37 protein-coding genes are annotated in these 40,378 nt (G+C 61.3%); 16 read left to right on the plus strand and 21 right to left on the minus strand.

What is annotated here, in order from left to right; translation table 11 throughout:
* On the minus strand, positions 1-2,222 hold a 2,222-nt coding region (locus ACN0SY_RS10085; protein WP_417686883.1), incomplete at its 3' end, for a Tex family protein.
* Positions 2,223-2,465: 243 nt separating this feature from the next.
* Here ACN0SY_RS10085 and ACN0SY_RS10090 point away from each other — a divergent pair.
* Positions 2,466-3,551: a hypothetical protein gene (locus ACN0SY_RS10090; RefSeq protein ID WP_417686885.1), complete on the plus strand. Its 1,086-nt coding sequence runs from the start codon at positions 2,466-2,468 to the stop codon at positions 3,549-3,551.
* 36 nt (positions 3,552-3,587) lie between these two features.
* On the opposite strand, the gene ACN0SY_RS10095 is transcribed toward ACN0SY_RS10090, so the two are convergent.
* On the minus strand, positions 3,588-4,361 hold the full coding sequence (locus ACN0SY_RS10095) for a sulfite exporter TauE/SafE family protein (RefSeq protein ID WP_417686887.1): 774 nt from the start codon (positions 4,359-4,361) through the stop codon (positions 3,588-3,590).
* A 261-nt stretch (positions 4,362-4,622) separates the two neighbouring features.
* Between ACN0SY_RS10095 and ACN0SY_RS10100 the strand changes: the two genes are divergently transcribed.
* Positions 4,623-5,603: an ABC transporter substrate-binding protein gene (locus ACN0SY_RS10100; protein ID WP_417686889.1), complete on the plus strand. Its 981-nt coding sequence runs from the start codon at positions 4,623-4,625 to the stop codon at positions 5,601-5,603.
* Positions 5,604-5,735: 132 nt separating this feature from the next.
* Positions 5,736-7,436, plus strand: a complete 1,701-nt coding sequence (locus ACN0SY_RS10105; RefSeq protein ID WP_417686891.1) for an ABC transporter permease — start codon at positions 5,736-5,738, stop codon at positions 7,434-7,436.
* Between the two features lie 33 nt (positions 7,437-7,469).
* On the opposite strand, the gene ACN0SY_RS10110 is transcribed toward ACN0SY_RS10105, so the two are convergent.
* The gene (locus tag ACN0SY_RS10110; protein WP_417686893.1) at positions 7,470-8,516 is read right to left on the minus strand and encodes an ABC transporter ATP-binding protein; all 1,047 of its coding nucleotides are present in this window, start codon (positions 8,514-8,516) and stop codon (positions 7,470-7,472) included.
* A gap of 140 nt (positions 8,517-8,656) precedes the next feature.
* Between ACN0SY_RS10110 and ACN0SY_RS10115 the strand changes: the two genes are divergently transcribed.
* Complete coding sequence (locus ACN0SY_RS10115; protein WP_417686895.1) at positions 8,657-9,613, plus strand: glutathione S-transferase family protein; 957 nt, start codon at positions 8,657-8,659, stop codon at positions 9,611-9,613.
* A gap of 38 nt (positions 9,614-9,651) precedes the next feature.
* Here the strand turns inward: ACN0SY_RS10115 and ACN0SY_RS10120 are convergent, their stop codons facing one another.
* Positions 9,652-10,260, minus strand: coding sequence for a TetR/AcrR family transcriptional regulator (locus tag ACN0SY_RS10120; RefSeq protein ID WP_417686897.1), 609 nt, complete (start codon positions 10,258-10,260; stop codon positions 9,652-9,654).
* Positions 10,261-10,336: 76 nt separating this feature from the next.
* Between ACN0SY_RS10120 and ACN0SY_RS10125 the strand changes: the two genes are divergently transcribed.
* The gene (locus ACN0SY_RS10125) at positions 10,337-11,080 is read left to right on the plus strand and encodes an SDR family oxidoreductase (protein ID WP_417686899.1); all 744 of its coding nucleotides are present in this window, start codon (positions 10,337-10,339) and stop codon (positions 11,078-11,080) included.
* 26 nt (positions 11,081-11,106) lie between these two features.
* A complete protein-coding gene (locus ACN0SY_RS10130; protein WP_417686901.1) occupies positions 11,107-11,748 on the plus strand; it encodes a class I SAM-dependent methyltransferase in 642 nt (213 codons plus the stop codon).
* Between the two features lie 30 nt (positions 11,749-11,778).
* Here the strand turns inward: ACN0SY_RS10130 and ACN0SY_RS10135 are convergent, their stop codons facing one another.
* Positions 11,779-12,522 carry an SDR family oxidoreductase gene (locus ACN0SY_RS10135; RefSeq protein WP_417686903.1) on the minus strand — a complete coding sequence of 248 codons (744 nt, stop codon included), beginning with the start codon at positions 12,520-12,522 and terminating at the stop codon, positions 11,779-11,781.
* A gap of 187 nt (positions 12,523-12,709) precedes the next feature.
* On the opposite strand from ACN0SY_RS10135, the gene ACN0SY_RS10140 reads away from it, so the two are divergent.
* Positions 12,710-13,273: a TetR/AcrR family transcriptional regulator gene (locus ACN0SY_RS10140; protein WP_417686905.1), complete on the plus strand. Its 564-nt coding sequence runs from the start codon at positions 12,710-12,712 to the stop codon at positions 13,271-13,273.
* On the opposite strand, the gene ACN0SY_RS10145 is transcribed toward ACN0SY_RS10140, so the two are convergent.
* A complete protein-coding gene (locus ACN0SY_RS10145; RefSeq protein ID WP_417686907.1) occupies positions 13,257-14,378 on the minus strand; it encodes an ATP-dependent DNA helicase in 1,122 nt (373 codons plus the stop codon). The two genes, ACN0SY_RS10140 and ACN0SY_RS10145, sit on opposite strands and share 17 nt — an antisense overlap.
* Positions 14,379-14,676: 298 nt before the next feature.
* Here ACN0SY_RS10145 and ACN0SY_RS10150 point away from each other — a divergent pair, with 298 nt between their 5' ends.
* Positions 14,677-14,964, plus strand: a complete 288-nt coding sequence (locus tag ACN0SY_RS10150) for a GIY-YIG nuclease family protein (protein ID WP_417686909.1) — start codon at positions 14,677-14,679, stop codon at positions 14,962-14,964.
* 277 nt (positions 14,965-15,241) lie between these two features.
* On the opposite strand, the gene ACN0SY_RS10155 is transcribed toward ACN0SY_RS10150, so the two are convergent.
* On the minus strand, positions 15,242-16,177 hold the full coding sequence (locus ACN0SY_RS10155; RefSeq protein ID WP_417686911.1) for a zinc metalloprotease HtpX: 936 nt from the start codon (positions 16,175-16,177) through the stop codon (positions 15,242-15,244).
* A gap of 141 nt (positions 16,178-16,318) precedes the next feature.
* Between ACN0SY_RS10155 and ACN0SY_RS10160 the strand changes: the two genes are divergently transcribed.
* The 3 genes from ACN0SY_RS10160 to arsB all read left to right on the plus strand — a co-directional run bounded on the left by ACN0SY_RS10160 (position 16,319) and on the right by arsB (position 18,314).
* Positions 16,319-16,672, plus strand: a complete 354-nt coding sequence (locus tag ACN0SY_RS10160; RefSeq protein ID WP_417686913.1) for an ArsR/SmtB family transcription factor — start codon at positions 16,319-16,321, stop codon at positions 16,670-16,672.
* 34 nt (positions 16,673-16,706) lie between these two features.
* A complete protein-coding gene (locus ACN0SY_RS10165) occupies positions 16,707-17,201 on the plus strand; it encodes an arsenate reductase ArsC (RefSeq protein ID WP_417686915.1) in 495 nt (164 codons plus the stop codon).
* An 87-nt stretch (positions 17,202-17,288) separates the two neighbouring features.
* Positions 17,289-18,314, plus strand: coding sequence for an ACR3 family arsenite efflux transporter (gene arsB / locus ACN0SY_RS10170; protein WP_417687203.1), 1,026 nt, complete (start codon positions 17,289-17,291; stop codon positions 18,312-18,314).
* A gap of 4 nt (positions 18,315-18,318) precedes the next feature.
* Here arsB and ACN0SY_RS10175 read toward each other — a convergent pair whose 3' ends face one another.
* Complete coding sequence (locus ACN0SY_RS10175) at positions 18,319-18,975, minus strand: GntR family transcriptional regulator (RefSeq protein ID WP_417686917.1); 657 nt, start codon at positions 18,973-18,975, stop codon at positions 18,319-18,321.
* A 182-nt stretch (positions 18,976-19,157) separates the two neighbouring features.
* On the opposite strand from ACN0SY_RS10175, the gene ACN0SY_RS10180 reads away from it, so the two are divergent.
* From ACN0SY_RS10180 to ACN0SY_RS10190, 3 genes are read left to right on the plus strand one after another with little or no spacing between them, the layout of a single operon-like run.
* Positions 19,158-20,051 carry a dihydrodipicolinate synthase family protein gene (locus ACN0SY_RS10180; RefSeq protein ID WP_417686919.1) on the plus strand — a complete coding sequence of 298 codons (894 nt, stop codon included), beginning with the start codon at positions 19,158-19,160 and terminating at the stop codon, positions 20,049-20,051.
* Between the two features lie 4 nt (positions 20,052-20,055).
* Complete coding sequence (locus ACN0SY_RS10185) at positions 20,056-21,297, plus strand: NAD(P)/FAD-dependent oxidoreductase (RefSeq protein WP_417686921.1); 1,242 nt, start codon at positions 20,056-20,058, stop codon at positions 21,295-21,297.
* Positions 21,298-21,320: 23 nt separating this feature from the next.
* Positions 21,321-22,352: a 4-hydroxyproline epimerase gene (locus tag ACN0SY_RS10190; RefSeq protein ID WP_417686923.1), complete on the plus strand. Its 1,032-nt coding sequence runs from the start codon at positions 21,321-21,323 to the stop codon at positions 22,350-22,352.
* Positions 22,353-22,434: 82 nt separating this feature from the next.
* Here the strand turns inward: ACN0SY_RS10190 and ACN0SY_RS10195 are convergent, their stop codons facing one another.
* The 9 genes from ACN0SY_RS10195 to ACN0SY_RS10235 all read right to left on the minus strand — a co-directional run bounded on the left by ACN0SY_RS10195 (position 22,435) and on the right by ACN0SY_RS10235 (position 35,468).
* Entirely contained in the window at positions 22,435-23,262 is an 828-nt protein-coding gene (locus ACN0SY_RS10195; protein ID WP_417686925.1) for a dipeptide ABC transporter ATP-binding protein, read from the minus strand.
* On the minus strand, positions 23,262-24,098 hold the full coding sequence (locus tag ACN0SY_RS10200; protein WP_417686927.1) for an ABC transporter ATP-binding protein: 837 nt from the start codon (positions 24,096-24,098) through the stop codon (positions 23,262-23,264). Before ACN0SY_RS10200 ends, ACN0SY_RS10195 begins: the two co-directional genes overlap by 1 nt.
* 4 nt (positions 24,099-24,102) lie before the next feature.
* Positions 24,103-25,026: an ABC transporter permease subunit gene (locus ACN0SY_RS10205; RefSeq protein WP_417686929.1), complete on the minus strand. Its 924-nt coding sequence runs from the start codon at positions 25,024-25,026 to the stop codon at positions 24,103-24,105.
* Between the two features lie 12 nt (positions 25,027-25,038).
* Complete coding sequence (locus ACN0SY_RS10210; protein ID WP_417686931.1) at positions 25,039-26,046, minus strand: ABC transporter permease subunit; 1,008 nt, start codon at positions 26,044-26,046, stop codon at positions 25,039-25,041.
* A gap of 119 nt (positions 26,047-26,165) precedes the next feature.
* Entirely contained in the window at positions 26,166-27,770 is a 1,605-nt protein-coding gene (locus tag ACN0SY_RS10215) for an ABC transporter substrate-binding protein (RefSeq protein WP_417686933.1), read from the minus strand.
* A gap of 310 nt (positions 27,771-28,080) precedes the next feature.
* A complete protein-coding gene (glpK, locus tag ACN0SY_RS10220) occupies positions 28,081-29,568 on the minus strand; it encodes a glycerol kinase GlpK (RefSeq protein ID WP_417686935.1) in 1,488 nt (495 codons plus the stop codon).
* Between the two features lie 64 nt (positions 29,569-29,632).
* Positions 29,633-31,156: a glycerol-3-phosphate dehydrogenase gene (gene glpD / locus ACN0SY_RS10225; protein ID WP_417686937.1), complete on the minus strand. Its 1,524-nt coding sequence runs from the start codon at positions 31,154-31,156 to the stop codon at positions 29,633-29,635.
* Between the two features lie 185 nt (positions 31,157-31,341).
* A complete protein-coding gene (locus tag ACN0SY_RS10230) occupies positions 31,342-33,699 on the minus strand; it encodes a mechanosensitive ion channel domain-containing protein (RefSeq protein WP_417686939.1) in 2,358 nt (785 codons plus the stop codon).
* Between the two features lie 209 nt (positions 33,700-33,908).
* Positions 33,909-35,468 carry an aldehyde dehydrogenase (NADP(+)) gene (locus ACN0SY_RS10235; RefSeq protein WP_417686940.1) on the minus strand — a complete coding sequence of 520 codons (1,560 nt, stop codon included), beginning with the start codon at positions 35,466-35,468 and terminating at the stop codon, positions 33,909-33,911.
* 241 nt (positions 35,469-35,709) lie between these two features.
* On the opposite strand from ACN0SY_RS10235, the gene ACN0SY_RS10240 reads away from it, so the two are divergent.
* Positions 35,710-36,864, plus strand: a complete 1,155-nt coding sequence (locus tag ACN0SY_RS10240) for a DUF2336 domain-containing protein (RefSeq protein ID WP_417686942.1) — start codon at positions 35,710-35,712, stop codon at positions 36,862-36,864.
* Between the two features lie 22 nt (positions 36,865-36,886).
* Here ACN0SY_RS10240 and ACN0SY_RS10245 read toward each other — a convergent pair whose 3' ends face one another.
* The 4 genes from ACN0SY_RS10245 to fliI form a co-directional block, all read right to left on the minus strand.
* A complete protein-coding gene (locus tag ACN0SY_RS10245; protein ID WP_417686943.1) occupies positions 36,887-37,321 on the minus strand; it encodes a paraquat-inducible protein A in 435 nt (144 codons plus the stop codon).
* A gap of 83 nt (positions 37,322-37,404) precedes the next feature.
* On the minus strand, positions 37,405-37,845 hold the full coding sequence (locus tag ACN0SY_RS10250; RefSeq protein WP_417686945.1) for a hypothetical protein: 441 nt from the start codon (positions 37,843-37,845) through the stop codon (positions 37,405-37,407).
* Between the two features lie 231 nt (positions 37,846-38,076).
* Entirely contained in the window at positions 38,077-38,484 is a 408-nt protein-coding gene (gene fliJ / locus ACN0SY_RS10255) for a flagellar export protein FliJ (protein WP_417686947.1), read from the minus strand.
* A 28-nt stretch (positions 38,485-38,512) separates the two neighbouring features.
* Positions 38,513-39,838, minus strand: a complete 1,326-nt coding sequence (gene fliI / locus ACN0SY_RS10260) for a flagellar protein export ATPase FliI (RefSeq protein ID WP_417686949.1) — start codon at positions 39,836-39,838, stop codon at positions 38,513-38,515.
* Between the two features lie 373 nt (positions 39,839-40,211).
* Here fliI and ACN0SY_RS10265 point away from each other — a divergent pair.
* Positions 40,212-40,378 (plus strand): response regulator (locus tag ACN0SY_RS10265; protein WP_417687204.1); only part of this gene is annotated, 167 nt, incomplete at its 3' end.

Raw genomic sequence — 40,378 nt, forward strand, 5'->3', positions numbered from 1 at the left:
TTCATGGTCATGGAGATGCGCTTGCGCTTCACGTCCACTTCCAGGATCGTCACCTTCACGATGTCGCCGGCCTTCACAACCTTGTGCGGATCGTCGACGAACTTGTCGGCAAGCTGGGAGACATGGGCAAGGCCGTCCTGATGCACGCCGACGTCGACGAAGGCGCCGAAGTTGGTGACGTTGGTCACGGTGCCTTCCAGCTTCATGCCCGGCTTCAGGTCGGAGATCTCTTCCACGCCTTCCTGAAGAGCTGCGGTCTTGAACTCCGGACGCGGATCGCGGCCCGGCTTTTCCAGCTCCTTGAAGATGTCCCTAACGGTCGGCAGGCCGAAGGTCTCGTCGGTGAACTCCTTCGGATCGAGACCGTTTAGCGCCGAGCCGTCGCCCATGATCTGGCGCAGGTCGCGGCCGCAGGCCTTCACGATGCGCTTGGCCAACGGATAGGCTTCCGGGTGAACCGACGAGGCGTCCAGCGGCTCGTTGCCATCGGCGATGCGCAGGAAGCCGGCGCAAAGCTCGAACGCCTTGGCGCCAAGACGAGGAACATCCTTCAGCTGCTTGCGCGAGGTGAACCGGCCAATGCTTTCCCGGTGTTCGACAACGGCCCGGGCGAGACTGTCGGAGAGCCCGGAGATACGGGTCAAGAGCGCCTGTGAGGCCGTGTTGAGGTCAACGCCCACTGCGTTCACGGCGTCTTCCACCACCGCATCGAGGGCACGGGCCAGCTTCGTCTGGTTGACGTCATGCTGGTACTGACCGACACCGATGGACTTGGGCTCGATCTTGACGAGCTCGGCCAGCGGATCCTGCAGGCGGCGGGCGATGGAGGCAGCGCCGCGCAGAGACACGTCGACGTCCGGCATTTCCTTGGCCGCCAGTTCGGAGGCGGAATAGACAGAAGCACCCGCCTCGTTGACGATCACCTTGACCGGGCGGGACGCGGGCGGGATATCGCCCAGAACTTCGGCGGCGAGCCGGTCGGTCTCGCGGCTGGCTGTGCCGTTGCCAATGGCGATCAGACCGACCTTGTGCTTTGCGATCAGAGCCAGAAGCGTTGCCCGGGATCCGGCAATGTCGTTCTTCGGCTGGAACGGATAGATGGTGGCGGTGTCGATCAGCTTGCCAGTCTCATCGACGACCGCGACCTTGACGCCGGTGCGGATGCCCGGATCGAGACCCAGCGTCGCCTTGGAGCCTGCGGGAGCCGCCAGCAGCAAGTCCTTCAGGTTCTTGGCGAAGACATCGATGGCGGCTTCCTCGGCCCGGTCGCGCAGGTCGCCCATCAGGTCGAGTTCCAGATGCAGCGCCAGCTTCACCTTCCAGGCCCAGCGCGCCACATCCATCAGCCACTTGTCGCCCGGACGGCCCTTGTCGGCGATGCCATAGGTATCGGCGACCAGCTTCTCGGCAGGTTTTACAGGCGAGACGTCATCCGCATCGACGGTGAGATCGACGGACAGAACTCCCTCGTTGCGGCCACGGAAAAGCGCCAGCGCCCGGTGGCTCGGGATCTTGGAAAGCGGCTCGGAGTAATCGAAATAGTCGGCGAACTTCGCGCCCTTTTCGCCCTGCCCGTCGATCAGCTTGGACTGCACGACACCGCGCTCCGAAACATAGCGGCGCAGCTGCCCGACAAGGCCGGCGTTTTCGGCAAAACGCTCCATCAGGATCTGGCGGGCGCCATCAAGCGCGGCCTTGATGTCGGCAACGCCCTTCTCGGCATCAATGAAGCCGGAAGCTTCCTTTTCCGGGTCCTTCGTCGGATCATCGAGCAGCATGTCGGCCAGCGGTTCAAGCCCTGCCTCACGCGCGATCTGGGCCTTGGTCCGGCGCTTCTTCTTGTAGGGAAGATAGAGATCCTCAAGGGCAGACTTCGTGTCGGCGAGCGCGATGGACTTGGCAAGATCGTCGGTCAGCTTGCCCTGTTCCTCGATCGACTTGACGATGGCAACGCGCCGGTCTTCCAGCTCACGCAGGTAGATCAGCCGCTCTTCCAGCTTGCGCAGCTGGGTATCATCGAGACCGCCGGTCGCTTCCTTGCGGTAGCGGGCGATGAAGGGAACCGTGGAGCCTTCGTCCAGCATTGCAACCGTCGCGCTGACCTGGTCCGGACGGCAGGCGATCTCGTCGGCAATCCGCCGCGCGATGCGTATGGCGACGTCTGGCGCCATGGCGGTCACGGTCTTGGGTGCGGAGGTGGCGGATACGAGCGTGTCGGACATTCGGTCTGGTTCCATCGAGGCAATTGAGAACGGCGACGATAGTGCCGCTCCCTGTGGCGATAAAGCGGCAAGACGCCAGCATCCACCGGGAATTGGGCCACGAACTCAAGGAAGCGTGACCAATGCCGGTCACGATTGGTCCGGATCACGCGCCGATCACGCGCGCCCTGTTAAAATTCCCAAGTCTTGAAACGGGGAATGGCCACGCCGTCACGAGGTCCAGGTTGTTGGGGAGAGAAAAAGATGGAAGCACAGTTTCTGACGCTGGCCGTCGATCGCCAGATCATCTCACAAGCACAGAAGCAAGCCCTGCTGCAGCTGGTCGAAGAACACTCCTTGTCCGAAGACGGCTTTCGTCTCGACTACACCAATATCTTCTGGGTCGGGGGCGCGGGCGTCATCCTCGCCGGGCTTGTCGCGCTGTCGATCGAAACAGCCGCGATTTCCAGGACCTGGCTGAGCATACTGGTCCTCGGATATGGCCTGGCGTTTCTGTCGGTTTCCTACTGGTTGACCAGGACCGGACGGCCGGCCCTCTTGAGCTCGATCCTGGCGACGGCCTTTGCCCTGTGCTGCACGCTGGCCTTCATCACGCTGCAGACCACCTTCGACGGGGTGAAGTATTTCATCGACTACCCGAGAAAATTCACCCCTCCACGAGAAGGCGAGATATTGCCCTACAATGCCGATCTCCTGACCTGGTTTTTCGAAACAGCTGCAGGACCGGGACTGATCCTTGCGCTGACCGGCCTTTACGTCTTCAGGAAACACAAGTTCCTGCCGTCATGGGTCCTGATCATTGCAGGCCTGTTTGCCTTCACTCAGGAACTTTCCGTGCGCTGGTACTATGACCCGCACGGCTATTCGGAAGTCACCAAATGGCACATGATTTCCTTCGGCCTGCTTCTCTATGGAATTGCCTGGTACGAAGACCTCTTTGCCGAAGCGAACCATGGTTTCTGGCTGAACAAGCTGGGCATGCTGTCTGCCTCATCGGGCCTTGCAATGCTCTTCAGCGACGGCGACGACACGGTGCGCTGGCTGTTCCTCGCGATCAGCCTGACAGCAATTGCCCTTTCGGTGTTTCTCCGGCGCCCGTCGGGAATCGGGTTCGGCGCGGTGGGCATCATCACGGTCATCTTCTGGCGTTTCGGTGTTCAGGACAACGACCTGACGCTCGCATTCCAGCTGACAGTCGTCGGTATCTTCGTTCTCCTGCTCGGATACCTTGTCCAGCGCCACACTGATCGTCTGGCCGAATACTTTCCCGAAACATTGATGCGTGTTCGCCCCGACCCCCGGCAGGACCCGGTGACATTTGGATACTGACACCGCGGCCCGGTAGCGGATACCTGCACCTGCTCCCTATCCGAGCAGCGAGACAGCCTGGAAGATCGACAGGCCGATGATCAGAACGCCGACGAAGGTGCCTAGAACCTTGCGGGGAACGAACCTGATGATCAGCCCGGCGAAGGGAGCGGCCAGCAAGCCGCCGACGATCAGACCGGCAACGGCCCACCCCAGGTCGACAGCCCCTTCCGGTCGCACCCAGTGTCCGGAGGCCAGCGCCACGACAAAAGTGAACGAGGCGGCAAGCGTGACGAAGAACTCGGCGGCATTGACGCTGCCGACAACGTAGCGCGGCTCTTCCCCGGCCCCAAGCAGACTGCTGGTCACCACCGGCCCCCAGCCGCCGCCACCGGCAGCATCCAGGAACCCGCCGGTGAAGCCGAGCGGGGCCAGCGCCCTGCGCCCGAGACGTCTGGGTTCGGGAAAGCGATGAACCCTGGACAGGACGACCAGCCCCATGATGGCCAGGTAGGCAATGATGAAGGGGCGGATGGTGTCGCCCGGAAAACTCGTCAGCACGAAGGCGCCGATGAGCGCCCCGATCACACCGGCCGGCGCGAGGGTCAGGACAAGGCGCCTGTCGATGTTCTTGAAGGCAAGATGGGACAGGCCCGAGGCACCGGTCGTGAACAGCTCGGCGACATGGATTGCCGCCGAAGCGCTGGCGGGTGTCACCCCCAGGGACAGAAGCACCGACGTGGAGGTCACCCCATAGGCCATGCCGAGGGCGCCGTCGACGATCTGGGCAAGAAAGCCGACAAGGAAGAAGGTCAGAAAATCGAGCGACATGATGGATGCCAGTGCAGTTCGGTAAGACTGCAAACAATACACTGCGCCACGCGCAATTGATTGCGCGTTTAAGTGCGCAATGTGCTCCTGCCAGAGAAAAAACGTCCAATTCGCGCAGTGAGTTGACCAGGCATGTTCCAGTTCGCTGGCGGCCGAAGTCCTCTCCGCTCTGCATCCCGAATAATACTGTCATGAAAGCCTGCTAGGCGGATCGGCACCCGCAGCATTGCATGCGGCCCTTTTCGCTAAAGGACTTGTGACATGAAAAAGCTTCTGATCGCCGCCGGCCTCCTGGCTGCTGCCTCCACTTCTGCCTTTGCCGCCGATGTTTCCGGCAAGCTGGTTCTCTACACCTCTCAGCCGAACGCCGATGCCCAAGCGACAGTTGACGCCTTCACCGCGGCCCACCCGGGTGTGGAGGTCGAGTGGGTTCGTGACGGCACCACCAAGATCATGGCCAAGCTGCGCGCCGAATTCGAAGCCGGCAGCCCGAAGCCGGACGTCCTCCTGATCGCGGACATGGTGACCATGGAAGGCCTCAAGGTCGAAGGCCGCCTGATGGCACATGACGCGGCGGACACTGCTGCCTATGACCCGGCGATCATGGACACGGACAAGACCTACTTCTCCACCAAGCTGATCACCACCGGCATCATGTACAACACCAACGCTCCGATGAAGCCGACGTCCTACAAGGATCTTCTGAAGGCAGAGGCCAAGGACAAGCTGGCCATGCCGTCGCCGCTGACCTCGGGGGCTGCGACCATCCACATGGTATCGCTGACGTCCAGCCCGGATCTCGGCTGGGCCTACTATGAAGGCCTTGCAGACCAGGGCGCGAACCCGAAGGGCGGCAACGGAGGCGTCTACAAGTCCATCGCCGGCGGTGAAAAGCTCTACGGTTTCGTCGTCGATTTCCTGCCGATCCGTGAAAAGCTGAAGGGTGCGCCGGTCGAGTTCGTCTTCCCGGAAGAAGGCGTCTCCGCCGTCACCGAACCGGTCGCGATCCTCTCCACCGCCCAGAACCCTGATGCTGCGAAGGCGTTCGTCGACTTCCTGATCTCCGAGCAGGGCCAGAAGCTTGCGGCCGACATGGGCTACCTTCCGGCGCATCCGGGCGTTCAAGGCCCGGATGGTTTCCCGGCACGCGAGAAGATCAAGCTCATGGACTTCGACCCGAAGGCTGCGCTTGAAGGCGATGCCGCCAACAAGATGAAGTTCACCGAAATCTTCGGCGGCTAAACCTGATCGCTCTGACGATGGAAGAACGGTGCGGACCTCCGCACCGTTCTGTTCGTTTGCCCGCCCCGGCCCTGACACGAGATCCGGAACGAGGCGAAAAGCGATCTTCGTGATGCAATAGAGCCAAAGATCTTGCGCGCAATTCTGACCACCGAAAGAGCCACCCTTTTCCTGCTTTTGGCGGGCGTTACGGCCATGTGCGGACTGCCGCTGGCGCTGCTGTTCAAGGTCGGCCTCACAGTCGACGGGTCGTTTGCGCCAGGCCCGTTGCTTGAGGCTCTTCAAAGCAAGCCCGTTCTTAGGGCGCTGTGGCATTCGCTGGAGAGCAGCACCCTTTCGGCACTGACGGCGACGCTCCTCGGCGCAACCCTGTCCCTGATCATCGGCCTGACGGACGTGAGAGCAAAGGCCGTCCTGGTCTTCCTCATTCTGCTGCCGATGATGATCCCCCCGCATGTGACGGCAATCGCGTGGATCCAGGCACTCGGTCCGGCAAGCCCCGTCCTGCGCTGGCTCGGACTGGCGCCGGAAATCGGGTCGACCCATCCGCTCTACTCGCGCGAGGGGCTGGTGCTGCTTCTGACGCTGCAGCATAGCCCGCTCGTCTTCCTGATGGTGCGCGCCGCCCTTCGCTCCTTCCCGCGCGAGCTCTTCGACGCCGCCCGCGTTTCCGGTGCGCAGGCACCGAGGATGCTGCTGCGGATCGCACTGCCCCTGCTCGCCCCTGCGTTGATGGCAGGCTTTGCCCTGTCCTTCGTTGCCGCGCTCGGCAATTTCGGCATCAATGCCCTGATAGGCATCCCGGCCCGCTACACGACCCTGCCTGTTCTGGTCTGGCGCCGGCTGGCGAGCTTCGGTGCGGATGTCCTGCCCAATGTCGCCGTCATCTCCGTCATTCTGGCCCTGGTCGCGCTTCTCGCCATTGTACTGCAATCGATACTGCAACGGCGGATGCGGGCGTCGCTGATCGGCCTTCCGCAGGCGCCACTTGCGCTGTCGCTGGGGGCAAGACGTCCTCTTGTCGAGGCCCTGCTCTGGCTGTTCATCGGCTCGGTGCTGCTCCTGCCCGCAGCCTCCCTGCTGGCGACATCGCTGGTCAGAACCTACGGGCTCGACCTGTCGCTTGAGACGCTCACCACCGAGAACTTTGTCGAGATCCTCTGGCGCCAGTCCGTGACGCTCCGCGCCTTTGCCAATTCGACCGGTATCGCCGCAGTGAGCGCCCTCGTCATTGCCGCGCTTTGCATCCTGCTTGGCTACTTCCTGATCAGCCGGAAAACCGGTGTCCGCCAGCTCGCGGGCCTTGCCAGCGCCCAGGCCGACATTGCCTTTGCCGTTCCCGGCCTCGTCATGTCGATCGCCTTGATCCTGGCCTTCATCCGGCCCCTGCCTCTGCTCAATGTCTCGCTCTACGGAACGCTCTGGATCATCCTGATCGCCTATGTGGCGTGCTTTCTTGCCGTCGGCATGAAGCCTGTTTCGGCCGCCTTCCTGCAGATGGACATGAGCCTTGACGATGCCGCCCGGGTATCCGGTGCGGGCTTCGGAACCCGCATGCGACGGATCTTCGCCCCGCTGGTCGCTCCTTCCGCGGCCTCCGGCGCAATCCTGGTGTTCCTGACGGCCTACAACGAAGTGACGGTCTCGGCCCTGCTCTGGTCGACCGGCAATGAAACCATCGGCACGACCATCTTCAACTACGAGGACGGCGGATACACGACGCTCGCGGCAGCCATGTCCGTCGTGGTGGTCGCGGCTACCGTCGCCATCATGATTGCAATGAACGCCCTGGCCAGAAGGGTGCCATCGGGAACAATTCCCTGGCGCGACTGATCGCGACGCGCAAACGCCGGTTCTGGTGTCGACCTAGCCGGGAAGAACCCAACCGCCGTCGAGCGCAATCGGCAGGACATCGCCGGGCGCAGCGTTGTGCGGCAAATTGCAGAGCACCGACTGTCCGTTTCCCGTGATCCGGGCATGGGCTTCAAAATAGCCGCCGCGGTAGGTGACCCGCTCGAGCACCGTCATGAGACTGCGGCCCTCGCCGGATATGCGCACATGCTCCGGCCGCACCATGACGCGCGCCGGTCCTTCACCCATCCCCCCGACGCAGGGCACTTCGAAGGCCTCGCCTGCCAGCATGATCAGCACTTTTTCTCCGCGCACTTTCGCAATATCGCAGGACAACAGCGTGCTGCGGCCGATGAAGCCGGCGACCTTCGCATTCACCGGACGATCGTAAAGCTGTTGGGGCGTATCCGCCTGGAGGATCTTCCCGTCCCACATCAGCGCGACCTTGCTGGCAAGCGCCATTGCCTCGCGCTGATCGTGGGTGATGAAAAGGGTCGTTGCGCCGCTCTTGGCGTGGAACTCGGCAAGCTCCTCTTCCATGGCCGTGCGCAGATGCGGATCGAGGTTCGCCAGCGGCTCGTCCATCAGAACGGTTTGCGCGCCTTGCGCCAGGCACCTCGCCAGGGCAACACGCTGGCGTTGCCCGCCCGAAAGGTCAGACGGCTTCCGCCCCGCGTAAGCCGTCAGCTCGACTGTTTCCAGGCAGGCATTGGTACGCGCCTCGACATAACTCCTGGCCCGCCTGGCCGTTGCCAGCGGGAAGGCAACATTCTGCTTCACGCTCATATGCGGCCACAGCGCATAGGATTGGAACACCACGCCGACGTTGCGCGCCTCGGGCGCAACATGCAGATGCCGTCCGGCAACATGTGCATCGCCCAAATGAATGTCGCCGCCATCAAGTGGTTCAAGTCCCGCGATTGCCCGCAGCAGCGTGGACTTGCCGCAGCCGGAGGGCCCGAGCACGACGAAGAAATCCCCGGTCTCGACGGACAGGGAAACATCGTTCAGCGCAGCATGGGACCCATAGAGCTTTGTGACGGAAGACAGGCGAATGGTCATGCAGCGCCGGATACCCGGCCTTCGTGACAATCCGATAACAGGCGCCGACAGGAGCCCTGAACGTTCGGCAAGCAATTTCGCACTCGCGGTCCCTCCATGCAGGCTATGTTCGAACGAACCGGTTCAAGAACGAGGATTTCATGGGCACCGCCGCACCGTCTCTGCAAGACGAGATCATCCTGCACAACTACCCGCAATCGCCCGTGGCGGAGAAGGCCCGTGTCGCCTTCGGCATCAAGGGGCTCGCCTGGCGCTCTGTCGAGATCCCCCGCCTTCCGCCAAAGCCGATGCTGACCAAGCTGACCGGCGGCTATCGGCGCACGCCGGTCGTCCAGCTTGGCGCGGACATCTACTGCGACAGTCAGGCCGTGCTGCGCGAACTGGAACGCCGTTTCCCCTCTCCGAGCTTCTTCCCGCAAGGAGATGAAGGCCTGTTGTGGAACCTCAGCCGCTGGACCGACGGAACCGTGTTCGACCTGACCGTAAAACTCATTCTGGGCGCGGCAGGCGACAACCTGCCCAAGGATTTCGCGCAGGACCGCGGCCGTCTCTATCTCGGCCCCGACTGGGCTGAAGGACTGAAGGCAGCGAACGCAAACCTGCCGCATCTGGTGTCCCAGGTCCGCGCCCCTCTTGCCTGGCTCGACCAGCAGCTGTCGGATAACCGGCCGTTCCTGACCGGAGATCTTCCAGCTGCGATCGACGCGCAGTTCTACCACGTCGTCTGGTTCATCCGTGGCCGCTGGGACGGCGGCGCGCCACTGCTGTCGGAATTTTCCAACCTTGAGCGGTGGGAAAAGAACGTCCGGGACATCGGACACGGTTCCATGAGCGAGATGACGGCCGAGGACGCGATCGCCCGCGCCCGCGACTGCACGCCGCTTGCCTGCGACCCTGAAATCCGCAACGATCCGCAAGGCCTTAAGGCCGGCATGGCAGTGGTTGTCTCTCCGGACGTCGACGGCGGCGAGCAGCCGGTGGAAGGTACTGTCGCAGCCGCGTCCTTCGACACCATCACCCTGCACCGCACCGACCCGGACTGCGGCGACATTCACGTCCACTTCCCGCGAGCAGGTTACCGGGTGGAGATCGTCTGAGCCTTCACGTCATCACGACTATCGGTTTTTTCCGGCGCTCATTCGCAAACGCCGAGGTAGCCCTCCAGCGCACGGCAGATCCGGGGGGCCAGGTCCTGCTTGCGCCATGACCCGGCCAGGGTCGCGCCATCGACCATCCCCCGGACGATTGCAACGATATCCCGCGCAGCCGTTATGCGATCCGGGATGACATCGTCCGGCAGAATTCCGGCGATGCCCTGAATGATTTTCGCATTCAGGTCTTCGGTCTCGCCTTGTAGCGGTAATGCGGCATAGGCGTAGTCCAATGCCCGCGCCAGCCCCGGGTTGTCGGCCTGATGATCGAGGGTCGCTTCGACCAGTCGCCGGATTGTCACGGTCAGCGGTTGGCTGTCCGCATGAGGGAGCTCAGCCGACAATCCCTCCCAAAGGCGGATCCGTTTCCGGCGAACGATCTCCGCCAGGATCGCCTCTTTCGTCGGGAAGTACTGGTAGAGAGAGCCGATGCTCACGCCGGCCAACCGTGCGATCTCGTTGGTATTGAAACCGGGAAGACCTTCCCTTTCCAAAATGCGAGCGCTGGCTTCCAGGACAGCATCGACCGTCGCTGCCGCGCGGCGCTGACGCGGCAGTTTTCTGGGCTCTATGGACGTGACTGTCTTGGTCATCGGATACGAGTACTCAAATACGAGCTTTTGCTCATATTATCACGCTTACCAAGTCAATCAACCGAATGAGCCGTCAATGTCCTTTTCTGATCGCACCGTCCTGATTACTGGCGCGACCCGTGGCATTGGCGCGGCCCTGACCGAAAAACTGCTGCACGCCAACGCCAATGTGGTCGCGGTTGCTCGCGATCCGGCGGCACTCGACAGTTTGGCCTCGGCCCATCCCGGTCGGGTTCACGCGATACCGACCGACCTTTCCGATCCGCAAGCAGTGGACGGTCTGATCCGTGCACTGGAGACGCGGCATCCGACCCTGTCTGTGGTCGTCAACAATGCGGCTCTGCAAGTTGAAATGGACTTCACCAGCGGCGATCCGCTTCGGCACCTCCAGGATCTGCAACGCGAATTGGCGGTAAACCTGTCAGCCGCCATGACGCTCTCGGTTGGGCTCCTGCCCGTTCTTGCCCGCCAGCCGGACGCCGCCGTCGTCAACATCGGCTCGGCTCTAGCACTCGCGCCGAAGCGGGCAGCCCCTGTCTATTGCGCGACCAAGGCGGGTCTGCGGAGCTTCACAACGGCCCTTTCCTATCAGTGCCGCGCAAACATGCCTCAGGTTCGGATTGCCCACGTCGTGATGGCACTGGTGGACACCGACATGACGGCCGGCCGCGGAACCGGGAAGATTTCCCCGGAAACAGCGGCCACGGGCATTCTGAAAGGCTTGGAGGCCGGGCGAGAGGAAATCTGGATCGGCAAGGCAGGCCTCCTCAGATGGATCCACCGGGTTTCCCCGGGCCTGGCCGCCAGGATTCTCAAGTAAACCGCTCACAGCCATTGGATGAAAGCATGACAAGGACCCGCAACACGACAGGCGACGTTGTGTCGTTCGCGCGCGCATGGTTGCGCGCGCCTCTGAGAACCGGCGCCATCGCACCGAGTTCACCTGAGCTGGCGCGGCACATGGTGTTTTCCGCAGCTCCCGCCAAATCCGGCCCAGTCATCGAGCTTGGTCCCGGCACCGGGATCGTGACCGATTGCCTTCTGGCAGCCGGGATCGAAGAACGCGACCTCGTCCTTATTGAACTCGACCCGGACTTTGCCGCAAACCTGAAGCGTAAATATCCACAGGCCAAAGTCATCGAGACAGACGCCTTTGCCTTCGTCCGGAACCAGGCACACACAGGTGAAACTGCTGCAGCGATCATTTCCAGCCTGCCGCTATACGTCTATCCCAAGGTCAAACGGCAGAAACTGTGCGAGGACGCTCTCAGGGCGCTCGGGCCGGGCGGACGGCTGGTCCAGTTCACCTATGGCCCGGTGTCGCCGATTTCCCCACCCGCACACATCGACGCCTTCCGGTCACGCCGCATCTGGGGCAACCTGCCACCGGCCGTCGTCTGGACCTATCAGACGAAGACCTTCCGGGCACACGAGCCCGGACCGCTGAACATCCGCGACAAGGTGGAAACAAGGGAAAGCGCGCAATAGCGCGCCCCCCGTTGATGGTATCGGCAAACCTCAGCCGGGCAGATAGGTCTGGCCGATGTACTTTGCGGTGGCCGCAGGATCGGACAGGAACTGACCGTAGACCTGGCTGGAGACCGGATCCGGAAAAACCTCTTCCTGGCCGCTATCCAGGGCATCCAGAACCTGTCTGACAATTTCCTGCGGCGCGGTTTTGTCGGAATCGAACTGGGCTGCCATGTCCGTGTCGACCGGTCCCGGATAGACACCGATGACGGAGGTTCCCTGACCGGCAAGTTCGGCCCTCAGGCCCTGGGTCAATGAATGCACGGCGGCCTTCGAGGCGCTGTAGGTTCCCAGAACCGGAAAGTTGATGTGCGAGGCGATGGACCCGATGTTGATGATCGCACCGCCGCCATTGTTCTTGAGGACCGGAGCGAAGGCCTGCGACACCCTGATCGGTCCGAAATAGTTGGTATCCATCTCCGAACGGCCGAGCTCGACCGCATCCGGATTGACGAAACCGGAAAAGCCAGCCGTTCCGGCGTTGTTGATCAATACGGATACGTCCCTGGCGGTCGCGGCGGCGGAGGCCACGTCTTCTGCCTTCGTCACATCAAGCTTGATCGCCACGACCCGGCCGCCCGCTTCTGCCACCAGGTCGGCCAGCGCTTCCGTGTTCCGCGCGCCGGCGTAGACCTTCGCCGCGCCCCGTGCCAGGAGGCCGTTCACGAATGCCCGGCCCATACCCCGGTTGGCTCCGGTCACCAGGGCGACCTGTCCTTCAATCTTGCTCATTTTCAAATCCTCGGTTGTTGGCAAACGGAATTAAATACCGTTCGGTATTTTAATAAGGACTTGAATCCGGATTGCAAGAGAATAAAATACTGATCGGTATTCAAATCGAACGACATGACTGGCGGAAACATTCATGCCCAGAGGGCGCCCACGGAAAGTTGATCCCGACAAAGCCCTAGAAACGGCGATGGAGCTGTTCTGGGACAGGGGCTATGACGGCACGTCCATGGCGGATCTCGCCGATGCCACGGGCATGGCCAAGCCCGGCCTATACGCCACGTTCGGCGACAAGGAACACATTTTCCAGCAGGCGCTTTGCCGCTACGACGAGGTCATGGCCCGGCCGATGATCGAGGAGCTCCTGTCGTCATCGGCGCCCTTGCGAGCGTCCCTGCGCGCGTCTCTGTCCGGCATCCTGCATTCGATCAAGGGCAGCGGACTGCCGATGGGCTGTTTCATCCTCAACAGCACATTCGAGTGCTCGAACGACGAACCTGCGATCAAGCAACACCTAGTGGAGCTGAACCTGCAGCGCCGCAATGCCTTCCGGCAGCGCCTGCTGCGGGGCCGGGACGAAGGCGAATTGCCCGGCACGGCGGACATCGACGCACTGGCCAACTATTTCGCGGGGCAATCGGCAGCAATCGGGGTCATGGCCCGTGCCGGCCTCCCGCTTGATGAACTGGAAGCGATGGTGGACGTCGCGCTCAACGTTCTGCCCGAGGCCGAAACGCCTAGCGCACCACGGTGATCCGCTCGGCCGCGCGGGTCACCGCCGTATAGAGCCAGCGGTCGCGGTGCTCGCGGAAGGCCCAGCTCTCGTCGAAGAGAACCACGTCGTCCCACTGGGAGCCCTGCGACTTGTGCACGGTCAGGGCATAGCCGTAATCGAACTCGTCGGCCTTGCGGCGGATGGCATAGGGGATCGCTTCCGCGCCATCCTCGAACATGGCCGGCAGCACCTTGACCTGCACCTTCTGCTTTCCGACCTCGTCTTCCGGCTTCACGTCGAACCTGAGGGTATTGCCGCGCGGCTGGCGCAGGCGGCTGACCGTCCACAGACCACCGTTCAAAAGCCCCTTGGTCTTGTCGTTCCTCAGGCACACGAGCTTGTCGCCGACTGACGGCATCGGCGTGGTAAAGCCCTTCAGCTCGCGGATGCGGCCGTTGTAAAGCCGGCGCGTCTTGTTTGTGCCCACCAGCACCTGATCTGCGGAAAGGATCTGCTCCTTGTCGATCTCCTTGCGGCCGATCACCTGGCTCTCGCCATAGGCGCCATAGTCGAGCTTGCGACCCTCCCGTATGTCCATCGACATGCGCACGATCGGATTGTCCTGCGCCTGGCGGTGCACTTCCGTCAGCATCACGTCCGGCTCGGCCTCGGTGAAATAGCCGCCGCCCTTGACCGGCGGCAGCTGCGCCGGATCGCCCAGCACCAGCACCGGCGTTCCGAAGGACAGGAGATCGCGGCCGAGGTCTTCGTCGACCATGGAGCATTCATCGATGACGATCAGTTTTGCGGTTGCCGCAGCGCTGTCGCGCTTGATGGCGAACTGCGGGCCTGCATCCTCCTCGTCGTCATCGACCTCCTCTTCCTCCTTGGAAGAGCGCGGCCGGTAGATCAGAGAGTGGATGGTGCCGGCGTCCTCGCAGCCCTTCTGGCGCAGCACATGCGCCGCCTTGCCGGTGAACGCGCCGAAACAGACATCCCCGTCGATGCCTTCGGCCAGATGGCGGGCCAGCGTCGTCTTGCCGGTGCCCGCATAGCCGAACAGACGGAATACCTGCTTGTCTCCGCGCTTGAACCACGCGGAGACCTCGGAAAGCGCCTTGTCCTGTTCAGGCGACCAGCTCATGCCCTGATTCCCGTTTCGTTCTCAGTCAGGCACGTGCATAGCGGGTTTTGGAAGGAGTGGCTACGGGGGAAAGGGAAAAGGCAGGAAGTCCTCTTCTTCTCCGCCGTCATTGCCGGACTTGATCCGGCAATCCATACCGTGACCTCGCGACTTGCAAGCGCCTGTATTCCTGGTAGTGGAACGGCATGGATGCCATGGTCGAGCCATGGCATGACGATCAAGTGCGATGCACAGCCCAACCACCTCTCCAAGGTCATCCCCGCCTTGTGCGGGGATCCATTCGGCGTCACCATGCGGCATGGCATTTTATGTCTACCTGCTGACAAACCGTCCGCACGGAACATTTTACACCGGGGTGACCAACAATCTCGTCCGGCGAACCCATGAACACCGGGAGATGACAGGCAGCACCTTCACCCGGCGTTACGGCATTACCCGGCTGGTTTACTACGAGATCTTTGACACGCCAGAAGAAGCCATCCGACGGGAAAAACGCCTGAAGCGCTGGCCCCGCGACTGGAAAATCAGAACTGTCGAAGCTTTCAATCCCGGCTGGCTCGATCTCTATGAAGACTTGAACCGATAGGCCGTCCCGAACCGATACCTCAGATGGATCCCCGCACAAGGCGGGGATGACGGGAGAGGATGCGGAGAGGCCCTGACCTTTCAGTTCGTCATTGCGGGTTCCGGGATAGCGCGGGTTCAAGGATAGCTATGGGCCCCAAACAGAATCCCCTGCATCCGGAGAAGCAACCGCGTGGTTGCCATCCCCTACCCATGGCATGAAGTCAGGGGTGCATTGCAGATTCACGTCCCCAAACTCAACGGTCATCCCCGCCTTGTGCGGGGATCCATTCGCCCCCTCACCGGTAAACCCCATACCGCCGGAACCGGGGCTGCCCGGGCAAGGGCACGTCAGGGACGCGCAGGGAGCCGTGGTGCCGGGAAGGCGGACCGGGGTCGCCGAGTTCCCTGAGCCGGCGAACGCGTTCCTCGGTCGGCGGATGGGTGCGCAGAAGCGAGGGCTCGGGGATCTTGCGCCCGGGCAGGAACATCTCCTCCCAGGCACGCCCGGTGCGGCGCTCCAGTTTCATCAGCGCCGAGGCAAGGCCGGACGGGTCGCCGGTCAGTTCCGCTGCCGTGCGGTCGGCGGCGAATTCGCGCGTACGCGACAGGGCAAGCTGCAACAGCGCCATGACCGTCGGCGAGAAGATCAGCAGGATCACAATATGCCAGGGCACATGGGCGGCACCGGCCAGAATGAGCGGCAGATTCATGATCAGAAGGAACAGCCCCATCCAGGACGCGACCGAGACCGCGCGCGACATGGCGTCGGCCAGCCCCATGATCCAGAGATCCCGGTTGGCGATATGGGCCACCTCATGCGCCAGCACCCCGGCCAGTTCGCGCCGGTCGAGAAGCCGCAGCAAACCGTCGCTGATGCAGACCACACTTTCGTTCGGCACGCCGATGGTGAACGCATTCGGCAACCGGCTCGGCACATAGAAAAGCTCCGGCACCTTTGGCAGGCTCGCCCGGCGGGACAACTCGGCGAGAATGGCGACGCCCTCCGGGAAGGCGTCGGCGCCCAGCCGCTTCGCGCCATAGGCCGACAGAAGGACCTGCTTCGGCAGGCTGGACATCAGCACCAGGCCGAACACCGACCCCAGAACAATGGCCAGCGTCAGTTCCGGTCCGGCGATGGTCGAAACGATGCCCCATGCAATCACCCCCATTCCGCCGACAAGAAGAGCGGACTGGGCAATGTTGATCAGCCTGTGACGCAATGAAGGTGACATGACCTGAACTTATGATCTGCAGCCATCAATTACGAGTGGTCAGGACCAGGAGTGACCCCACAGAACCGTCAAGACATAGGTTGGACGATCAGTGCCCCAAAGGCCCCTTGATCTTTTCCATAATTCGGATATTCTCGAAATATGGAAAAGACTCTCGCACTCGACACCCTAGCGGCACTCGGACAGGAAACACGGCTCGATGTCTTTCGCCTGCTGGTCAAGGCGGGCCGGACGGGCATGAACGCCGGCGCGATTTCGGATGCGCTTGCCGTGCGGCCGAACACCCTGTCGACGCATCTGGGCGTTCTCGCGCGCTCCGGCCTTGTCAGCGCCACGCGCGAAGGCCGCTCTATCATCTACACCGCCGATCTCGACGTCATGCAGGAGCTGGTCCGCTACCTCCTTCAGGATTGCTGCGGCGGCAACCCCGACCTTTGCGGACCATTGGTGACCGCGCTTTCCTGCAGCCCCGGCATGAAGTCCGGGGAGTGCTGATCCTCTCAAGACATCGACCACAAGAGCTCACCTGATGCGCAATGTCCTTTTTGTCTGCACCGCCAACTCGGCGCGCTCCGTTCTCGGCGAAGCCTTGCTGCGCCATCTCGGCGGCGGCCGCTTCCGGTCCTTCTCGGCCGGCTCGACCCCGCGCGGCATGGTCAACCCGGATGCCCTGACCTGCCTGGAGCGGCATGGCATTTCACCCGAGGGCTTTCGCTCCAAGAGCTGGGACGAATTCGCAGGACATGATGAGCCGTCGATGGATGTCATCGTGACCGTCTGCGACAACGCCGCCGGCGAGGCCTGCCCGATCTGGCCGGGTCATCCGCTCGTCGTTCACTGGGGCATTCCCGACCCCGCCGGCATCGACGGCAGTGACGACGTGCGCAACGCCGCCTTCGATCTCGCGTACTGCCGCATGAAGCGCCGGATCGAGGCTTTCCTGGCGCTTGGCGACGAGGTGTTCGAGGCCTCCGATGCGAAGGCCCGGCTCAGTCACATCGGCAAGATCGACGAGGGGAACTGACCCCTGGCGCCCCCGGCAGGAATAGCAGTACGACATTTGAACAGACTTTCAGGAGATTGAAGCGTGGCTTCCGAAGAACACTCGCCCATGGGCCTTTTTGAACGCTACCTGTCCGTCTGGGTGGCTCTTTGCATAGCAGCCGGTGTCGGCCTCGGGCTTCTGGTCCCCGGCGCCTTTTCGGTCATTGCATCGCTCGAATACGCCAGCGTCAATCTGGTCGTGGCCGTCTTCATCTGGGTGATGATCTACCCGATGATGGTCAACGTCGACTTTGCCTCGCTGAAGGATGTCGGCCGGAAACCGAAGGGCCTGTGCATCACGCTGGTGGTGAACTGGCTGATCAAGCCCTTCACCATGGCGGCCCTCGGCATCCTGTTCTTCGAACATCTCTTTGCCGGGCTGGTCGATCCGCAAAGCGCCAAGGAATACATCGCCGGCATGATCCTGCTCGGTGTCGCGCCCTGCACCGCCATGGTCTTCGTCTGGAGCCAGCTGGTACGCGGCGACGCCAACTACACGCTGGTCCAGGTATCCATCAACGACATCATCATGGTGTTTGCCTTCGCGCCGATCGCGGCGCTGCTGCTCGGCGTGACCGACATCGTCGTGCCATGGGAGACGCTGCTGCTCTCGGTGATCCTCTATGTCGTTATCCCGTTGGCTGCCGGATATGTCACCCGCAAGATGCTCGACAATTCCGGCAATCACGAACGGATCGCTGAATTTACCGGCCGGGTGAAGCCGTTCTCGGTCATGGGCCTCCTCGCGACCGTCGTGCTGCTGTTCGGTTTTCAGGCGCAGACGATTGTCGAGAAACCGATGGTCATCGCCCTGATCGCCATTCCGCTGATGCTGCAAAGCTACGGCATCTTCGCTGTCGCCTACATCTGGGGCCGGCTCTGGGGCGTGCCGTTCAACACCGCAGCGCCCGCGGCCCTGATCGGAACCTCGAACTTCTTCGAGCTTGCGGTTGCAGTGGCGATCAGCCTGTTCGGCCTGAACTCCGGCGCAGCTCTTGCGACTGTCGTCGGCGTGCTGGTCGAGGTGCCGGTGATGCTGTCATTGGTCGCCTTCGCCAACCGGACACGCCACTGGTTCGTCCAGCCGGCCTGATCGATCAGGTCAGCTCGACATTGGCAACGAGAGCTGCGGCCTGACGGCGGAGATACTGCATCAGTTCCTCCGCCTTCTGGATCGCGCTCTTCTCGTCCCCTGCCTCGATCGCCTGCATCAGCTCCAGATGCGCCCAGGCGGCGGCATTGAGATCGCTTTCACCCAGATAGCGGAACCAGTAGCGGCGGCTCAGGGTCTGCAGGGGCGAAACTGCCTTTGCGGCGAAGGGATTGCAGGCGGCCTTGGCGACGATTTCATCGAACTGCTTGTCGAGGCGCAGGAACCCCGCGACATCGTGATCGGCTGCGGCGACGCGCATCTGGCGGGCACAGGCATGCAGCGCCTGCCGCTCCGCCTTGCTGGCCAGACGAGCGGATGAACCGGCAAGCAGCACCTCGAGCGCGTGGCGCGCCTCCATGACCCTGGCGAAATCTCCCGGGTTGATCTCGGCGACGACGATCCCGAGACGCGGGCGCACCGTCACCAGGCCTTCCCAGCTGAGGCGCTGGATTGCCTCGCGCACCGGCGTGCGGCCAACGCCAAGCTCCTTGGTCAGCTGCATTTCGGTGATCGCTTCACCGGGTTTGAGCTGCAGCGTTACAATCGCCTCTTCCAGCTTCCGGTAGGCCGACTGGGCCAGACTGCCGCTTTCTTCCGTCATGTTTCCTGCCGACCCTCCGTCCTCGGTTCGGACCTTTGCGCCTCAATACCGGCGCTCCCGCCGCCCGTAAAGCTCGGTATGATGTACTATTGATATATCAGTCGTTGACAATTGAAAAGTCACGGAGCACTCTCCGGCTCGAAGCCTGATCCGAATTCACTCCTGCAAAGAGGTAATCACCCATGTGGCGCGGCGTATTTCCTGCGGTTACGACCAAATTCACCGACGCGGACACCCTGGATGTCGCAGAACTTGAGCGCTGCTTCGCGCTGCAGATGGAGGCTGGCTGTGACGGCATGATCGTTTGCGGCTCGCTCGGCGAAGCCATGGCGCTGGAGCCGGAGGAAAAGCTCGAACTGCTGAAGATCGCCAAGAGCGTTGCCGGTGAAAAGCCGGTGCTGATGACGGTCTGCGAAAGCTCGACGAAACGCGCGGCAAGGGCTGCCGAGGCTGCCGCGAAGGCCGGCGCTGCGGGCCTGATGGTCCTGCCGGGCGTCCCCTACAAGTCCGCTTCGCACGAAACTGTTGCGCATCTGAAGACGGTCACCCAGGCCGCGGGTCTGCCGGTGATGATCTACAACAACCCCATCGCCTACGGCGTCGATGTCACGCTCGACATGTTCGAGGAACTGGCCGCCGAGCCGCTGGTGGTCGCCATGAAGGAATCCACCGACGACATCCGCCGGGTGACCGATGTGATCAACCGCTTCGGTGACCGTTTCGACATCTTCACCGGCGTCGACAACCTTGCGCTGGAAAGCCTGATGGTCGGCGCGGTCGGCTGGGTTGCCGGACTGGTGGTGGCCTTCCCGAAGGAAACCGTCGCCATCTACAAGCTTGCCCAGGCTGGCCGCTATGCGGAAGCCCTTGAGATCTACCGCTGGTTCCGCCCGCTGCTCGATCTCGATGTCTCGACCAATCTCGTCCAGAACATCAAGCTGGCGGAGGTCCACGCCATCGGCTCGAACGACCGTTGCCGCGCTCCGCGCCTGCCGCTGTCCGGTACCGAGCGCGAGCGGGTGGAGACCGTCATAAAGGACGCTCTTGCAAAACGGCCAGAGTTGCCATCCCTCTAGGATCATGAGCGCGCCAAACGTCACCATCGTCGGGGCCGGCATCGTCGGCCTCGCAACAGCCTCGGTCCTTGTATCCAGGGGCTGCAAGGTAACCGTCATCGACCGGGAAGGTCCCGCTGCCGGAACGAGCCAGGGCAATGCCGGCGGCATTGCCTGGACCGACGTTGCCCCCCTCGCCTCTCCGGGCGTGTGGAAGGACGCCCTGAAATGGCTGGCCGATCCGCTTGGGCCCCTGACCGTGCGCCCTGCCTATGCTCTGAAGATCCTGCCCTGGATGCTGCGTTTCCTTGCGGCCTCCACCAAGACCCGCGTCAAGGAGAGCACCGAGGCGCTGGCGGCCCTCAACGGCACCGCGCTTCCTGCATGGGAACGTGTCTGGCAGCAAACCGGAACCCACAATCAGGTGCGCCGCAACGGCTGTCTGGAAATCTTCGACAACGCCGCAAAGCTGGAGGCCTATCGCTCCACGTGGGCTGAGCAACGAACCTACGGTATCGACGTACGCGAGCTGACGGGTGACGAACTTCGCGAGCTTGAGCCGGACCTTGCTCCCTCTATCCTCGGAGGTGGCCTCCTGCCAGGCTGGGCACAGATGGACGACCCCAAGAAGCTCTGCCTGTCGCTGGCCGACTGGCTCGCCGCGCAGGGCGTTGCCTTCGAGGTCGCGACTGTGACCGGTGTCGCCGCCGGTCTGGATGGAGCTGAGCTCAGTTTTTCCGACGGAACGGCAAGACGCGTCGAAAAGCTCGTCATCGCCTGCGGAGCATGGTCGAAGAAGCTGACGTCACAGCTTGGCGATCCAGTGCCCCTCGATACGGAGCGCGGCTACAACATCACCGTGCCCGACCCGAAAATTTCGCTGTCTCACTTCTTCCTTCTGCCCGGTCACGGCTTCGCCGTATCGCAACTGGAAACGGGTTTGCGGATCGGCGGCGCAGTCGAGTTCGGAGGTCTGGAGCTTCCGGAAAACTGGAAGCGCGTCGATGCAATGATCGCCAAGGCAAGGACCATCTTCCCGAAGCTCGATGCGTCGACTGGCAAGCGCTGGATGGGCTTCCGTCCGTCCCTGCCGGACAGCCTCCCGGTCATCGGCCCTTCTTCTGCGAGCCCGCATGTCGTCTACGGTTTTGGCCATGCCCATCATGGTCTGACGGAAGCTGCAACGACTGGCGAACTGTTGAGCGCACTGCTTCTTGGCGAGCAGCCGGGTATCGATCTTTCGCCCTTCAGGGCGACACGTTTTTAGCCGGCTAACTTTCGGAGCATTCCATGGCACGTCACACGTTCTTCTGCATCGACGGTCATACCTGCGGCAACCCTGTGCGCCTCGTCGCGGGCGGTGGACCTCGCATTCAAGCCGCATCCATGTTCGAACGGCGGCAGAAATTCATCGAGGACTACGACTGGATCCGCACAGGCCTGATGTTCGAGCCGCGTGGTCACGACATGATGTCCGGCTCGATCCTCTATCCGCCGTCTTCGGACGACTACGATGTCGGGGTTCTCTATATCGAGACCTCGGGCTGTCTGCCCATGTGCGGGCACGGCACCATCGGCACCGTGACCATGGCCATCGAGGAAGGGCTGGTGACGCCGAAGACGCCGGGCCTTGCCCGCCTGGAAACGCCCGCTGGCCTGGTGCTCGCCGAGTACACGATGGACGGCGAATACGTCGCCTCGGTCAAGCTGACCAACGTGCCCTCATTCCTGGCCGCCGAAGGTCTGGAGATTGATTGCCCGGAACTGGGACGGTTAACCTTCGACGTTGCCTATGGCGGCAACTTCTATGCGATCATCGAACCGCAGCAGAATTTCGCCGGCGTCGGCAAGGTGCCCGTTGATCAACTCGTTGCCGTCAGCCCGAAACTGCGCATTGCGCTCAACGAGGCCTACGAGATGGTTCACCCGGACAATCCGGGCATCAAGGGCATCACCCATATCCAGTGGACCGGCGCCGCCGCCGATCCGAAGGCCGACGCGCGCAACGCGGTCTTCTATGGCGACAAGGCCATCGACCGCAGCCCCTGCGGCACAGGCACTTCGGCCCGCATGGCCCAGCTGCACGGCAAGGGCAAGCTGAAGGTTGGCGACACATTCGTCCACGAGAGCGTCATCGGCTCTCTCTTCACCGGCGGTGTCAAGGAAGAGGTTCTCGTCGGCACCAGGCGCGGCATCGTCCCGACCATCGAGGGCTGGGCGGTCAGGACCGGCACCAGCACCATCACGCTGGATGAACGCGACCCCTACATGACCGGTTTCTCGGTGACCGGCACAGGCGTGAAACGCTACCCACGGCCCTGAGGGCGGTCCGACACCTTTTTCTACCCAAAGAAAAAGGCAGCGCCGAAGCGCTGCCTTTCGTGTTGCAAGGCATTCGGCCGGACTAAGCGGCCTTGGCAGCGAGACGCTTCCTGATGCTTTCCACATCGGCCTGGGGCGTCGCGGCAAAAAGCGTGCGGGTATATTCGTGCTGCGGATTGCCGAAGACCTCGTCCCGCGTACCGTATTCCACCACCTCGCCGAAATACATCACCATCACCTTGTCGGCGAGGTAACGCACCACGGAAAGATCGTGGCTGATGAAGACGTACGTGAGGCCCATCTCGTCCTGAAGATCCTTCAGGAGATTGAGGATCTGCGCCTGAACCGAAAGATCCAGCGCCGACACCGGCTCATCGAGAACCAGCAGCTTCGGCTTCAGCATGATGGCGCGCGCAATCGCGATGCGCTGACGCTGGCCACCGGAGAACATGTGCGGATAGCGGCCGTAGTGCTCCGGCTGAAGGCCGACCTTCTGCAGCATCTCCAGCGCCATCTCGCGGCGCTCCGCAGCACTCATCGTGGTGTTGAGCAGAAGCGGCTCCTCCAGCACGTGGCCGATCTTCTGACGAGGGTTCAGCGACCCATAGGGGTTCTGGAAAACGATCTGCACAGACTGGCGCATTTCGCGCGAAATGCCCGTGTTGGCAATATCGATCGGCAGGCCGTCGACCTCGATGCTGCCGGATGTCTGCGGATCGATCATGGTCAGCATGCGGGCAAGGGTGGACTTGCCGCAGCCGCTTTCCCCCACCACCGCAAGGGTGGAACCGCGCTCGACGTCGAAGCTGACGCCCTTCACGGCTGTCAGCTGGCTGGCCTTCTTGAACAGGCCACCCTTGATGTCATAGGTGCGATAGAGATCGCGCACTTTCAGGATCGTGTCGCTCATCAAAAGCCTCCCGCCTGTGCGAAGTCGGCAACGGTCGGCAGACGATCACCGGTCGCGTTTTCGGGAAGCGCAGAGAGCAATGCCTTCGTGTAGGCATTCTGCGGCGCCTCGAACAGCTCCAGAACGCCCGATTCTTCCATTTTACGACCCATGTACTGAACGATGACGCGGTCGGCGGTCTCCGCCACCACGCCCATGTCGTGGGTGATCATGATCAGGCCCATGCCGCTGTCCTGCTGCAGCTTCACGAGGAGATCGAGAATCTGCTTCTGGATCGTCACGTCGAGTGCAGTCGTCGGCTCGTCGGCGATCAGCAGCTTGGGAGAACAGGCAATCGCCATGGCAATCATCACACGCTGGCACTGACCGCCCGACATCTGGTGCGGGAAGGCGCTGACGCGGTCTTCCGGGTTCGGTAGACCGACGGCCTTCATCAGCTCGATGACCCGGTCCTTGCGCTGGCGGGCGTTGAGATCGGTGTGGATCTTCAGGGTCTCACTGAGCTGATAGCCGACCGTGAAGCACGGGTTCAGGCTGGCGATCGGCTCCTGGAAGATCATCGAAATGTCCTTGCCGATGACCTTGCGCCGTTCCTTGGCAGACAGGCTGCGCAGGTCACGGCCCTCGAACTCCATCTTGTCGGCGGTGATCGTCGCGCTGTCCGGCAGCAGACCCATCACGGCCAGCATGGCAACGGACTTGCCCGACCCGGACTCGCCGACGATGGCAAGCACTTCACCGGCCTCGACGGTGTAGTCGACACCTTTCAGCGCCTGGAACGGACCCTTGGCCGTGTCGAACTCGACCTTCAGGTTTCTGATTTCAAGAAGCGGCATGGGCTCAGCTCCTCTTCAGCTTCGGATCGAGCGCATCGCGCAGGCCGTCGCCGACCAGGTTGATGGCAAGAACCGTGATCAGGATGGCAAGACCCGGGAAGGTCACGACCCACCATGCCCGCAGGATGAACTCGCGTGCCTCGGCCAGCATCGTTCCCCATTCCGGCGTTGGCGGCTGTGCGCCCATGCCGAGGAAGCCGAGTGCGGCCGCATCCAGAATGGCGTTGGAGAACGACAGCGTTGCCTGGACGATCAGCGGCGCCAGACAATTCGGCAGGATCGTCTTGAACATCAGACGCAGGTGCCCTGCCCCGGCCACCTTGGCGGCAACCACGTAGTCGCGGTTGCGCTCGGCCAGAACGGCGGCACGTGTCAGACGGACGAAGTGGGGCTGGAGGACGATGGCAATGGCGATCATGGCGTTGACAAGACCAGGTCCAAGGATCGCCACCAGCACGAGCGCCAGTAGCAGCGACGGAAACGCCAGGATGATGTCCATCACGCGCATGATGAAGGTATCGACTGCACCGCGCATATACCCGGCTACGAGGCCGATGGTGATGCCACCAACAAGGGCGATGGCCACGACGATCACACCGATGAACAGCGAGAAACGGGACCCAAAGATCAGGCGCGAGAGAATGTCACGGCCGACTGCGTCGGTTCCAAGCAGATAGGCGGTCGTGCCGCCATCTGCCCAGAACGGCGGCACCAGAAGGGCATCGCGATACTGGATGTCCGGATCATGCGGCGCGACGAGAGGCGCGAAGAGCGCCATCAGCACCAGGATACCGAAAACCGAGAGGCCGACGACCGCACCCTTGTTCTGGGAAAAGTAGTACCAGAACTCGGCGAACATCGCCTTGGTGGCGTCGCGGCTCTCCTGTTTCAGGTCGACCGCGGCGGTGGTTGAGGACGTTTTTGTCATTCTTGTCTCCCCTTACGTGTGCCGGATGCGCGGGTTGATCAGACCGTAGAGCAGGTCGACGATCAGGTTCACCATCATGATGATGCCGGCGATCAGCAGGAGCCCGCCCTGCACGACGAAGTAGTCGCGGCGGGAAATGCTGTCGACCAGCCACTTTCCGATGCCCGGCCACGAGAAGATGGTCTCGGTCAGGATCGCGCCTGCGAGCAGCACTCCGACCTGAAGGCCGATGGTGGTGATCACCGGGATCAGCGCATTGCGCAGGGCGTGAAGACCGATGACCCGGCGCGGAGGCAGTCCCTTGGCCCGGGCGGTGCGGACATAGTCCTCGCCGAGAACTTCGAGCATGGCCGAGCGGGTCTGGCGGGCGATGACCGCAAGCGGGATCGTCGCCAGCACGATCGAGGGCAGGATCAGGTGCCGGACGGCAGACAGGAAAGCCCCCTTCTCGCCCGACAGAAGACTGTCGATCAGCATGAAGCCGGTCACCTGGGGGAAGAAGAACATCAGCGAGATGCGCCCGGAGACCGGGGTCCACTGCAGGATGCCGGAGAACAGGATGATGAGCAGCAGGCCCCACCAGAAGATCGGCATGGAATAGCCGACAAGGGCGGTTCCCATGATCGCCTGGTCCGCGACGGAGCCGCGCTTCACAGCTGCGAAGATGCCCGCCGGGATGCCGAGGGCTACCGCGATGATGATGGCGCAGAGCGCCAGTTCGGCGGTCGCCGGGAACAGGGTGAGGAACTCGTCCAGCACAGGCTTTTTGGAAGCGAAGGAGGTTCCAAGATCACCTTGGAAGATGCTGAGGAGATAATCGAGATACTGCTGCCACATGGGCTTGTCGAAACCCATCTGCGCCATCAGTTCGGCCTTGCGTTCGGGACTCATGCCCCTTTCGCCGGCCAGAAGATCGAGGGGGTCGCCCGGCAGAAGCCGGATGAAGCTGAACGCCACGAGCGTCACTCCGAAGAACGTCGGAATGAGCAGGCCCAGGCGGCCAAGAAGGAAGCGAAACATACTGTGTGCCCGGATATGAGAAACCAGCGAACCCCTGTAAGAACAACTTAGAGGATTTCGCCGGTTAAACAGACAAGGGCGCCGGAGGTTGCCCTCCAGCGCCCGATTTTCAGGAGCGTTTACTCCGCAATGTCGACGCCGTCAAACCAGTGACCACCGAGCGGGTCCATGACGTAGCCGGAGACCTTTGCGGACATCGGCATGAAGACCGTGGAGTGAGCGATGGTTGCCCACGGCGCTTCACGCTTGAAGACGACCTGTGCCTCTTCGTAGAGCTTGGTGCGCTCTGCCTTGTCGGAGACCGTCTTGGCCTTCTGGATCAGAGCTTCGAACTCGTCGTTGCACCACTGCGCGCGGTTGGAACCGCCAACGCCGTCACAGCCGAGCAAAACGGCCAGGAAGTTGTCCGGGTCGCCGTTGTCGCCGGTCCAGCCGAGAAGCACGGCACCGTCGCGGTCTTCTGCCTTCGAGCGGGAGAGGTACTCACCCCATTCGTAGGAAACGATTTCCACGTTGACACCGATGTTGGCGAAGTCAGCCTGAATGACCTCGGCCATACGGCGGGCATTCGGGTTGTACGGACGCTGAACCGGCATTGCCCAGATCTTCATGGAAAGATCGGACACGCCCGCATCTGCCAGCATCTTCTTGGCCAGTTCCGGATCGAATGCGTCGTCTTCAACAGCGTTGTTGTAGGACCACATCGTCGGCGGAATCGGGTTCTTGGCGGCAACGCCGGAGCCCTGGAACACTGCATCCAGGATCGCCTGCTTGTTGATGCCGTGGTTCAGCGCCTTGCGGACTTCAGCCTTGTCGAACGGAGCGACCTTGGTGTTGTACGCCAGGTAACCGACGTTCAGGCCCTGCTGTTCCATCATCTGCAGGTTGCTGTCTGCCTGGATGTCCGCGATGTCTGCCGGTGCAGGGTAAGGCATGACGTGACATTCGCCGGCCTTCAGCTTCTGAAGGCGAACGGCTGCGTCCGGCGTGATCGCGAAGATCAGGTTGTCGACCGGCTGCTTGCCGCCCCAGTAGTCGGCGAAAGCGTTGTAGCGGATGACCGCATCTTTCTGGTAGCCGACGAAGGAGAACGGACCAGTGCCGACCGGCTCCTGGTTCAGCATTTCCATCTTGCCGTCAGCTTCCAGCTTTGCAGCATATTCTGCGGACAGTACCGAAGCGAAGTCCATCGCCAGGTTGGCGATCATCGGGGCTTCCGGGCGGTTCAGCACGAACTTCACCGTGTAGTCGTCGACCTTGACGATTTCCTTGATGAGGTCCGGCATGGACATGCCGTCGAAATATTCCCATGCCGCGCCGGCGGTGTATTGGTTCCACGGATGGTCCTTCTTGAGCTGACGCTCGAAGGAGAAGATCACGTCGTCGGCATTGAACTCACGGGTCGGCGTGAAGAAACCGGTCGTGTGGAACTTGACGCCCTTGCGAAGGTTGAAGGTGTACTCCAGACCGTCTTCGGAAACGTCCCAGCTCTCGGCGAGACCCGGCAGAACTTCCGTGGTGCCGCGCTTGAACTCGACAAGGCGGTTGTAAAGCGGCTTGGAGGACGCGTCGAAGGTCGTGCCCGAGGTGTAGAGAGCGGTATCGAACCCTTCCGGCGAACCTTCAGAGCAATAAACCAGTGTCTTGGCGGAAGCACCGGTTGCTGCGATCGCGGCAAAGCTGACACCGAGAAGGGCGGCCTTCAGGGTTTTACGCATTTTCATCAAACTGTTCTCCCCTTGATGAAGCAGCCAGGCCGAAGACACGTTGGATGCGTCTTTAAAAAGGCCAAGCTTGGCGCAAACTAAGGCCCTTTTTTGAGACAAAATCAACAGCCGAAAAATTTCTTATATCGATCATGAAAAGAAATATTTTTACTAGGTCAGCCTTGCTGTCGTAACAAAGCTCCTCTGAAAGACGATTCACACGCAAACACCTTCCGCAGCGGCGCAATATCGTCGCGTCATTTCTAAATCATTGATTTAATTAGTAATTACTGCATTGATCGCAGAACAGACGGCCTGTGATCCAGGATCAGCTTGAGCGGGTTCGCGTAACGGCATCTTTCCATCCGGCCATCAGACGGCTGCGTTCGGCCTCCTCCATTTCAGGGGAAAATCTTCGGTCCAGATGCCATTTGGAGGAAAATTCCGCCTGACCGGGCCAGGCTCCGGATCGTGACCCCGCCAGCCAGGCTGCGCCCAGCGCCGTGGTCTCGGCGACACTTGGCCGATCGACCGGCGCTCCGAGGATGTCGGACAGGAACTGCATGGTCCAGTCAGAGGCGGCCATACCGCCATCGACGCGCAGCACCGTCTCGCCACTTGCACTCCAGTCGTCCTGCATGGCGTCGATCAGGTCCCGGGTCTGGTAGCCGACGCTTTCTAGCGCGGCACGGGCGAAATCGGCGGGCCCTGTCGCCCGGGTCAGACCAAAGATCGCACCTCGCGCATCCGCATCCCAATGCGGCGCGCCGAGGCCGACGAATGCCGGCACAAGATATATGGACTGTTCCCGGTCCGCCTTTTCCGCCAGCACCTGCGTATGTGCGGCTTCCGAAATGATGCCGAGCCCGTCTCGCAGCCACTGCACCGCTGCCCCGGCGACGAAAATCGAGCCTTCAAGGGCGTAGGTCGGCTTGCCGTCAAGACGGTAGGCGATCGTGGTCAGCAAGCGATTGCGCGAGCGCACAGGCGTCGAGCCGGTGTTGATCAGGGCAAAGCAGCCTGTACCGTAGGTCGACTTGACCATGCCGGGCTCGAAACACGCCTGGCCGACGGTTGCTGCCTGCTGGTCGCCTGCAACACCGAGGATCGGGAGCGGTTTGCCGAAGAGATCCGGACGGGTAACGCCGAAATCGTCGGCGCAGTCCTTCACCTCCGGCAGCATGCTCATCGGCACGCCCAGGATGCGGCAGAGTTCCTCATCCCAGCAATTGTCGTGGATGTTGAACATCAGCGTTCGCGACGCGTTGGTTGCGTCAGTGACATGGCGCTCGCCGCCCGTCAGTTGCCAGATCAACCAGCTGTCAACTGTGCCGAACACCAGTTCGCCACGCTCGGCCCGCTCACGCGCACCCTCGACGTTGTTCAGGATCCAGGACACCTTTGTGCCGGAAAAATAGGGATCAAGCAGGAGGCCGGTCTTTTCGGTAAAGAGATCGCCGAGACCTTCGGAACGCAGCTTCGCACAAAAGTCGGCGGTGCGCCTGTCCTGCCAGACGATCGCATTATAGACCGGTCGCCCGGTCTTGCGGTCCCAGACAAGCGTCGTTTCGCGCTGGTTCGTGATGCCTATTGCTGCAATGTCCTCGACGCCGATATGGGCTCGCTCCAACGCCTCCCGGCAGACCGCAGCCGTCGTCGACCAGAGATCATCCGGATCATGCTCGACCCACCCCGATTTCGGGAAGTGCTGGGTGAACTCCATCTGCCCGACACTGATCGGCTGGAAATTGCTTCCGAACACGATCGCCCGGCTTGATGTCGTCCCCTGATCGATCGCCAGAACAGCACCTGCCATCAAACATCCTCCCCGATGTCGTTCCTGGGCGCGGCCTCGCGCGCTCCGAATGTCTGTTATGCTTTTATGCCGTCCGCTCTGCCACTTCGGCAAGCTGGCTATGGACGTAGCTATCGAGTGCCGCGGCTTCCTCGGCGCTGAGCCGCAGTCCAAGCTTCGACCGCCGCCAAAGAATGTCGTCCGCGCTGCCGGCCCACTCCCTGTCGATCAGCCACCGAATTTCGCATTCGAACAGACCGGCTCCGAACGGCTTCCCCATATCCTCGATAGAGGTGGCATCTCCAAGGATCGACCACGCATCCGTCCCATAGGCACGGACAAGGCGGCGTGCGGAGGCTTCCCCGACAAACGGATAGCGCGCCTGAAGCTCTCGGACCTTTGCCTCGAAATCGAACACCGGAAAGTCGCCCCCGGGCAAAGGCGCGTCCGCAGTCCACAGACCCCGCTTGAACGGCAGGTAGTCCTCCAGCTGCGCGAGCACTTCTTCTGCAAGCTTGCGATAGGTCGTGATCTTGCCACCGAAAACCGAAAGCAGCGGAGGTTTGCCGTCCTCTCCGCCATCGAGCTCGAGGACGTAGTCGCGCGTCGCGGCCTTGGCGTCTTCAGCTCCATCGTCGTAAAGCGGCCGGACGCCGGAATACGTGTGGACGATGTCCTCAGGCCGCACAGGGGCTTCCAGATACTCGCTCACGGATTGGCACAGATAATCGATCTCGCCTTTCGAAATCTTCACTTCGCCGGGATCCTCGGAATAGTCCACGTCGGTCGTACCGATCAGCGTGAAATCGCGCTCATAGGGAATCGCGAAGATGATCCGGCCATCGCCGTTCTGGAAGATGAAACAGCGATCATGTTCAAACAGGCGCGGCACGACGATGTGACTGCCCTTGACCAGGCGCACGTTGGACGTCCGGTTGGCCCCGACAACGCCGGACAGCATGTCTGCGACCCAGGGCCCTGCCGCATTGACAAGCACCTTGCAGGAGACGATCCGAACCGCGTCGGTGCGCCGGTCCTTGAGCGTTACGACCCAAAGGTCCCCTTCACGCCGTGCGCTCACGCATTCGGTCCGGGTCAGGACCGTCGCCCCGCGTTCGGAAGCATCGCGGGCGTTCAGAACAACAAGACGGGAGTCTTCCACCCAGCAGTCCGAATACTCAAAACCCTTTTTGAACATGGACTTGAGCCCGAGTGACAATGGCGGACGGTCAAGCGCCACCGTCTTCGTCGCGGGCAATAATTTACGCCCTCCCAGATGGTCGTAAAAGAACAGGCCGAGACGCAGGAACCACGCCGGACGCAGTTCCCTGTGATGGGGCAGGACGAAGCGGAGCGGCCAGACAATATGCGGAGCTGCCCGCCAAAGAACCTCGCGCTCCTTGAGCGCCTTCCGGACCAGATCGAACTCATAGTACTCGAGGTACCGCAGGCCGCCGTGAATGAGCTTGGTCGACGCGGATGATGTGGCCCCTGCGAGATCGCCCATCTCGGCGAGAAGAACCGATGCGCCGCGGCCAACCGCGTCACGCGCAATACCGGTGCCGTTGATACCTCCGCCAATCACTACGAGATCATAGTCAGGCGTCATCCAATTGCCTCCCAGGCCGGAAATTCATCACGCTTGTGAGCGCGACCATCTTGTTAAAACGAAAATAAAACGAAACTTTACGAAATTCAATCAAACAAAAAAAGACTACCGCAGATTGTCTGCGGCAGCCTTCATGTCTCGACAGCGATAGGATAAGAGCCCGTAGGCTCAGGCCTTTTCGAGCCTCAGTCCTGTGGGCCTCCATCCGGATCGCTGCTCGCTCCACCGGCTTCGGCCTCATCGTTGCCGCTCTCCTCCTCGCCCTGCTCGTTGCGCCGCTTCTTGGGCGGATTGACCGGAGCATCGATTGGCGTGGCCGAATGGTATGTGACTTGCGGGAAAGGGATCTCGATACCCAATTCGTCAAAGACTTCCTTGACGTACTCGTTATAGGCCCGGCCGACTTTCCACTGCGAGCCGGGAACGGTCTTGATCCGCGCCCGGATATCGACGGAGCTTTCGCCCAGGTTCACGACCCCGTTCATCTCCAGATCATCGAGAATTTCGCTGCCAAGTTCGCTGGCACGCAAGCGCAGGAATGCCTGCTCCATGGCAAACTTCGCTTTTTTCACGTCCGTATCATAGGCAACGCCGATGAGCGCCACATGGTAGGCAAAGTCGCGCATGAAATTGGACACCAGGTCGACCGACGAGAACGGTACGATATGAGTCGTTCCTTCGACGTCCCGTAGCCGCACTGAGCGGACAGTCAGCCTCTCGACGGAGCCCGTGATGCCGCCGACCGTGACGACGTCGCCCTCGTTGATGGCATTTTCGATCTGTATGAACGCACCGGTGATAATGTCCTTCACCAGCGTCTGGGCGCCGAAGGAAATTGCCAGACCGACGACACCCGCACCGGCGATAAGCGGCCCGATATCGACGCCGATTTCCGAAAGGGCCAAGAGCGACGCCATAACGATGACGATCACCGTGAAGGCATTGCGGAACAGCTGGAACAGCGTGCGAACCCGCGCCGTCACGATATAGCCGACCTCTTCACGCAGGCGCAAATCGATCCAGGACATGACCGCCAGCCAGATTGCGAAGGCGGCCAGAAGAACAAGACCTGCGGACCCGTAGCGGCCGAGAAGTTCCAGTCCGAGTGGCGACTGGAGCCATTCGTCCAGGTCGATGATCCCCCAGATCCCCAGAAGAAGCAGCGTGGTTCCGATAAACACCAGAAGACGGAAGATCTTGAGAATGCGCGGTACGAAAGCGTTTAGACGCGTTTCGAGAGCCGGGAGGCTCTCCCGCATGCTTTCCGGCAAGCGGATGCCGCCACGGATTGCACGGGTCATCACGAACGACAGGAAAAATCCGCCCAGGACCGTGAGCATGGAATAGCCAGTCGCGCGAATGATGATGGAAGCAGCATCGTAGGGCCGCGAGATCCAGATCGCGAGCGCCATCAGGACATATGCATAGGCCACCAGGTGCCAGAAATTCGCAAGGCTCCAAAGAGCGCGCTGGGCGACTTCACTGCTCAGGGTCCGCGAATAGTCTCTTACGCCCTGGGCGACCCGGGCGTGGTTGCGATTGACAAGAACGACCAGGAAAAGACCGCCCAACAAGACGATCACAAGGCGAACGGCATTTCCCAGAACGAAGGACACGGTCATGTTGGCGAGCGGAACGCCGAGCATAAGCCCATATCCCAGCCATGACACAAGAAAGCCGAGACGCCCCGCCCAATAGCGCGCCGTATCATCCTTGAACGGAAGGAACCGCAAGGGCGCGCGCTCGGGGGCGAACGCAAGACGGATCGCGACCTTGGCCAGCCCCGTGAGCAGGAAGGCGTTCAGGGCAAGGCTTTCGAGCAGTGAAACCCCGTCTTCAAGCATGCCGAAGGAAAGGAGGGCAGCCGCATATCCCGCACCCCATCCGACAACGACAGTCGCGACGTCGGACAGCGTCGTGACGATCAGCAGGACCACGCGGGAAATGATACCGTTGTTCCGGGCACTTGCCATCTGGTTCCGGACGACCCGCCTGAGCAGCATCTGCCCGACCGCGAAAACCGCGACAGCTGCGACCAGAACCACCACCAACTCGACGGCGGCCTGCCGGGCTCGGTCCCAACGCACCTCGACGTCACCATTGAGCAGCAGAACAAAGCCATTGAGCTCATGACCAACCCGGTCAACCGCCTGGCTGGCGTCGCCGACAATGCGCCGGGTGTATTGGCCAAGCCGCATTGCAAAGGTCTGGTCCTCTTCCGCCGCCGTGGCGTCACTGGCAGGCTCTGCCGGAGCATTCTCGGACGTTTCATTGGCAGCGTCGGCAAGGGGAAGGTTTTTCAGTCGATCGATCAGTGCATCACGGCTCGCCGGATCCTGCAGCACTCGGATAAGCGCCTCGCTTGCCGCATCGAGTGAAACCTCGCCATCAGAGCTTTTATCGGCGCCTGCCTCCTGACTCTGCGAAGAGGAAGTGGTGGCACTCCCTGCAAGCGGAGGAACCTGGGCGGTTGCCGGAGCCACAAGGAAAGGGAGTGTCAGGAAGAGAAACAGGACCGCACGCAGGCGGAAGGTCAGATTCATAAGAGCCAGATCCATTCGGTCGCAAACCAGCGTCTCGAAGCTCGTCGAGCTCCGGGCGTACAACGGAAGGCCCACCCAACGCCTGGGACAAGACCGACCTTTCAGCTAACGCACAAGGTAGCCTGTTGGTTCCATGGAACAAAGCCCGCCAAATCCATTCATGGATCCGGCGGGCCTGGTCACGATCCAAACGCGGATTGAGATATCGCTCAACCGTGCTTGCCGTTGTCGAGAACCGGCGTCGACGCGCCGTCCTTCACCGCCTCCGGCAGCATGTCCTGAAGAAAATTCTGGTACGAAACCGGGCGCAGGAAGCGTTCAATCGCCTTGGTGCCTACCGATGTTGAGCGGACATCCGTCGATGCCGGGTAAGGCCCACCATGCATCATCGCGTGGCAGACCTCGACACCTGTCGGGAAGTTGTTGCGGATCAGTCGGCCTGCCTTGCGCTCCACGATCGGAAGCAATGGCGCAACCGCATCAAGGTCAGCATCATCCATGATAAACGTCGCCGTCAGCTGTCCTTCCAGACCGGCAGCGACTTCACGCACAGCATCAAGGTCGGGGCAGCGGACGACGACAGCAGCAGGGCCGAAGACCTCGTCGTGCAGGGCCGGGTTCTCAAGCCAGATATCCGACTTGACCTCGAACACGATGGGTGCCGCGTCGCATGCACCGCTCGCCTCTCCCTTGACGTGGACTTTTGCCTTGCCCGAGGCTTCGCGCTCGGCGATTGCATTTGCATAGGCTTTTGCAATGCCCGCTGTCAGCATGGTCTGCGCGGGAACGTCGCCCAGCGCCTTGCAGGCCTGCTCCAGGAATCCGTCAAGATCGGGACCATCGAGGCCAATCACCAGGCCCGGATTGGTGCAGAACTGGCCGACGCCCATCGTGAGCGACTGGGCCCAGCCTGTCGCGACCTCCGCACCGCGTGCCGCCAGGGCCGCAGGCATGAGAAACGTCGGGTTGACCGAGCCGAGTTCACCGTAAAACGGAATTGGCTCCGGACGCGAGACCGCCAGGTCGAAAAGCGCGCGACCGCCGCGCAGGGACCCGGTGAAGCCGACCGCCTTGATGAGAGGATCGGTGACGAGAGCAGAGCCGCTTTCGATGCTCGCCCCCTGGACAAGCCCAAAGGTACCGGTGGGCATGCCGGTTTTCTCGATGGCGACCCGAATGGCCTCGGCCACTATTTCGGCTGTTCCGGCATGCGCCGGGTGGCCTTTCACGATGACCGGACAACCGGCAGCAAGGGCAGAAGCCGTGTCGCCGCCCGCGGTCGAAAACGCGAGTGGGAAATTCGACGCACCGAAGACGCCAACCGGACCTATGGCCTTCAGGACGAGCCGGATGTCCGGGCGGGGCAGAGGCTGTCGATCAGGCATGGTGCGATCGATGCGTGCATCGAAGCAGCTGCCCTCTTCGATCCAGTCGGCGAACAGGCGCAGCTGGCCGGTTGTGCGACCGCGCTCTCCGTTCAGCCGCATCTCGGGCAGAGCGGTCTCCTTGCCGGCGATCTCGGTGAGCTCGGCGCCACGTGCCTCGATCTCTTCAGCGATCTGGCGAAGGAATGCCGCACGTTCAGCAGGCGTCTTGCTGCTGTATTCGACAAAAGCCCGCTCGGCTGCCGCAGCCGCCTTCGCAACTGTCGGCTTGTCGGCATCCCAGACTTTCGACTGCAAAACCTCTCCCGTTGCCGGTGAAACCGTCTGGAAAGTGGAACCGCCCTCAACCCAGGAACCGTCGATCAAATGTTTTCCGGTTAGCATGTCTTCCCCTTGTGCAATTTCTTTTCAACCAGACGCCAGTGGTATCGATACCACCAGCTCGCCGACTTCACCAAAACGGACGAAGCCAAAGGCGTTTTTCAAACACGCTGCTTTCCATGCCGGAACGGAAAGATCAAGCCGTACCGAGGCTTTAGACGTTCGTTGATTAAGAAAACATTCACCACGTTTCATAACGTAAATCTAACAGCGTCAGATGTACGGTCTGACGATGGGGGATACGATGTTTTACCAATTGCTGGATTTGGCCAAGGAAAACACGGCAGAAGCGCGGGGGGCGCTGATGCTTGGACTCGCCGACATACTGGTTCACGACATTGCGAAGCGCTCTGAGGAAGAGCTTAAAATGTTTGGCGAAATTGCTCTGCTTCTGTATCGAAGCGCCCCGAAGCACGACCGTGTAAAGCTGTCCCGAAAGGTCTCCCAGACACCGCGCACGCCAGCCAATCTGGCCATGGCGCTGGCGAGCGATCAGGTCACAATCGCGATGCCTGTGCTGGAGCAGTATCCCTCCTTCAGCCCGCAAAATCTCCTGAAGCTCGCAGACGAGTTGAGCGACGACCACCTCCAGATCATCGCCCGGCGCAAGGATCTCGACGAAACAGTTTCCGACACGCTGGTCCGGCGCGGCAGCCGCAGCGTGCACCGGATCCTGGCAGGCAATCGAGAAATCCGCCTGTCGCACACCGCCCTACGCGCACTCGTTCGTCACGCGACCCAGGACGTGGTCCTGCGCGAAGACCTTGCGCTACGATCAGACCTGACACCTGCCATTTGCAACATGCTGATCCCGCATGTCAGCGGACTGTCTCAAAAGCGCTTGCGGAAGCTGGTCCAGGGTGCGCTTTCAAAGGCAGACCTCGATAAACTGGCGCGACTGCGCGAGATCCGGCGCAAGCATGGCACTGAAATCGATCGCCTGAGCGGCCGAGACCTTTGGGCGTTCGCGGAAGCGAGGAAAATCAGCTTCAGTGAGCTTGTGGTCCTGCTGCTGCAAGATGATCGCCTGACCCATGTTGCGGAATTGCTGGGGACCCTCTCGCGCGTCGCTCCGGCTGACGCCCGCGGCGCCCTGTTCAAGGGCAACAAGGAACGGGTCATCGCAATGGCTCGGGAGACCAAGCTCACCGTCGACGCCTTCTCGCTTCTTGCAAAGGCCCGCTGCAACCAGCTGCGGATCCCGAAGTCGCAGGCTGCCGATTGGATCAAGGATTACGTGGTTGCCACAGCCCAGTCCGCCGCACCCGCTGCTGTACCAAGCGCGCCCGTCAAAGCCGTCGCCGATCCCGCGAAGAAGCGGAGCGGAAGCGGTGATTTCGCGGTCAAGAGGCCTGCGCGCCCAAAACGCGAAACGGGCAGACGCGTTTCCGCAATATGAACTCCCGACGACCAGCGCAGCTCTAACGCCGTGCACAGAGGAATGCTGCGGCGGCCGTCATGATTGTTGCAGACGCATAGAACCACAGGCCAGGCAGCACACTGGCTGCAGCCAGGCCACTGGTCTTTGCCGCAAACAGCACAAGCGCTACCAACATCACATCGAGCATCGACCATTTGCTGACTGCACCGAGCAGATGCAGCGACCGGCTCGCCGTTCCGGACAGGGCCGCGACATGGGTCAGCAGGATCTTCAGCGCCGGAAAGCCGATGGAAAATGCGCCGATAAGCAAGGCGAGAGCGTGTTCCTGGTCACCCCAAAGCGAGACCACCATGTCTATCAGGCTTGGCCGGTCTTCCAGAATAAATAGCCGCTCGAACCGCATCAGAGGCAGCGTCAGTCCGAGTGCGAAGGAAAAGGTCGCAAGCGGCAGAAGAATGGCGATGGCAAAACGCATCAGGACCCCAGGCTCCGGGTAGGTAGGTCAGATCAACTGGCCCTTCCTATACCACGGAACCCGAGATCCCGAACAATACACGCTTAAGGACGGATGTAGGAGAACCCGCTTTCCTGCAGCTCGATCAACCTAACCACACCGGAAGGGACGAGCGACGCCTCGCTGACGAGCGCAACCTCCGCGCCTTCGGCCTTGCTCATGTTGCGATGCGTGTTTCCGCAGGCGGAAAAGCTGAGGTTTGCCATCTCCAGGCTCATGGCAGAGATACGGTCTTTCACCGGGCTCTTGTCCTCACGCAGCATCACAAGACCTGGACCATAAGCGACGAGCTCGATCTCGACCGTGTCGCCTTTGCTCTGGTAGTAGGAGTTGATGTTCTGGGCATTGTTGAGCGCCATGTTCATCACCTGCGGATCATTCTCATCCACATGAATGGCCACCTTGTGGTTTACACCTTCGGCAAAGGCACTGAGCGGAGACAGAACCAGCAGCGCCGCGATCAGTGCAGTCGCAAAAGTCTTCATTGAATTTCCTCCCGTCATTGAACCGGCGCAATCCCCCTCCTCACAGGCAATTGCACCGGGCTGATGAAGACTAGAAACAAACTTCCTGCGAAAGGCCAGTGACGTGACTGTCAGACACATCATAATTTCGTGATGTATGAAAAGAGAAGTTCCAAAAGCAGAAAGGCCCGATGCGGGTCATGCATCGGGCCTTTCTGAAATGACCTGCCAGGAGAGCAGGAAATGCCTTCGTCAGCGTGCTCGCATGCGAGACGCGACTTCGTCGAGCTGCTCCTGCTCGGCGACTTCCTGGGCGGTGCGTTCGCGCTGCTGATCGCGTTCTTCGAGCTGCTCGAATTTCTTCAGCTCTTCGATCGCCTCGTTCAACTCGTCGCGGGCACGTTCAAGCTGTTCGTCCAGCTCGTGTGCCGAGTTTTTCAGATTGTCTCGGCGGGTTGCAGCCGCCTTGGCAAAGGTCGGATAGGCAAAGTGCGAAACATCGGTAATGCCGACTCGTTCCTGCTCACTCCGGATCTGGTCGTCCAGCTCGTCGGCCATCCGGTTGAACTCGGCAATCATCGACTCGATCTGAGCCAGCTGCCTGCGTTTGTCATCGACCTGAAAGCGCTTCAGGCGAATGAGACTGTCTCGGGTTTTCATAACTCAATACTCCCCTAGCACGAGCATCCTAACCCGGAGTCATTTCCAAAAGGTTGGCAAGTTGAGAATATCCCTCATCGAGCGAGGTCGCCTCGTCCTTGCCCTGATTCAAAAAGGCTTCCATCGGTTCGAAGCGAGCGATCGCTTCGTCGACCATGGGATCGGAACCCTTCCGGTAGGCTCCCAGCCGGATCAGTTCTTCCATATCGGTATAGGTGGACAGCAGCTGCTTTGCCTTGCGCAGGACCGGCAACTGTTCCGGTGGAACGCAACGGGGCATGGTTCGCGAAACGGATTTCAGCACATTGATCGCCGGATAACGTCCCCGCTCGGCAATCTGGCGCTCCATGACGACGTGGCCGTCAAGGATGCCGCGAACCGCATCGGCAACCGGTTCATTGTGGTTGTCACCTTCAACCAGGACGGTGAACAGGCCTGTGATGGACCCCGACCCCACAGTTCCCGGCCCTGCCCGCTCCAGAAGCCTGGGCAATTCGGTGAACACGGTCGGCGTGTAGCCCTTCGAGGTCGGCGGTTCACCGATCGAAAGGCCGATCTCGCGCTGGGCCATGGCAAATCGCGTAACCGAATCCATCATGCATAGGACGTTGTTGCCCTCGTCGCGAAAATGCTCGGCAACCGTCATGGACAGATAGGCAGCCTGCCGGCGCATCAAAACGCTCTCGTCGGAGGTCGCGACGACAACCACGGAGCGGGCGAGCCCTTCTTCCCCAAGATCGTCTTCAATGAACTCCTGAACTTCACGGCCACGTTCTCCGATCAGGCCGATCACTGCGACATCGCAGTCAGTGTTGCGTGCGAGCATGGACATAAGCACCGACTTGCCGACGCCCGAGCCCGCGAAAATGCCCATGCGCTGACCTTCGCAACAGGTAACGAAGGTGTTGAGCGCCCGTACACCCAGATCCAGTGGACCGCCAACACGTGCACGTTCGGATGCGGGCGGCGGAGTGCTTCTCAATTTGCGAGGCTTTTCGCCGCCCGGAAGATCCCCCTTCCCATCGATCGGTTCACCGTGCGCATTGACAACGCGGCCGAGCCACCTGTTGGACGGGTGAACGACGCTGTCCCTCGACCGGATGACGGCCCTGCACCCCATCCGAACCCCCTCGAGGCCGGAGAATGGCATGCAAAGCGCCCGGTCATCGCGAAAGCCGACAACTTCGGCCTGGACGTTAGGATTGTCTTCTCCACCGTCGATCAACAGGCGCGACCCGACGCTCATTTCGTGGATTGGTCCCGCAATTTCGACAAGAAGTCCCTGAACGGCCGCCACCCGACCGTAAATTTCAGTCGCCATAAGCGAATCAATTTCGGCAAAAAGCGACTTCAAGCGCGATTCCTTTCGGGAGTTAACGGTTTTGGTAACCTATCGTTTACGTCTCTGCTTAATCTTAATGAATGGAACGTTGACAGGCGAGAGCCATTTCAAAGTCCTGCAGCTTTGTGCAGAAAGAATCTGACAGGAGTCGGTTAGACCGGCTTCCTAATGTAAAACTTTAAGATCTCTGAATCCGTATTTTTTCAGCGGCCTCAAGATCTTGACCGTTTTGCACAGTTTCCTTCGACCGGAGCTTGCCGCTACGAATTAGATTTTGTTAACCATTAATGACTAGCTTTAAGTCGGGGTTAATCGCAGTCCTTCGTAGCAGGCGCCGACAGAGCCGTTGCGGCTTGCCCAGGAAAGGCAACACAAGGGGATTGGCATGCGTGTATTGTTGATTGAGGATGACAGCGCGACAGCACAGAGCATTGAGCTCATGCTGAAGTCTGAAAACTTCAACGTCTACACGACAGATCTTGGCGAGGAAGGAATCGACCTCGGCAAACTGTACGACTATGACATCATTATGCTGGATCTGAACCTGCCGGA

Source organism: Roseibium sp., assembly GCF_048261595.1.
Taxonomy (GTDB): domain Bacteria; phylum Pseudomonadota; class Alphaproteobacteria; order Rhizobiales; family Stappiaceae; genus Roseibium.

Excerpts from the sequence above, each read along its gene's own strand:
- ACN0SY_RS10090 (WP_417686885.1), top strand. The coding sequence starts at position 2,466 with ATGGAAGCACAGTTTCTGACGCTGGCCGTCGATCGCCAGATCATCTCA.
- ACN0SY_RS10095 (WP_417686887.1), bottom strand. The coding sequence starts at position 4,361 with ATGTCGCTCGATTTTCTGACCTTCTTCCTTGTCGGCTTTCTTGCCCAG.
- ACN0SY_RS10100 (WP_417686889.1), top strand. The coding sequence starts at position 4,623 with ATGAAAAAGCTTCTGATCGCCGCCGGCCTCCTGGCTGCTGCCTCCACT.
- ACN0SY_RS10110 (WP_417686893.1), bottom strand. The coding sequence starts at position 8,516 with ATGACCATTCGCCTGTCTTCCGTCACAAAGCTCTATGGGTCCCATGCT.
- ACN0SY_RS10115 (WP_417686895.1), top strand. The coding sequence starts at position 8,657 with ATGGGCACCGCCGCACCGTCTCTGCAAGACGAGATCATCCTGCACAAC.
- ACN0SY_RS10120 (WP_417686897.1), bottom strand. The coding sequence starts at position 10,260 with ATGACCAAGACAGTCACGTCCATAGAGCCCAGAAAACTGCCGCGTCAG.
- ACN0SY_RS10125 (WP_417686899.1), top strand. The coding sequence starts at position 10,337 with ATGTCCTTTTCTGATCGCACCGTCCTGATTACTGGCGCGACCCGTGGC.
- ACN0SY_RS10130 (WP_417686901.1), top strand. The coding sequence starts at position 11,107 with ATGACAAGGACCCGCAACACGACAGGCGACGTTGTGTCGTTCGCGCGC.
- ACN0SY_RS10135 (WP_417686903.1), bottom strand. The coding sequence starts at position 12,522 with ATGAGCAAGATTGAAGGACAGGTCGCCCTGGTGACCGGAGCCAACCGG.
- ACN0SY_RS10140 (WP_417686905.1), top strand. The coding sequence starts at position 12,710 with ATGGAGCTGTTCTGGGACAGGGGCTATGACGGCACGTCCATGGCGGAT.
- ACN0SY_RS10145 (WP_417686907.1), bottom strand. The coding sequence starts at position 14,378 with ATGAGCTGGTCGCCTGAACAGGACAAGGCGCTTTCCGAGGTCTCCGCG.
- ACN0SY_RS10150 (WP_417686909.1), top strand. The coding sequence starts at position 14,677 with ATGGCATTTTATGTCTACCTGCTGACAAACCGTCCGCACGGAACATTT.
- ACN0SY_RS10155 (WP_417686911.1), bottom strand. The coding sequence starts at position 16,177 with ATGTCACCTTCATTGCGTCACAGGCTGATCAACATTGCCCAGTCCGCT.
- ACN0SY_RS10160 (WP_417686913.1), top strand. The coding sequence starts at position 16,319 with ATGGAAAAGACTCTCGCACTCGACACCCTAGCGGCACTCGGACAGGAA.
- ACN0SY_RS10165 (WP_417686915.1), top strand. The coding sequence starts at position 16,707 with ATGCGCAATGTCCTTTTTGTCTGCACCGCCAACTCGGCGCGCTCCGTT.
- arsB (WP_417687203.1), top strand. The coding sequence starts at position 17,289 with ATGGGCCTTTTTGAACGCTACCTGTCCGTCTGGGTGGCTCTTTGCATA.
- ACN0SY_RS10175 (WP_417686917.1), bottom strand. The coding sequence starts at position 18,975 with ATGACGGAAGAAAGCGGCAGTCTGGCCCAGTCGGCCTACCGGAAGCTG.
- ACN0SY_RS10180 (WP_417686919.1), top strand. The coding sequence starts at position 19,158 with ATGTGGCGCGGCGTATTTCCTGCGGTTACGACCAAATTCACCGACGCG.
- ACN0SY_RS10185 (WP_417686921.1), top strand. The coding sequence starts at position 20,056 with ATGAGCGCGCCAAACGTCACCATCGTCGGGGCCGGCATCGTCGGCCTC.
- ACN0SY_RS10190 (WP_417686923.1), top strand. The coding sequence starts at position 21,321 with ATGGCACGTCACACGTTCTTCTGCATCGACGGTCATACCTGCGGCAAC.
- ACN0SY_RS10195 (WP_417686925.1), bottom strand. The coding sequence starts at position 23,262 with ATGAGCGACACGATCCTGAAAGTGCGCGATCTCTATCGCACCTATGAC.
- ACN0SY_RS10200 (WP_417686927.1), bottom strand. The coding sequence starts at position 24,098 with ATGCCGCTTCTTGAAATCAGAAACCTGAAGGTCGAGTTCGACACGGCC.
- ACN0SY_RS10205 (WP_417686929.1), bottom strand. The coding sequence starts at position 25,026 with ATGACAAAAACGTCCTCAACCACCGCCGCGGTCGACCTGAAACAGGAG.
- ACN0SY_RS10210 (WP_417686931.1), bottom strand. The coding sequence starts at position 26,046 with ATGTTTCGCTTCCTTCTTGGCCGCCTGGGCCTGCTCATTCCGACGTTC.
- ACN0SY_RS10215 (WP_417686933.1), bottom strand. The coding sequence starts at position 27,770 with ATGAAAATGCGTAAAACCCTGAAGGCCGCCCTTCTCGGTGTCAGCTTT.
- glpK (WP_417686935.1), bottom strand. The coding sequence starts at position 29,568 with ATGGCAGGTGCTGTTCTGGCGATCGATCAGGGGACGACATCAAGCCGG.
- glpD (WP_417686937.1), bottom strand. The coding sequence starts at position 31,156 with ATGACGCCTGACTATGATCTCGTAGTGATTGGCGGAGGTATCAACGGC.
- ACN0SY_RS10230 (WP_417686939.1), bottom strand. The coding sequence starts at position 33,699 with ATGAATCTGACCTTCCGCCTGCGTGCGGTCCTGTTTCTCTTCCTGACA.
- ACN0SY_RS10235 (WP_417686940.1), bottom strand. The coding sequence starts at position 35,468 with ATGCTAACCGGAAAACATTTGATCGACGGTTCCTGGGTTGAGGGCGGT.
- ACN0SY_RS10240 (WP_417686942.1), top strand. The coding sequence starts at position 35,710 with ATGTTTTACCAATTGCTGGATTTGGCCAAGGAAAACACGGCAGAAGCG.
- ACN0SY_RS10245 (WP_417686943.1), bottom strand. The coding sequence starts at position 37,321 with ATGCGTTTTGCCATCGCCATTCTTCTGCCGCTTGCGACCTTTTCCTTC.
- ACN0SY_RS10250 (WP_417686945.1), bottom strand. The coding sequence starts at position 37,845 with ATGAAGACTTTTGCGACTGCACTGATCGCGGCGCTGCTGGTTCTGTCT.
- fliJ (WP_417686947.1), bottom strand. The coding sequence starts at position 38,484 with ATGAAAACCCGAGACAGTCTCATTCGCCTGAAGCGCTTTCAGGTCGAT.